Origin of the sequence: Nonomuraea sp. NPDC005501 (genome assembly GCF_040605905.1) — a bacterium.
In the GTDB taxonomy this organism is placed as follows: Bacteria; Actinomycetota; Actinomycetes; order Streptosporangiales; family Streptosporangiaceae; genus Nonomuraea.
Window position 1 is genome coordinate 1 of record NZ_JBEXDT010000002.1, and the last position, 54,817, is coordinate 54,817.

Here is a 54,817-nt window from a genome sequence, read left to right on the forward strand (position 1 = left end):
CGGGCCCGTTCCGCCGGAGCGGGCGCGGGGGGCGCCGCCGGGTCCGGCGCGCGCGGCAACCCCGCCGCGGAGTTCGGCTTCTCCGGCGACCCGGCCCAGCACGGCGACCCCGGCGACGACCTCCTCCACGCCCAGCGCGTCTGGGACGGCTCGCTGGCCGTCAACCGCCTGGACGACCTCGGCGTCAACGCCGAGCGGCAGCGGGTACGCACCGAGGACATCACGACCACCGTCGGCGTCGTGGTCGACGGGAACCCCGAGGACACGCGCCGGACGCTGCGCTCGGTGATCGACCACACCGCCGCGCACATCCTGGCCCTCGACCTCGGCGACGTGGACGGCGCCGGAGCGGTGCTGAGCGAGCTGGCCGGCCGCCACCCGGAGCGCTTCACCGTCTGGCACGTCGAGGAGAAGCCCGCCTGGCGGGGCGGCACGGCCACGTGGGGGGAGTGCCGGGCCAAGCTGCTGCGGCTGGACACGGCCGAGGTGCACGTCGTGATGGACAGCTCCGTCGTGCTGGACGGCGACGCGATCACGCCTCTCGTCGCGGCGATCGACGACGGCGCGGTGGCGGCCGGATGGACGGGCCTGGAGCAGGACGGCGGCGCCTGGCGCGAGAGCGGCCCGGGAGAGGCCGCGCGGGAGGTCTCCGCGCTCGGCGGCGACCTGCTGGCGGTACGGAGGTCGGCGGCCCTCGGCGACGCACCCGAGGACGCGCGGGACGGCTCGGAGCTGTCCCGGGCACTGCGCGGGGTCCAGGTGGTCCCCGGCGACCGCCTCCCGGTCCGCCGCCAGCGCTGACGAGGCTCCCGATCCCATCGAAGAGGAGAGCCTCCGGAGCGGTCCGGGCATCTCCTAAGCTTGGGGCTCATGGAGATGCTCGCGCCGTACACCACGCTGGGCCTGGGCGGCCCCGCCCGCCGCTTCGTCGAGGCAGCCACCGCTGAGCAGCTGGTCTCCGAGGTGGCAGAGGCCGACCGGACGGGCGAGCCGGTGCTCGTGCTCGGCGGCGGCAGCAACGTCGTGGTGGCCGACGGCGGCTTCGACGGCCTGGTCGTGAAGGTCGCCTCCGAGGGCGTGTCGGTCTCGCGCGACGGCGAGCAGGTGCTCGTCACGGTCGAGGCGGGCGAGAGCTGGGAGTCGCTGGCCGCCCGCGCCGTGGCGGAGGGCTGGGCCGGCGTCGAGTGCCTGTCGGGCGTCCCTGGCCTGGTCGGCGCCACCCCCATCCAGAACGTCGGCGCGTACGGCCAGGAGGTCTCCCAGACCATCAGGTGCGTACGCGCCTACGACCGCCGCACCCGTCACGTCGTCGACGTGGAGGCGCGCCAGTGCGCCTTCTCCTACCGCGACAGCGCGTTCAAGCGCGACCCCGGGCGGCACGTGGTGCTCGCGGTGACCTACGCCCTGGACGTGTCCGGGCTGTCGGCGCCCATCGCGTACAAGGAGCTGGCCGGGCGGCTCGGCGTCGAGCCCGGCGAGCGGGTGCCGCTGGCGGACGCCCGTGAGGCCGTGCTGGAGCTGCGGCGCTCCAAGGGCATGGTGATCGACCCGGCCGACCCCGACACCCGCAGCGCGGGCTCGTTCTTCACCAACCCGGTGCTCAGCCGGGAGGAGGCGGAGGAGCTGGAGACCCGCGCGCCCGGTCACCCGCGCTGGGACCTGCCGGACGGCTCCGTCAAGATCCCCGCGGCCTGGCTGATCGAGCAGGCGGGCTTCGCCAAGGGCTACTCCCGCGGCCCGGCCCGCATCTCCACCAAGCACACGCTGGCGCTGACCAACCCCGAGGGCGAGGCCACCGCGGCCGACCTGCTGGCGCTGGCCGGCGAGGTGCGCGACGGGGTGCGCGAGAAGTTCGGGGTGACGCTGGTCAACGAGCCGGTGCTGGTCGGCTGCGAGCTGGACCCCGGGCAGCCGTCCGTGGCCGGGGCCCCGGAATAGGGCACACCCGGAGGCTTGTTAAGGTTCTCCGGAAACACACCGAGGGGGAGTAGTCCCAATCGCGTGATCGACACACTGGCGCCGCGGCGCCCGGTCACGCGGGCCTTTGACGGGCGGACGAGACCTTCGGCCTGGCAGTCGTGGACATGTACGTCATGGACGAAGACGCTGCCGGGCCGGAGTCATGCCCGGATCTCCCACGGGCGGCCCGCTCACGGTCCGGCCGTGCGGAAGAGGACCGTTGGAAGCGTTCTGGATCAGTCTCGCCGTCATCTTCGTGGCGGAGCTGGGTGACAAGAGCCAGCTGATGGCGATGACGTTCGCCACCCGTTTCAAGTTCTGGCCGGTGCTGACCGGCATCACCCTGGCGACGGCCGTCGTCCACCTGTTCAGCGTGGCCGTCGGCCGGCTGGTGGGCGACGCGCTGCCCACCACCGCCATCTCCGTCGTGGCGGGCATCGCGTTCCTCGGGTTCGCCCTCTGGACGCTCAGGGGTGACGAGCTGTCCGACGAGGAGTCCAACAAGGCGCAGCGCACCACCCGCAACGCGCTCATCGCCGTCACCGTGGCGTTCTTCCTGAGCGAGCTGGGCGACAAGACCATGCTGGCCACGATCACGCTGGCCACGCAGCACGGCTGGCTGGGCACCTGGATCGGCTCCACGGTCGGCATGGTGGCCGCCGACGCGCTGGCCATCGTGGTCGGCCGCATGCTGGGCAAGCACCTGCCGGAGAAGGTCATCCGGTACGGCGCCGCCGCCGCGTTCGCCGTGTTCGGCGTCGTCCTGCTGGTGGAGGCGTTCGTGTGAGGCGTGCCTAGAGCGACAGCAGCGAGAGGCGGTGGGCCGCCGCGGCGGCCTCGCCGCGCGTCGTCACCCCGAGCTTGGCCAGGATGTTCGACACGTGCACGCTGACCGTCTTGGCCGAGATGAACAGCTCGCCGGCGATGTCGCGGTTGGTGCGGCCGAGCGCCACCAGCCGCAGCACCTCCAGCTCGCGCGGCGTGAGCAGCTCCGGCGTCACCTGGCCGGGCTGCTGCGGCTGGATCCCGCCGACGCGGCGGGCCAGCGCGTCGATCTCCTCCAGCAGCGGCGCGGCCCGCAGCTCCGCCGCCAGCGGCCGGGCCGGCGCCAGCCGTGACGCGGCCCCTTCGCGGTCGCCCGACCGGGCCGCTACCCCGGCGGCCCGCAGAAGGGCCTTGGCCTGGTTGTGCGGGCGGTTGAGCCGCTCCCACGCCGCCGCGGCCGCGTCGAAGTCACGTGAGTACGACAGCCGGTACGCCTCGGCGACCGGCCCGCTCACCTTGAGCCGGGCGGCGACCTCGGCGGCCTGCTCGCGCACCGCGCGGGCACGGGCCGGCTCGGCGTCCTGCATCGCGTCGCAGACCACGGTCAGCAGGGCGAGCAGCCGCCAGCCGAGCATGGCCTTCGGGGACTGGGCGGGCCGGGCGAGCGTGCGCTCGGCGACCGCCAGCGCGGCGTCCGGCTCGCCCCGCAGCAGGTGCCAGCCGATGTGCAGCCGCATGCTGTTGGTGATGTCCTGGACGAAGTCTTCCGGCCGCTCGGACAGCACGCCGGTCTCGCGCAGGATGCTCTCCACGAGGTCCACCTCGCCCCGGCCGATGGCCACGTCGGCCCGCACCCGCAGCAGGTGGTGGCGGTTGCGCAGCACCGGGCCGAGGTTGATCGCCCGATCGACGGTGTCGAGGGCCTCGTCCCAGCGGCCGATCGCCTCCAGCGTCTCGGCCATGTTGAGCAGGCTGAACAGGCCGGACAGCCGGACCCGGCCGTACTTCTTGGCCTGCCGCCAGCCCTCCTCGCCCAGCGCCAGGGCCTCCTGCCAGCGGCCGAGGTCGTTGAGCGTGTCGACGTTGTTGCCGATCGCGCGGGTGATCACCCGGCCGGAGCCCTCCTCGCGGCCGATCTCCAGCGCGCGCAGGTTGGTGGCGAGCGTGGCCTCGGTGTCGCCGGCGAGCGACTGGCCGAGCGCCACGTTGAGCAGCAGCTCGGCCTCCTGGCAACGGTCGCCCAGCTTCCTGGCCAGGGCCAGGCCCTCCTCGGCGAGCGCGATGCCCTCCTCGGCGTCGCCGCGCAGCATGAGGTGCTGCGACATCGGCACGATGACGTCGACGCGGGCCAGGTTCGGCTCGGGCACGAGGCGCAGCGCGTGGCGGAGCTGCTCGACGACGTCGGTCTTCTCCTTGTAGACCTTGAGCTGGGCCCAGCGCACGAGCAGCTTGGCGACCCGGGCCGGCTCGCGCGTCTCGTCCAGCTCGGCCAGCGCCGCCTTGACGAACTTCAGGCCCCGGTCGAGGTCGCCGCTGGCGCGCGCGGCCTCGCTGGCCTTCTCCAGCACCGCGGTGTGGTCGGCGCCGATGCGCTCGGCCGCGTCCGGCACGCGGTCCCACAGCATGAGCACGCGTTCCAGCAAGGGGATGGCCTCGGTGTAGGCGAAGGCGTGGAACGACGCGCGGGCCGCCTCCCAGGCGGAGATCAGCGCCCACTCGTCGTCGCGCGCGCCGTGCCAGTGGTGGGCCAGCTCGACCTCGGCGCGGCCGGGCGGCACGAGCGTGCGGTCGCGGGAGATCTCCTCGGCGTAGCGGGCGTGCAGCCGCTGGTGCTCGCCGGGCAGCAGCTCGTCGTGGACGGCCTCGCGGATGAGGGAGTGGCGGAAGAGGTAGGCGCGGCCGTCGGCGATCTGTAACACGTTGCCGGCGATGGCCGGGCGCAGCGCGCCCTCCAGCTCCGGGTCGGACAGGCCGCTGACGGCGGCGAGCAGCGCGTGACCGACGCGGATGCCGCCGGCGGCGGCGATGCGCAGCACCCGCTGCGTCTCCTCGGGCAGCCGCTCGACCGCGCCGAGGATGAGGTCCTGCATCGAGGACGGGAACGCGCAGTCCACGCCGCCGTCGAGCAGCGCCTCGACGAACAGCGGGATGCCCTCGCTGCGGTCGTAGACCTTCTCCACCTTGTGGAAGGCGGGCGATTTGCCCAGGATGCCGGCCATCTGCTGGGCCACCTCGTCCTTGGACAGGCGGGGCAGGTCGAGCCGGAGAACGCCGCTGACCCGCGCCAGCTCGGCCAGCACCGGGCGCAGAGGGTGCTGGCGGTGCAGGTCGTCGGAGCGGTACGTCATGACGATGAGCACCTGAGGCGCGCTCAGGTTGCGGCACAGGAACGCGATCAGGTCGCGGCTGGACCTGTCGGCCCAGTGGATGTCCTCGATGAGGAGGACGGTCGGGCGGCTCTCGGCCAGCCGCTCCAGGAGCGTGAGGATCTGCTCGAACAGCCGTGCCCGGCCGGTGTCGGTGTCGCCGTCCCCGCTGGGCTCGCCGAACTCGGGCAGCAGCCGGGCGAGGTCGCGCTCGGCGCCCTCGGGCAGCAGTGACGCCACCCGGGCGCGGCCCTGCTCCCGGACGAGCTGCCGCAGCGCGGCGGTGAACGGCGCGTAGGCCAGGCCCTCGGCCGACAGCTCGACACATCCGCCGTACAGGATGAGGGCGCCGTCCCGGGTGACCTGCTCGGCGAAGCGCTGCGCGAGCCTGGTCTTGCCGACGCCGGCCTCGCCGCCGAGCAGCACGGCCGTCGCGTTGCCCTGCCGGGCCTCCGCGAACGCCTGGGAGAGGGTCGTCAACTCCTCTGCCCGTCCGACGAAGACGGGACTCACCGAACGGCCCAGCATGTCTTCCAGCATGTCATGCCCTTTGGTGAGCTTTCGCCGTATTTATGAGGGATCCCCGGAGGGGACGGTTCTTCAGGTGGGCGCAGAGGCCCGGCCGCGAGGGAGGATGCGGCCGGGCTCTCGTGACGTGCTCATGAAGAACGGCGCTTGCCGAAGACCGAGCGACGCTCGGACTTGTTGCCCTTCTCCGCCTCGCGTACCCGGCGGTGCTCCTCGGCCGCGGCGCGCAGCTCCCGTGCGTGGCTCTTCATCAGCTGGTAGTCCATCTCGGGGTTCATGGTGTCTCCTGTTTCAACCCGCTTCTTCCTGACATCTTTAAGATTCGGGCTAAGGCCCACCCCGCCGCATCGGGCGGATTCCCTATCTCCGGGGCGGTTCTGGCAGAGGGGTACCTAGGACGTGGCCCCGTACCGCCTTAGACAGCCCTACGCGCACCTCAGAGCCGCCTTACGCCGCCCTGGGAGCCCTCTCCTCCGCTCGCCGGACACGAGTGGCCGGACACCAGGGGAAAGATCCGGTTTGGAGCTGGCCACCCTGGTCGGCGATGCTGTGGAGGTGTCAACTATGACTACTTCGCTCGCGGACGTGGCCGCTTCCGGCACGACGCTCAGAGCGTTCCTGCACGGCCTGCCCGGTGTGGACCGGGTCGGCGCGGACCAGCGGGCGGCGATGCTGGGCACCCGTTCCATCAAGACGACGGCCAAGGCCCGGGCGATCGATCTGGCCATCTCGATGGTCGACCTGACCACCCTGGAGGGCGCCGACACCCGTGGCAAGGTGCGGGCCATGTGCGTCAAGGCCGTCCACCCCGGCGCCGGGGCCCCCCGCGTGGCGGCCGTCTGCGTCTATCCCGACATGGTTCCCGTGGCCGCGGAGGCCGTGGCCGGCTCGGGCGTGAAGGTGGCCTCCGTGGCCACGGCCTTCCCCAGCGGCCGCTCCTCCCTCGACGTCAAGGTGGCCGACACCGAGCTCGCGGTCGCCGCGGGCGCCGACGAGATCGACATGGTGATCGACCGGGGCGCGTTCCTGTCCGGCGACTACCTCAAGGTGTGGGAGGAGATCGTCGCGGTCAAGGCGGCCTGCGGCGACGCCCACCTCAAGGTCATCCTGGAGACCGGCGAGCTGGCCACCTACGACAACGTGCGGCGCGCCTCGTGGCTCGCGATGCTGGCCGGCGCCGACTTCATCAAGACCTCCACCGGCAAGGTCTCGCCCGCGGCGACGCTGCCGGTGACGCTCGTCATGCTGGAGGCGGTGCGCGACTTCCGCGACCGAACCGGCCGCCAGGTCGGCGTCAAGCCCGCCGGCGGCATCCGCACCACCAAGGACGCCATCAAGAACCTGGTGCTCGTCAACGAGGTCGCCGGCGACGACTGGCTCTCGCCCGACTGGTTCCGCCTGGGCGCCTCGTCGCTGCTCAACGACCTGCTGATGCAGCGCGAGAAGCTGGCCACCGGCCGGTACGCCGGTCCCGACTACTTCACCCTGGACTGAGGATGGCGATGTTCGAGTACGCGCCGGCCCCCGAGTCGCGCGAGGTCGTCGACCTGCGGCCGTCCTACGGCCTGTTCATCGACGGCGAGTTCACCGAGGGCTCCGGCCCGGAGTTCAAGACCGTCAACCCCGCCACCGAGGAGACGCTCGCCGAGGTGGCCTGCGCCTCGGCCGACGACGTGGACCGCGCGGTGCGGGCCGCGCGCAAGGCGTTCGGCGGCTGGAGCGCCCTGCCCGGGTCCGAGCGGGCCAAGTACCTGTTCCGCATCGCGCGGATCATCCAGGAGCGCTCGCGCGAGCTGGCGGTGCTGGAGTCCCTCGACAACGGCAAGCCGATCCGCGAGTCGCGGGACGTGGACCTGCCGCTCGTGGCCGCGCACTTCTTCTACTACGCCGGCTGGGCAGACAAGCTCGGTCACGCCGGGTTCGGGCCGAGCCCGCGCCCGCTGGGGGTGGCCGGCCAGGTCATCCCGTGGAACTTCCCGCTGCTCATGCTGGCCTGGAAGGTCGCCCCGGCGCTGGCCTGCGGCAACACGGTGGTGCTCAAGCCCGCCGAGACCACGCCGCTGACGGCGCTGCTGTTCGCCGAGATCTGCCGCCAGGCCGAGCTGCCGCCCGGCGTGGTGAACATCGTGACCGGCGCGGGCGAGACCGGCGCCGCCGTGGTGGCCCACCCCGAGGTGGACAAGGTGGCCTTCACCGGCTCCACGGAGGTCGGCCGGCTCATCGCGCGGACCGTCGCGGGCACCGGCAAGAAGCTCACGCTGGAGCTCGGCGGCAAGGCCGCCAACATCGTCTTCGACGACGCCGCGATCGACCAGGCCGTCGAGGGAATCGTCAACGGCATCTTCTTCAACCAGGGCCACGTGTGCTGCGCCGGCTCCCGCCTGCTCGTGCAGGAGTCGGTCCAGGAGGAGCTGCTGGCCGCGCTCAAGCGCCGGCTCGGCACGCTGCGGCTCGGCGACCCGCTCGACAAGAACACCGACATCGGCGCGATCAACTCCGCCGAGCAGCTCGCCAAGATCCGCTCGCTCAGCGACATCGGGGAGAGCGAGGGGGCCGAGCGCTGGTCGCCGGCCTGCGACCTGCCCGAGCGCGGCTACTGGTTCCCGCCGACCCTCTTCACCGGCGTGGCCCAGTCCCACCGCATCGCCCAGGAGGAGGTCTTCGGCCCCGTGCTGTCCGTGCTGACCTTCCGCACCCCGGCCGAGGCCGTGGAGAAGGCCAACAACACCCCGTACGGGCTGTCGGCCGGCGTCTGGACCGAGAAGGGCTCGCGCATCCTGTGGATGGCCGAGCGGCTGCGGGCCGGGGTCGTGTGGGCCAACACCTTCAACCGCTTCGACCCCGCCTCGCCGTTCGGCGGCTACAAGGAGTCCGGCTACGGCCGGGAAGGCGGGCTGCACGGGCTGGAGGCGTACCTTGACGTGTGACCACCGCCGCGCCCGCCGCAGGGCGCGCCGTGCCCAGGCCACCCGTGGCCACGCCTACGCCCGCGCCGGGCGGCCCGTACGCACCGGCTGGTACGCCCACCGCTGCGGCGTGAGCCGGTGCGGCCAGGTTTTCGTGCCGGTCGAGATGTCGCAGGAGATCACGTGGAGGGGACGCGGCGATGAGTAGGTTGGCCGTGCGCAAGACCTACAAGCTGTTCATCGGCGGGGCCTTCCCCCGCTCGGAGAGTGGGAGGTCCTACACCGTGACCTCGCCCGACGGCGACTTCCTGGCCAACGCCTCCCGCGCCTCGCGCAAGGACGCCCGCGACGCCGTGGTGGCCGCGCGCAAGGCGTTCCCCGGCTGGTCCGGGGCGACGGCCTACAACCGGGGGCAGATCCTCTACCGCGTCGCCGAGATGCTGGAGGGCCGCCGCGCCCAGTTCGCCGACGAGCTCGGCCTCGGCCGCGCGGAGGCCCTCGCGTCGGTGGACGCGGCGGTCGACCGGCTGGTCTGGTACGCGGGCTGGTCCGACAAGATCGCCGCCGTGCACGGCACGGCCAACCCGGTGGCGGGGCCGTACTTCAACCTCTCCTCGCCGGAGCCCACCGGCGTGGTCGCGGTCGTCGCGCCGGCCGACCCGCTGCTCGGGCTGGTGTCGGTGGTGGCGCCCGTCGTCGTCACCGGCAACACGTGCGTCGTGGTGGCCTCCGAGCCGTCGCCGCTGGCGTCGATCACGTTCGCGGAGGTGCTGGCCACCTCCGACCTGCCGGGCGGGGTGGTCAACGTCCTCACCGGGCGGCAGGCGGAGCTGGCCCCGTGGCTGGCGGCCCACATGGACGTCAACGGGCTGGACCTGACCGGGGTGGACGACGCCGACCTCGCGCTGCGCTGCGAGCAGGAGGCGGCCGGCAACCTCAAGCGGGTCCTGCGGCCGGCGCCGGAGCCCGTGGACTGGACGGCCGATCCGGGCCTGACCAGGATGACCCGCTTCCTGGAGACCAAGACCGTCTGGCATCCGCTGGGCGTCTGAGCCCCGTCCGGCCGGCTCAGGCCGCCGGCGGGATGTTGTGGGTGGGGCGGAAGACGTCGGCCGGGTCCTACACCGCCTTGAGCGCGGCCAGGCGGCGGTGGTCGCCGGGGGGCGTAGGCCGCTCGTACGTGGTCGGGTGCCGCGTGCTCGCCGGACAGGAAGGTGAGCGCGCGGCCCCCGGTCGACCACGGGGCCAGGGCGTCGCGCGGGTCGACCCGCACGCCCGTCATCCGCCGCGTGCTGACGAGCAGCCCGCCCTCGGCCGGCACCGGCAGCCATGCCGGCCAGGCCTGACTCAGAAGTCAAAGAGATGCTTCTACTCCTTGGCATAAGCTTCAGTTATGGAACTCCGTCAGCTCGCCTACTTCGTGGCCGTCGTGGAGGAGGCGAGCTTCACCCGGGCCGCCGCCTCCCTGCATGTCGCCCAGCCCGGGGTCAGCGCGCAGATCCGCCAGCTCGAACGGGAGCTGGGCCAGCCGCTGTTCGACCGGTCCGGGCGCACGGTGCGGCTGACCGCGGCGGGCGAGGCCGTCCTGCCCTACGCGCGGGCGGCGCTGAAGGCCGTGTCCGGCGTCCGGCAGGTGGTGGACGAGCTGACCGGGCTGCTGCGGGGGCACGTCGTGATGGGCGCCGTCTCCCTGCCCGGCGTGCTCGACGTGCCGGGACTGCTGGCCGACTTCCACGACGCCCACCCGGCCGTCGAGATCACCCTCAAGGAGGCCGACCCCGAGACCGTGATCCAGGAGGTGCGGTCCGGGCGGATGGACCTCGGGCTGTTCGGCCTCGGACCGGCCGTGCCGCCGGGGCTGGACGTCCAGATCGTGGCGAGTCAGCCGCTCGTCGCGGCCGTGAGCCTCGACCACGAGCTGGCCGGCCGGCCCGGCGTCGAGCTGGCCGACCTGGAGGGGCGGGTGCTGCTCAGCCTGCCGCCGGGCACCGGGTTGCGGGCCGGTCTGGAGGAGGGGTGCGCGGCGGCGGGGTTCCGGCCCAGGGTGGCGCTGGAGGCCAGCGAGCCGCTGGTGCTCGCCCGGCTGGCCGCCCGTGGCATGGGCATCGCCGTGCTGCCGGAGACGGCGGTGAGCGCGGCCGAGGGACGGCTGCACGTCATCCAGATCACCCGGCCCCGGCTGCGCGGCCGGATGGCCATCGCGTGGCGGTCCGAGGGACAGGCCGGCCCGGCGGCCCGGGCGCTCATCGACCACGCCAGGAGGACGCTGCCCGACCTGGGCTTCGAGTAGGCACACCGCGCCCGCTTCATGTCGCCGGGCAGAACACCGATGGGAGAGCGCTGGTGACGCGTCGCGGCATGGTCATGCGCTCGGCATCGTCCATGGCCACCGTCACGGACACGGCGAACTGCAGGCGGCCGTCCGAGGAGGTGTAGGTCGCGGCGGTGAAGCCGGGGGCGCTGCCCCCGCCCCCTGCGGCGAATTCGGGGTTGCCGGCGCACGGGCCGCCCGAAGGCGGCGGCAGCCGGCCGGGCGCCGGGTCAGTGATCACTTTGCGCAGTGACTCCGGCAGGAGCCTGCCCTGTCGGATCCGGCGGCCCTCGCCCGCTACGGTCTGGTGGTCAGCGAGGGCAACGCGGTGCATGCCGCGGCCGGCGCCGACCGGGCGAGCTCGCACGCCGTCGTGGAGATCGCCCTGCGAGCCATCCCCCGACGTGCCCAGAACGGCAGGACGGGAGGTGGTTGAGGTGCATGCGGGCTCGGACTACCTCGCGACCACAGCCTCCACCTGGGCCGACATCGAACAAAGACCCGCAGCGATCACTCGCCGTCTCATCGGCCCCTCCCTTCGAACCCTCGCGACCGAGAGCCGCTACTCGTCGGCTCTCACCGGCCTGGACCTGGCTGGGGCGCCGGGGCCTGTCGGCAGACGGTTCCGGCTGGGGGAAGCTCGCCCGAGGTCAGGTAGTCGTCAATGCGGGCCGTGGCGCAGGCCGCTCTGAGGTAGGAGCTGTGCCCGTCTCCGCCGTTCTCGTCGTTCACCAGGAGCCCGGAACCGCGGATGCGGGATGACAGGCTGCGCGCCCAGGACAGGGGGGTGGCGGGGTCGTGGGTGTTGCCGACCACGAGCACCGGTGGGACGCCGCGGACGTCGATCGGGCGCTGCGGGTTCGTGGGCGGGACCGGCCAGCCGAGGCAGCCCGCCGTCATGTCCCAGAACTCCGAGGTGCCCTTCATGTGTGGGGAGAGTTCACGGACGCGGCCGAGCCTGGCACGCAGGTCGCGGTAGCCGCTGATGCCGTGGGCGATGTCGAGGCACAGGATCGACCGGTAGGCTGCCGTGCTCGCCGGGTCGTCCAGGGCGGACGCCCGGACGGAGGCGAAGATCTGGGCGTCGTGCTTCTCGGCCTGGGCGATGCCGTTGGCCAGGCCCTTGCCGTACTCGGGGAGCTGGTTGAGGAAGACGTAGGCGACGTAGCGCAGCTCCTCGGCGGTCATGGGACGGCCGCCCTTGACCGGGATGGGCTCGCGCGCGGCCCTGGTCACCAGGTCGTCCCACACCTGCGCCACGTCGCGGCCGTGCAGTGCGCAGGCCGGTGTCTCGGCACACCAGTCCGTGAAGCGTCCGAAGGAGTCCTCGACGGCGACGGAGGCGTCGGCGACGAGCCGCTCCGGGCGGAGGCTGTGGTCGACGGCGCCGTCGAGCGCCATCGTACGGACCCTGTTCGGGAAGAGCCGCGCGTATTCGGTGCCCAGCATGGTGCCGTACGACTTGCCGAGGAAGCTGATCTTCGACTCCCCGAGTGCGGCTCTGACCGCGTCGAAGTCGCGGGCGACGCCCGTGGTGTCGATCTCCCGAAGCAGAGGGCCGGTGCCCGACAGGCAGCTCAGGCCGACGGCCCGGTTGTGCGCGACCAGCTCGCGGTACTCGGCGAAGGTCTCGGGGAACTGCGTCACGGCCGGGTCGTGCACGGGCCGCTCACACGTCACGGCCGAGCTCTCGCCGACACCCCGCGGGTCGATGCCCACCACGTCGAACCGGCGCAGCAGCTCGTCGCTGACGGCGTACTGGGGGTAGTCGCGCAGCAGCATCACGGCCTGGACCCCGGGGCCGCCGGGGTTGAAGAAGAGCGTGCCGAGGCGTTCGCCGGTGGCCTTGCGGCGTACGACGGACAGCTTGATCGTGCGGCCGGCGGGGGAGCGCCAGTCGAGCGGGACCTCGACGGTGCCGCACTCCGCTCGCTGCGTGCCACAGGGATGCCAGGAGACGGGCGCCGGGGCGAGCGCCGGGGCGGGCGCCGGAGGCGACGTCAGGAGAAGTGCCAGGAGGACATGTTTCACAGCACGCCATACTTTCCGCGTGCCGGATCACGGACATCGGTCATACGGCCGATCCGGCTCGGCCGTACGGCCGGGAGGCGCCGCGCTCACGTGGTGGGGGCCGTCGAGCCCGCGTCCCCGGCCCGGGCGGGGGTCACGCGGACATGCCGGGCGGGCGGACCAGCGGGTGCGCGGCTTCGAGCTGGGCGGCCAGGCCGAGGAGCTGCGGCTCGCCGCCCGGGGGCGCGACGAGCTGCACGCCGATCGGCAGACCGCTCGAATGCGTCGCGATCGGCACGGCCAGGGCCGGCCAGCCGCACATGTTCCACGGCCCCGTCGCGGGGGCGAACCTGATGTTGGCCGGCGCGTTGCGGGCGAACCCGCGCTCCCGCCAGCCGCCGGCCGCGGGCGGCACGGTGGCCAGGACGGGCATGACGAGCACGTCCGCGTCCCCGAACCACTGGTCGGCTCCGTACGCCTGCCAGCGCGCCCGTCCCCGAGCCCCGTCCAGGCTCAGCGTCCGCAGCAGCCGGCCGACACGGGCCAGCGCCCGGCTGCGACGATCGAGCCCCCGGCCACCGGCTCTCCCCGCGGCCGGGAGGGCGTCGGCGGCCTGCGCCGCGCGGGACAGCCAGGTGGCGACCGTGGACGGCCCCAGCCAGAACGGCAGGCGGCGCTCATGCTCGACCACCGTGTGCCCGGCGACCCGCAGCGTCTCCGCCGCCCCGCGCACCGCCGCCCGGAACTCCCGGTCCATCGGCAGCCCCGCCGGCAGCGGCTGCGGCGCGTACGCGATCCGCAGGTCGAACGGCTCCACCTCGGCGGGCGGCGGCGGCGCGTCCCACACCTCGTCCTCGCCCGCCCACACCGACCGCAGCATCCGGGGCGGCGGCTCCAGCCGCCGGCCGGCCCGCCACGACTCGGCCAGCGTGGGATCGGCCGCCAGCACCGACAGGGCCAGCGCCAGGTCCGGTACGCGTGCCGCCAGCGGGCCGTTCTCGCTCAGCCCGTCCCAGTCGTCACCGGGCGCCGGAACGAGCCCCGCGCCGGGCTTGACCGCGTACACGCCGCACGCGGCCGCCGGGATGCGCAGCGAGCCCATGCCGTCGTTGCCCAGCGCGAGCGGCACCATGCCCGCCGCCACGGCCGCGGCACTGCCCGAGGAGGAGCCGCCGGCCGTGCGGGAGGGGTTCCACGGGTTGCGGACGGTGCCGAACACGCTGTCGCCGAACGCGACCAGCCCCAGCTCGGGCAGGTTCGTCAGGCCGACCACGATCGCGCCGGCCGCGCGCAGACGGGCGACGGCCTCGTGGTCGCGCGGCGAGGGCGAGTCGGCCGTCGCGGCCGAACCGGCGCGCATGGCCTCGCCCGCGACCTCCAGGTTGTCCTTCACCGCCACCGGCACCCCGGCGAGCGGCAGATCGGCGAGGTCACGGCGCTCGCCCACCGCCCGCGCCTCCTCCACGGCCCGCTTCCTGACCACCCGGAACGCGCCCACCTGCGGGTCGCGCCGGGCGATCAGGTCCAGATGCTCCTCGACGACCGCGGCGGCGCTGACCTCGCCCCGGCGCACGGCGGAGGCGATCTCTCCTGCTGATCTTCCGGCCCACGACATGCCTAGAAGTGTGCAACGTCCCGCGTCCCGTGGCGAGGCCCCTTTCGGGCGCTCGTGGGTCTCCGCCTAGGCTCGGCGGAATGAACGGCCCCTCCCTCGCCACCTGCCAGCGCTCCCTGGGCGACCCGTCCGTCACGTTCCCGCTGTGGCCTCCGCAGCTGCTCGGCTGCCCCGGGACGAGCACGGACGAGATCGCGTACCCCGTGGAGGTCGATTACGACTACGCGCGCGTGGACACCGCGCTGTTCGGCCAGGAGCCCGGGCCGGACCTGGCGCGCTGGGCGCCGCTGCTGCCGCCGCTGCGCGTGCCGACGCTGGGGGAGGGCGGCACGCCGCTGCTGGAGCTGGACGGGCTGCCCGGCGTCCACCTCAAGGACGAGTCGCGCAATCCCACCTGGTCGCACAAGGACCGCCTGAACCGGGTCGCCGTCAGCGCCGCCGTGGGCGCCGGCGCGCCGGGCGTGGTCGTCTCCTCCTCCGGCAACCACGGCGCCTCGGCCGCCGCCTACGCCGCCCGCGCCGGGCTGCCCGCGATCGTGCTGGCCTCGGCGGGGTCGCCGCCGGCCGTGCAGTCGTTCGTCCGCGCGTACGGGGCCAAGGTGCTGACCGTGCCGGAGGAGGACCGCTGGCCGCTGATGCGCCAGATCGTGGACCGGCTCGGCTACCACCCGGTCAGCAACCTCACCGTGACGCACACCGGGCACCCGTTCGGCGCCGAGGGCTACAAGACCATCGCGTACGAGTTGTTCGCCCAGCTCGGGCGGGTCCCGGCGGCGGTGTTCGCGCCGACGGGCTACGCCGAGATGCTGTACGGGGTGTGGAAGGGGTTCACGGAGCTGCGCCGGCTCGGGGTCGCGCAGTCGGCGCCGCGGATGTTCGCCTGCGAGCCGGCCGTGGGCGCCCCGCACGCGCGGGCCCTCGCGACGGGCGCGCCCGCGGCGATCGTCGAGACCGGGCCCACCGGCGCGTACGGCATCGCCTGCACGGTCGGCGGGCACCGGGGCGTGCGGGCGGTGTGCGACAGCGGGGGTGAGGCGGTGCCGGTCACCGACGCCGAGCTGCTGGCGGCCCGGGAGGTCCTGGCCGGGCAGGGACTGTGGCAGGAGCTGTCCGGCGCCGCCGGGCTGGCCGGCTACCGGAGGCTGGGGCGGGAGTTCGACGGGCCGGTGGTGTGCGTGGGCACCTCCAGCGGGTTCAAGGACATCGAGACCGGCCGGGAGCGGGTCAGCGTGCGGGAGAACGCCGGGCTGGACGACGTGCTCCGCGCCCTCAGCTCCTGAGCCAGATCCTGAGGGGGCCGGCCGGGGTAAAGCCGTGGCGCTCGGCGGACGCGGTGTCCGCCTCGTAACCCACCAGCGGGCGGCCGGACCCCGTGGCCCGGGCGACCGTCCCGGCCCAGGCCGTGTCGTCGTCGCAGCCGTTCGCGAAGACGTTGGACACGCCCACCGCCTCCCCGCCGACGGTCAGCACGCAGCCGCAGACGATCTCGCCGTCCCGCCGGCCGTACAGGATCGCGACCTCCTCCAGCAGCGACGGCGGGAAGAGCCCGTCCGTCCCGCCGCCGAAGCAGGCGTGCTCCCACGCGCGGAGCTGCGGCGCCGTGCGCACCCGCCGCCAGACGACCTCCCCGGCGTTCCCGGCTCCTTCCGGGGCCGGCATCGGCGGCCGGTGGATCCACTGCGCCTCGAACAGCACGTGGAAGCCGTGCGGCGTGAGGTCCAGAGTGGCGAAGCTGTCCTTGACCGAGGCCCCCGGGCCCGCGTCGATGCCGTCGAGCACGTCGGCCTCGGTGGCGTCCGGGGAGAGGGTGACGGCGTCGGGATAGTACGGCGGGGTCCGGCGCGGGCTCGTCCAGGCGAGGGAGGTGAAGCGGCCGGTCAGCCCGTGGGCGCGGCACATCGTGTCACACCAGGCCGCGTTGTCGCGGGCCGCTTCGAGCGCGTGGGTCATGGTGTCCTCTCCCCGCCCGGCCGGCGGGCGCGTGTCATGATCGCCGGTTGGCCCGGCGCGTGGGCGTCGCCGTCAGCGGGTCCTCCGGCCAGGGATGCCGGGGGTAGCGGCCGCGCAGCTCCGCCCGGACGGCGCGGTAGCCGTCGCGCCAGAACGACGCCAGGTCCGCCGTCACCGCCACCGGACGCCCCGCCGGCGAGAGCAGGTGCACCAGCAGCGGCACCCCCGCGACGGCCGGGGCGGCGTCCCAGCCGAACAGCTCCTGGAGCTTGACCGCGAGCACCGGCCGCTCCCCGGAGTAGTCCACGCGCACGCGCGAGCCGCTGGGCACCTCGACGCGCTCCGGCGCGACCGACTCCAGCCGCTCGCTCCACGGAACCAGCCGCAGCAGTGCCGACGCCACGTCGATCCGCTCCAGGTCGGCCCGGCGGCGGGCCCGCGACAGCTCCGGCTCCAGCCACCGGTCGGCCAGGTCGACGAGGGCGTCCATGCCCGTCCCCCCGCCCTGGCCGCCTACGTCCGGCCAGGGGTCGCCGGCGGCGCGGTGACAGAACGCCAGCCGGTCGCGCACCGCCAGCGCCTCCTTCGTCCAGGTGAGGACGTCCTCGGTGCGCAGGCCGTACAGGAGGGCGGCGCGCACGTCCGCGTCGGGGAGCGGCGCGGACGACAGCTCGATCGCGCCCAGCCGCTCGACGATCCGCGCGGAGACGTCGCCGCGCCGCTCGCCGGGAGGCACGCGCCAGGCGACCTCCTCCTCGAACGTGACCGGGTACGCCAGCCGTGCCGTCGCCTCGTCGATCTCCACGGCCTGCCGGACGCGAGCCGACGCCGAGCCCGTGGGACGGTCGGCCACCGCCACGGCCAGCCAGGGGGCGCGGGCCAGCTTCGAGCTCTCGCCGAGGGCGGCGGCCGTGCCGGAGGCCATCAGGTAACCGCCGCCACGCCGCCTGGCGACCCGCTCGGGGAACGCCAGCGCGACGACCAGCCCCGCGAGCGCGTCGTCCGCGGCACCGCCGCCCGGTGTCCGGCCGTCGTCGCGGTCGCCTCCGGAGGCCGATCTCGACAGCCGTCCGACCTCCTGGCGCCAGCGGGCGGCGAACGCGTCGCCGCCGCGGCGGGCCGCCCGCCAGACCTCCACCAGGTCGTCGCCCGCGTCCCGGGGGAGCTGCTCCGACAGGAGCGCGACGACCTCGGCGGCGCGCGGACCGGCGTCGATGAGCGCCCGCGCCAGCCTGGGATGCACGCCGAGCCTGGCCATCCGCCTGCCCCGGGCGGTCACCCGGCCGCCGTCCAGGGCGCCGAGAGCGGTCAGGGTCCGGGCGGCGGCGGCCATCGCGGCGGCCGGCGGCGGGTCGAGCAGCGCCAGCGCCGCCGGGTCGGTCACGCCCCAGCACGCCGCCTGGAGGGCGAATCCGGTCAGGTCGGCGAGCGCGATCTCCGGTCTGGCGTGCTCGGCCAGGCGCTCGTGCTCGGCCTCGGGCCAGCAGCGGTACACGGTGCCGGGGGCCTCGCGGCCCGCCCGGCCGGCGCGCTGGACGGCGGCGGCCTTGGAGACGCGGACGGTGGTGAGGGAGCCGAGGCCGCGGGCATGGTCGGTCCGCGGCTCGCGGGCCAGGCCGGAGTCCACCACGACGCGGACGCCCGGCACGGTGAGGCTCGACTCGGCGACCGAGGTGGCCAGCACGATCCGGCGGCGCGTCCCCGGCGACAGGACGGCGTCCTGCACTCTGGCCGGCGCCTGCCCGTGCACCTGGAGGAGCTCCACGGGCGCTCCCCGATCGTCCGCCACGCCGTGCAGCAGGCCGGCGACCCTGCCGATCTCGGCCGTGCCGGGGAGGAAGCAGAGCACGTCCCCCTCGCGCTCGGTCAGTGCCCGCCGTACGACCTGGGCCACGTGCGTGAGCAGCGCCGGGTCGACGCGCAGCCCGTGCGGGGGCGCGACCGGGCGGGCGGGCGGCGCCCACACGGTCTCCACCGGATGCGGCGCCCCGGACGCCGCCACCACCGGAGCCCCGCCCAGCAGCCGTGACCAGGGTCCGGCGTCGGCCGTCGCGGAGGTGGCGAGCAGGCGCAGGTCGGGGCGGAGCGTCTCGCGCACGTCCAGGAGGAACGCGAGCGCCGTGTCGGCGTCCAGGTGACGCTCGTGGCACTCGTCCAGCACCACGACGTCGGTGCCGGGCAGCTCGGGGTCGCGTTGCAGCCGCTGGAGGAGGAGGCCGGTGGTGACGACCTCGACCATGGGGTTCGCGCCCGTGTGCCGCTCGCCGCGGATCGCGTAGCTCACCCCCATCCGGCGGGCCGCCGCCCGGACGGCGAGCCGCCGGGGCTCGGCCACCAGCACGCGCAGCCCCGTCTCGGCCAGGGCCGGCGGGACGACGGTGGTCTTGCCGCTGCCCGGCGGGGCGGTCAGCACGGCCGTGCCGTGCCTCTCCAACGCCCTCAGCAACTCGGGCAGCGCGTGCCGTACGGGCAGCCCGTCCCCGGTCCCCGTCACCGAGGCCGGCTCAAACGCTGCCATGAGCGGGGGGCAGGGTGTAAGGCGCGGTGGTGACGTCCGTCCGCGCGGCCCGCAGGATGGTGTCGAGGAGGCCCGGGAAGCGGGCGTCGAGGTCCTCCCGGCGCAGGCGCATGTACTTCTGCCGCCCGTCCTGCCGGGTGAGCAGCACGCCGGCCTCGCGCAGGGTCCGGTAGTGGTGCGAGGCCGTGGACTTGTGCACGCCGAGCTCCTCCAGCACGCTCGAGCAGTTCTGCTCCGTCTGCGCGGCGAGCCGGACGGCGATCTCCAGACGTACCGGGTCGGCCAGCGCCCGCAGGACCTCCGTGAGCTGGATGGCCTCCGTCGCCGGATGCGGTAGCTGGCGCATGGTCAGACCCTATCTCCGTCGCGTAGTTTGAAAATTATCAAACTATGCGACGGTCCGATGGGTGTCCAATCGAGGCGTACGGCGGCTCGGCGGCTCGGCGGGTCAGGTTGCGGTCAGGTCGCTGCGGGCGAGGATGCGCAGGTGCTCCAGCATGTCGCGGGGGGTGTCGGCGAGGGCCTGGACGCAGACGTGGTCGGCGCCGGCGTCGTGGTGCGCCCGTACCCGCTCGATGATCGTCTCGGGGTCGCCCCACGCCACGATGGCGTCCACCAGCGCGTCACTGCCGCCGTCGGCGACGTCCCTGTCCTCCCAGCCGAGCTCGCGCAGGTTGTTCACGTAGTTGGGCAGGGAGAGGTAGAGCGACATGAACCGGCGGGCGGTCTGCCGCGCCCGCTGCGGATCGGTGTCGAGCACGACCGTCTGCTCCGGCGCCAGCACAGGATCGGGGCCGAGGGCCGCCCGGGCGCGGGCGGTGTGCTCGGGGGTGACGAAATAGGGGTGGGCGCCCTGGGCGCGCCGCGCGGCGAGCTCCAGCATCCTGGCTCGGAGGGCTGCCAGCAGGCGCGGGGCGGGTGCCGGCAAGGGAGCGGCGTACTCCGTCGCGTCCATCGCGTCGAGGTAGTCGCGCATCACCGACACCGGCTTGCGGTAGTCGTGGCCTCTCATCGACACCGCGGGCGCGTGGCTGACGCCCAGCCCGAGCACGAACCGGCCGTCGAACGCCTCCGCCAGGGCGTTCGCCCCGTTCGAGGCGGCGGTGGCGTCGCGGGCCCAGATGTTGGCGATGCCGGTGGCGATCTGCATCCGCCGCGTCGCGCCCAGCAGGATCGACGCATGGACCAGCGCCTCCTTGCCGTGCGGAGCCTCGCCGACCCACAGTGTCCCGAAGCCCAGGCTCTCGATCTCGGCGGCTGCCTCCCGCTCGAACGCGGCCGGCTCCCCGCCCAGGGTGCCGCTCCAGACCCCTACGCGCCCCATGCGCCGCTTCAACGCCGCGACATCGATGCTCGTGTCGGCCATCGCGGGTCACCTCCTCATCGACACCTGGTCACCGGGTCACACCTGCTCACGATATGCAGCCCATCGTCGGGGCGGGTTAACGCCCGATTCATGACTTACCGCATTCCCGGCGATCACCGCTTCTCCGCCAAATGGTTTGACAATTATCAAACCGTGCGACAGTTTGATGGGCGTCCAACTGACGCGTACGGAGGACCATGTGACCACCCGGCTCTACCCCCTGGCGCTGGGCAACTTCGCCGTCGGCACCGGCATGTTCGTGACCGCCGGGCTGTTGCCCCCCATCTCCCGCGACCTCGACGTCTCCCCGTCGGCGGCCGGGCAGCTCATGACCGTGTTCGCGCTGGCCTACGCCCTGCTGTCACCCGTGCTCGCCGCCGCGACGGCACGCCTGTCCCGCAGGCGGCTCCTGCTCGTCGCGCTGGCCGTCCTCGTCGTGGGCAACGCGTTGACCGCCCTCGCGCCCACGTACCCGTTGGTCATGGCGACGCGAGTGATCGCGGCGGCGGGGGCGGCGATGTTCACCCCGACCGCGTCCGGCGTGGCGACGGCGATGAGCACGCCCGAGCGCCGGGGCCGGGCCCTGGCGCTGGTGATGGGCGGGCTCACCGTGGCCTCGGCGGTCGGTGTGCCGCTCGGGACCCTGCTGGGCGGCGTCGCGAGCTGGCGGGCCACGCTGTGGCTGGTGGCCGGGCTGGGCGTCCTCGGGTTCGTGGGCGTGGCGGCCGTGGTGCCCGACGTCAAGGTGGCCACCTCAGGACGGCTGGCCGAGCGGTTCGCGCCGCTGGCCGACCGGCGGGTGCTGGCGGTGCTGACGACGCAGCTCCTCATGTTCGGCGCCGGGTTCACCGCCTACACCTACATCGGCTCGCTGTTCGACCTTCCGCTGCCCGCCGTGCTGTGGGCGTGGGGGATCGGCGGCGTGGTGGGCAACCAGCTCGGCGGGCGGCTCACCGACGCGTACGGGCCGCGCCGGATGGTGCTGACCGGCCTGGTCGCCTCCACCGTGGCGCTGGCCCTCATCCCCGTCGCGAACCTCGCCCTGCCCGTCGCGCTGGTGTGGGCGTTCCTGTGGGGCGCGCTCGGCTGGCTGATCGCGCCCGCGCAGCAGTACCGGACGGTCGGCGCGGTGCCCGGCAACGTGTCGATCGGCCTCGGCCTGCTGGCCTCGGCCCAGTACTTCGGGCTGTTCGTGGCGGGCATCACGGGCGGGCTCGCGCTCGACTGGTACGGCCGCGCGGGGGTCGTGGTCCTGGCGACCGGGATCGGCGTGGTGGCGGTGCTGTTCACGCTGGCGACCTACCGGCCCGCCGTGGATGCCCCAGAATTGACGCATGTCCGAACCGCAGACCGACCCGCGTGACGAGCCCGCCCCCTTCGGAGCCGTCGTCCTCCTGACCGTCGCCTCGGCCGTGGCCGTCATGGCCGTCACCAGTCTGCTCGACGAGCCGCCCGGCCTGAAATTTCTGCTGCTCGGGCCGATCGCGCTGGTCGTGTTCGAGGTGATGGTCCACGAGGTGTGGTGGCAGCGCTGGTGGGGCGCGGTGCCGGGAGCCGTGCTGGGGCTGACGCTCTACTTCGAGGGCCGCGAGGCGCTGGGCGACGTCGTCGGCGACTCCTGGGCCCATCCGCTCGCGTACGTCACGGCCTGGGCCCTGTTCGCCGTCGTCTTCGCCCTGGCCAGCCGCTACCCGCGCACCCTGCGCGCCTAGCGGCCTCAGCCCTGGGCGGGGATCCAGCCCAGCGTGACCGCGAGGATGACGAACAGGCCGAGCGCGATCCGGTAGACGACGAAGCCGGTGAAGCGGTGCTTGCTGATGTAGCGCAGGAACCACGCCACCGCCGCGTAGCCGACGACGAAGGAGATGATCGTGGCCAGGATCGTCGGACCCCACGCCGGCGACTGGCCCCCGCCGATCTCGCGCAGCTCCAGCAGGCCCGACGACAGCACGGCCGGGATGGCCAGCAGGAAGGAGTACTTCGCGGCGTCCTCGCGGCGGTAGTCGAGCAGGAGGCCCGCGGTGATGGTGCCGCCGGAGCGGGAGACGCCCGGGATGAGCGCCAGCGACTGCGCGAAGCCGTACACGATGGCGTGCGTGAAGCTGAGGTGCTTCTGCAGAGTGAGCCTGTTGCGGGCGGTGCGGTCCGCCCACCACAGGATGAGGCCGAACACGATCAGGGTGGTGCCGACCAGGCGGAGATCGCGGAAGACGGTCTCGATCTGGTCCTTGAGCAGCAGGCCGAGCACGCCGATGGGCAGGCTGCCGACGATGACGTACCAGCCCATGCGGGCCGCGTGGTGGGAGCGCAGCGCGGGGGTCCACAGCGAGCGCGTCCACATGGAGATGATCTCCCAGATCTCGCGCCGGAAGTAGATCAGCACGGCGGTCTCCGTGCCGAGCTGGATCACGGCCGTGAACGCCGCCCCCGGGTCCTGCCAGCCGAAGAACGCCGACACCACCCGGATGTGGGCGCTGGAGGAGATGGGCAGGAACTCGGTCAACCCCTGGATGAGGCCCAGCACCACCGCTTCGAACCAGCCGATCACCGGAGCACCTTTCCAAAGCCGCGAAAGTGACGAGGTGAGGCTAGCGGATGCGAGGACCCCGCATGCCCTGCGCCCAGTCGCGGGCGAAGGCGGTGAAGTCGCGCGCGGGCCGGCCGAGCGCCTCCCGCACCCCGTCGGCCACGTACGCGTTGCGCCCGTCCAGCACCTCGGCGAACAGCGCCTTGAGCATCTCGATCTCGTCCTGCGGCACGCCGGCCTCGGCGGCGCCCGCGGCGAACTCCTCCGGCTTCACCGGCGCGTACTCCACCGTCCTGCCCAGCGCGGCCGACAGGTCGGCGGCGGCGTCCGCGAACGTCAGCAGCCGCGGCCCGGTCAGCTCGTAGACCCGCCCCGCGTGCCCGTCCTCCGTGAGCGCGGCCACGGCCACGTCGGCGATGTCGTCCGCGTCCACGAACGGCTCCGCCACCTCCCCGGCCGGCAGCGCGATGACCCCCGCCTGGATCGCGTCGAGCAGGTAGCCCTCGCTGAAGTTCTGCATGAACCAGGCGCAGCGGACGACGGTCCACTCCAGCCCCGACTCCTGGACGATCCGCTCGCACGCCTGGGCCTCCGGCTCGCCCCGGCCGGACAGCAGCACCATCCGCCGGACGCCGCTCTCGGCCGCGAGCTCGGTGAGCGCCCGGATGTCCTGCCCCGACCCGGGCACGGCCAGGTCGGGGTAGTAGGTCACGTACACCGACTCGGCGCCCTGGAGGGCGGCCGGCCAGCCGTCGAGGTCGGCCCAGTCGAAGGCCGGCGTGGAGGAGCGGGAGCCGGACCGCACGGGACGGCCGAGAGCGGTGAGCCTGTCGATCACACGGCGGCCGGTCTTGCCGGTGCCGCCCAGCACCAAAGTTGTCATGCCTCCAGTAAGCCCGTTGATCGTTGGACTCTCCATGGTTGAGAAGCGCACTTCCATATGCGATCGTCTAACGCATGGATCATCTGGCCGCACTGCTCGACGGCCCCCGCGCCCGCGGCGCCTTCCTGCTCCGCTCCCTGCTCGACCCGCCGTGGTCGCTGCGCGTGCAGGACGAGGCCCCGCTGACGCTCGCGGCGCTCGTCCGGGGCGCGGCCTGGGTGGTCCCCGACGGCCGTGAGCCCGTGCGCCTCGCACCCGGCGACGTGGCCCTCATGCGCGGGCCCGAGCCGTACACCGTGGCCGACGACCCCGCCACCCCGCCGCAGATCGTCATCCACCCCGGCCAGCGCTGCACGACGCTCGACGGCGAGGCGCTCTACCAGTCCATGGAGCTCGGCGTGCGCACGTGGGGCAACGACCCCGAGGGCGCCACCGTGCTCATCACCGGCACGTACCAGATGGAGGGCGAGATCAGCAGGCGGCTGCTGGAGGCGCTGCCGCCCCTGCTCGTCCAGTCCGGCGGCCCGGTGATCGGGCTGCTCGGCGCCGAGATCGTGCGGGACGAGCCCGGCCAGGAGGTGGTCCTCGACCGGCTGCTCGACCTGCTGCTCATCTCCACGCTCCGGTCGTGGCTCGCGGACAACGACGCCCCCGCCTGGTACCGCGCGCAGAGCGACCCGATCGTGGGCAGAGCCCTGCGCATGCTGCACAACAACCCCGCCCACGCGTGGACGGTCGCCTCGCTCGCCGCCGCCGTCGGCGTCTCCCGCGCGTCGCTGGCCAGGCGCTTCACCGACCTGGTGGGGGAGCCGCCCATGGCGTTCCTCACGGACTGGCGGCTGGCGCTGGCCGCCGACCTGCTGCGCGAGCCCGACGCCACGATCGGCTCCGTCGCCCGCAGGGTCGGCTACGGCAGCTCGTTCGCGCTCAGCGCCGCCTTCAAGCGCGTGCGCGGGATCAGCCCGCAGGAGCACCGGGCGGGAGCGGCCAGGTGAAGCCGCTGCTGCTCGTCGACGTGGACGGTGTGCTCAACCCGTTCGGCCGGCCCGACCCCGGCTTCCGCCGCTACCGGTGCACGGTCGGCCACGAGGTCTACACCGTCCATCTCAACCCCCGTCACGGGGCCCGGCTGCTGGAGCTGGCCATCGCCACGGGCGCGGAGCTGGCCTGGGCCACCACCTGGGAGGACCACGCCAACGAGTGGATCGGCCCGCGCATCGGCCTGCCGGAGCTGCCCGTCGTGCCGATGGGGCCGGTGCTGGGCAGCGACATGGGCGAGATGTTCAAGACGCCGCACGTGGCCGCGTACGTGGAGCGCAGGCCGTTCGTCTGGTTCGACGACCAGGTGCGGTGGGAGGACGAGAACTACCTCAGGGAACGCCAGGGTCTCGACGACTTCCTGCTCGTCCCCGTGGACCCCAGAGGGGGCCTGACCAGCGAGCATCTGGCGCGGGCGCACCGGTGGCTGACCCTGTCAGGGTTTTCTCAGGGTGCGTGAGGGGAGAGCGAACGTCTGGTTGTCCGTTGTCCAGATAGGTGCAACCACACGGAGGAAACAGCATGTACCGCTCACGAGAGCACAGAGTCCTGGCCGGCGTCTGCGGCGGTCTCGCCGACAAGATGGGCCTGCCGCCCACGCTCGTCCGCGTCCTGTGGCTGATCCTGTCGCTTCTTCCCGGCCCCATGTGGGTCCTGTACGTCGCCATGTGGCTCCTCGTGCCCGAGGAGCCGAGGAAGTACTGACCGCGCGGGCGGCCTATCCTCTAACCATGAAGGCTAGGCCGCTGACCCTCATCCAGGACGAGCTGGTCGACTACGACAAGGCGATGGAGCGCATGGGCGACCTCGTCGCCGAGCGCCAGCGAGACGAGCGGCCGGACACGCTCTGGCTGCTCAGCCACCCGTCGGTCTACACCGTGGGCCGCCGCACTCCCGCGGCCCACCTGCCCGACCCGTCGCGCGGCATCCCCGTGGTAGAGACCGGCCGCGGGGGCCAGCTCACCTACCACGGCCCGGGCCAGCTCGTCGGCTACCTCGTCGTCAAGCTGGCCGAGGACGAGGGGATCGTGGACTACGTCCGCGAGGTGGAGCTGCGGCTCGTCGAGGCGCTGGGCGCGCTCGGCCTGCCCGCCGAGCGCCGCGACACCCCGCCGGGCTCGGAGCTGCTGACCGGCGTCTGGACGTCGGCCACCGGACGCAAGATCATCTCAATCGGGATGCGGCAGAGCCGCGGCGTCACCAGCCACGGCTTCGCCCTCAACGTGGACGGCGACCTGGAGCCCTGGCACTGGGCGGTGGCCTGCGGCATGCCCGACGTGGACATGACCTCGCTCAAGCGCGAGCTGGGCGAGACCACGATGGACAAGGTCCGCGCCGCCGTGGCGGCCTCCTTCGAGGCCGCCTGACGTGTGGCGTCAGCTGACGGGGAGTTCGTCGACGGTGCGGCGGGGGCCGGTGAACCAGTGGCGGGCCGACAGGGCCCACCACAGGGCGATGCCGATCAGTACGACGCCCACGGCGAGCGGGGCGTAGTTGACCGACGTCCACGTGAACTTCGGGTCGCCCGGCACGCCCGCCGGTGAGAACGGCATGATGAAGTAGACCGACACGATGGCGATCTCCGCGCAGGCGATCCAGCCCATCACCCGGTACTTCCCGCCGAGCGTCCACGGCCCCGGCCGGAACCTGTCGCCCATCCGCAGCCGCAGCCAGATCGGGATGATGAACGCCAGGTACAGCCCGATGACCGCGATCGACACCACGGCGAAGAAGGCGACCGGCGTCGTCGTGCCGGGAGGCGCGTACAGGGCTGGGAGGGTGATCAGGGCGGCCACCGCGCAGCCCGCGAGGATGGCGTTGACCGGCGTGCGGTTGCGGTCCACCTTCGACCACAGCCGCCATCCCGGCACCGCGCCGTCCCGCGAGAAGGCGTACATCATCCGCGACATCGACGTCACGCAGCTCATCCCGCAGAAGAACTGGCCGATCGTGGAGATGGCGAAGATCACCGTGGCCAGCGGCGAGGACAGGGCGGTCTCGAAGATGGCGCCGACGAAGCCGGACTGCTTGTTGATCTCGTCCACGTCCGTCGCGGCGAACAGGAACGCGAGCAGCAGGATCCAGCCGCCGATCGCCGAGTAGAAGATCGACTGCCACAGTCCGCGGGCCGCCGTCCTGGCCGCGCCCTGGGTCTCCTCCGACACGTGCGCGCACGCGTCGAAGCCGGTGATCGTGTACTGCGTCAGCAGGAAGCCCAGGGGCAGCACGTACAGCCAGAACGGCAGCCCCCCGTCGCCGCTGCCGAACCCGGAGTTGTTGATCTTCTCGGTGAAGACGAACCCGAGCGACTGGTGCTCGGCCGGCGCGAGGACCAGGATGGCGACCACGACCGCGGCGCCGGCCACGTGCCACCAGACCGAGACGTTCTGCAGCAGCGAGATGAGCCGGTGGCTGAAGATGTTGATCAGCGCGTGGAGCACGAGGACGACCACGAAGAGCAGGAACGCCTGGTGCAGCGTCGCCTCCCAGGCGCCGCCCGTCACCCGGTTGAGGGTGATGCTCAGGAACGTCGCGCAGCCGTAGTCCACCGAGGCGGTCACCGCGATGAGCCCGATGAGGTTGAGCCAGCCGGTGAACCAGCCGTGGATCGGCTTGCCCATCGTGGCGGCCCACCAGTAGATGCCGCCCGCGGTCGGATAGGCGGAGACCAGCTCCGCCAGGCATAACCCGATGATGAGGATGAACACGGAGATCAGCGGCCAGCCCCATGAGATGGCGATGGGGCCGCCGTTGTTCCAGGCCTGTCCGAAGGTCGTGAAGCAGCCGGCGAGGATCGAGATGATGGAGAAGGAGATCGCGAAGTTGGAGAAGCCGCTCCAGGTCCTTGCCAGCTCCTGCTTGTAGCCGAGCTCGGCGAGCCGCCTGGAATCCTCTTCAGTGGTCATGAGGTCTCCCTGTGCGCGGGGGGAGTCACTGATTGGTCTACCTGTAGACCATTTCGGAGGTCAGGGCAAGGCGTTACAGCTGATTGTTGGCGGGGTCATCGGTCCTTGTCGGATCCATGTCGATGATCCCCTTGCCGCGGACCTTTCCATCCCGTACCGCGGCCGCCATCTCGCCCGGCCGCTCCCAAGACCACCGCCCGCCCACTCCGGCCGACAGCTCGCCCCGCGCCACCAGCTCCACCAGGTACGCCAGGTCGGCCGCGGGCGCGGCGGCGTCACCGAACGAGCTGATCGTCCGCGCCTCGCCGAGCACGAACGTCGAGTTCGGGACGAACACCGCGGGCTCGCCGGCCGCCCACCCGACGCTCTGCAGGTTGCCGCCCGGCCTCAGCAACCGCCACGCCGCCACCAGGTACGGCCCGCCGAGCAGCTCGATGACCGCGTCCACCGGCTCCACGCCGTCGAGGTCCGTCACCGTCTCGGCCCCCAGGTCGCCCGCGCGTGCCGGGTCCCGGACCTGGGCGATCACGTGCGCCCCGGCCCGCCGGGCGAGCTGCACGGCCAGCCGTCCCGTCGCCCCGGACGCGCCCGTCACCAGCACCCGCCTGCCCAGCAGCGGCCCGGTGGCGCGCAGGGAGCGCAGCGCCGCGATGCCCGCCATCGGCAGCGCGGCGGCGTCGGAGAGGTGGACGCCGTCCGGCACGACGGCCAGCGCGTCCGTCGCGAACGCCGCCCGCTCCGCCCACGCCCCCGCCGCGAAGGCCACGACCCGCGCGCCGGCGGCCGGCCCGGTGCCGTCCTCGGCGGCCCGGAGGACCACGCCGGCCGCGTCGTAGCCGAGGACCGCCCCGTCGGGGAAGTGGCCGATGTGACGCAGCTCGGAGGGGTTCACGGAGGCGTGGTGGATCTCGACGAGCGCCTGACCGGGGCCGGGCTCGGGGTCGGGCACGGTGACGGGTGCGGCGGGAAGGGCTCCGCCGGAGACGACCAGGGCACGCATCGCTTGACTCCTTGACATCCAGATTAGCGGACTGACAGTCCGCTTCGATGTGGGGATAGTATGGGGACCGTTGGTCCGGTTGCAAGTGGGCGAGACGGAACGAGGTGGGCCGGATTGCGAGCCGACGCGACGCGTAACCGGGAGGCGATCCTGCGCGCGGCCGAGGAGTTGCTCGCCGCGCACGGGGCCGAGCACGTCTCGCTCGACCGGGTGGCCGCCGCGGCGGGGGTGGGCAAGGGCACGGTGTTCCGCCGGTTCGGCAGCCGTACGGGGCTGTTCCAGGAGCTCCTGGCGGAGCGGGCGGAGGCGCTGGCGCGCGCCATCGACACTCCGGGCTCGCCGCTGGGTCCCGGCTCGCCGCCCCTGACGAGGCTGCTCGCCTTCCTGGACGAGCTGGCGGGACTGGCTGAGCGCAACCTCGCGCTGTTCGCGGCGCACGAGCGGGCGTGCGCGGAGGACAAGTACGCCGACCCGACCTACGTGCGCTGGCACGCGCACGTCACCGCGCTCGCCGGGCAGGCGCGGCCCGGCCTCGACGCCTCCTTCGCGGCCCACGCCCTGCTGGGGCTCTTCGACGCCGACCTGGTCAGGCACGTCATGCGCGAGGGCGGGGTGACGCGGCTGCGGTCGTCGGTCCGCGCCTTCGCCGAGGCCCTGCTGGGCTGATCCGGCGCCAGACCGGGCGGATCGGGCAGACAGGGTGGATCGGGCGGATCAGGCGGGCTCGGGGATGTCCGTGAGCTCCGCGAGGACGGTGCGCAAAGCCAGGTCCGCCACCTGGCGCAGCTCCTCGCGGGTGCGGCCGCTCGCCGCCTGCACCGCGATGCCGTCCGTGACGGTGTGGACCAGCCGGGCCAGGACGGCGGGGTCGCAGCCCGGTGGCAGGTCGGGCGCCTGCTCGAAGCGCCGCCGCAGCGCGGTCTCGCCGGCCCTGCGGCACGCGATCGCCGCCTCACGGGCGGTGGCGGAGTCGGGGCCGCAGGCGTGGACGCTGTTGACACTCAGGCAGCCCGGCCCGCCGGCGCCGGTGGTCAGCTCGACCGCGCCCTCGACCAGGCGCCGGACGACCTCCCGGACCGTGGGCGCGGTCAGGGCCTCGGCGGCGAAGGCTCCCGGGCCGCTGACGTAACGGTCGAGCGCCTTGGCGAACAGCTCCTCCTTGTTGCCGAAGGCGGCGTACAGGCTGGGCCGGTTGACCCCCATCGCCGCGGTCAGATCAGACAGCGACGTCCCCTCGTAGCCCTGCCTCCAGAACACCTCCAGCGCCCGGTCGAGCGCGATGTCGGCGTCGAAGGCGCGTGGTCTGCCGCCGGGCATGCCGTACCTCCCAAGTTTTATACCTATCGGTACGTTACCTCTTGATCCCGAGCTCCGCCTCCCCTAGTTTCATACCGATCGATACGTAACTAGGAGAGGTCGTACATGATCAGAGCCGGAGTCGTCGGAGCGAGCGGCTGGGCGGCGGTGTCCCACCTGCCCGCGCTGGCCGGGCTGGACGGGTTCGAGGTGACGGCGGTGGCGACCACGAACCGGGCCAGCGCCGGGAAGGCGGCGGCCGAGCACGGAGTGCCGCTGGCGTTCGCCGACGCCGGCGCGCTGGCCGCCCATCCCGACGTGGACCTCGTGGTGGTGTCGGTGAAGGCGCCCGGGCACGCCGCGGTCATCAGGGCCGCGCTGGAGGCGGGCAAACACGTGGTGTCGGAGTGGCCGCTGACCGTGGACCCGGCCGAGGCGGACGAGCTGGCCCGCGCCGCCACGGCGGCCGGCGTGGTCCACGCCGTCAGCCTCCAGGGGCACCACTCGCCGGACGCGCGCTTCGTCCGCGACCTGGTCGCGGCGGGCCGCGTCGGCCGGTTGGAGTCGGCCGTCCTGGTCGCCGCGGGCGACCCGCTGGGCGGCGCCGTCATCCCGGCGGGCATGGAGTGGAGCACCGACCCCGCCGGCGGCACCACCATCCTCACGATCATGGCAGGCCACTTCCTCGCGACGCTGGAGCGGATGGCGGGCCCGCTGACCGAGGTGTCGGCGCGGCTGCCCCGCCGGTACGACACGGTCGCGGTGGGTGACACCGGCCGGACCGTCGCGAACCGGGTACCGAGCCAGGTGCTGCTCCACGGCACCCTGGCCGGCGGCGCCACCGCCTCCGTCACGGTCCACGGGGGCAGCGGCAGCCCGGACGGGTTCCTCGTCAAGCTCGTCGGCTCCGAGGGAACGCTGACCGCCGGCCCCACCCGGCCGGGCGTGTACATGCACTGGACCGACTGGGAGATCCGCGTCGGCGGCGAGCGCGTCGAGGTGCCCGCCTCCTACCGGACCGTGCCCTTCGACCCGGCCGGCGGTCCGGTCGCCAACGTCGCCAACTTCTACCAGGAGGTCGGGCGGGCCATCCGGGAGGGCCGTCCGGCCGATCCCGACTTCCACGCCGCGGCGCGCCTGCACCGGCTGCTCGCGGCCATCGAGCGCGCCGCCCTGAGCGGCGGCGCGGAGGAGATCTCGTGAAGTGCGGCGGGCGGGCCGTCTCCTGGCCGCCGTCCGTGCCGGACGAGCTCAGGCGCTGAACGCGTCGACCGTCGCCTGGTTGAACGCCTTGAGGTCGTCGGGCTTGCGGCTCGTGACCAGGATGTTGAGTCCCGTGGTGTCCACCACGACCTCCTTGTCCACCCAAGTGGCGCCCGCGTTGCGCAGGTCCGTCCGGAGGCTGGGCCAGGAGGTCATGGTGCGGTCGCGCACCACGTCGGCCTCCACCAGCGTCCAGGGCGCGTGGCAGATCGCGGCCACGGGCTTGCCCGCGTCGAAGAAGTCGCGGACGAACCGCACGGCCTTCGGCTCCATGCGAAGGAAGTCGGGGTTGGCGACGCCGCCCGGCAGCACCAGGCCGTCGAAGTCCGACGCCGAGACCTCGTCCACCGTGGCGTCCACGGCGTAGGTGTCTGACTTGTCCAGGTGTTTGAAGGCCTGGATCCGGCCGGAGGCGGTGGAGACGAGCTTCGGAGTGCCGCCCGCCTGCGTGACCGCCTTCCAGGGCTCGGTGAGCTCCACTTCCTCGACCCCCTCAGGGGCGACGAGGAACGCGATCGTCTTGCCGTCCATCATCAGGATTCCTCCTTGGAGCGGATGTCCTCACCCCCTATCCGGCGTCCTGGGATGTATGCGTGCGCGGCCCACGCGGCGGCGGCTCCCACGGCGTACCACAGCAGGTCGGGCGGGTTGAACGTGCTGCCCAGCACCGGCCGCAGGACCGGGGGGATCTCGGCGAGCTGCGCGAACTCGATCGCCCAGCTCAGCCCGCCCGCCACGAGCGCGGCCACGGCGGGCCGGATCCGCGGGCGGACCAGCACGACGAGCGTGTAGAGGAGGACCGTGTACAGCGCGTCGCCCGCGTACTTGGCGAAGGCGCCGTCGGCCAGCGCCCGGACCCCGAGCCCCGCCACGACCGTCAGGACGGCGACGAGGGCGACGGTCAGGCGTGGCATCGGGCCACCCTAGCCGGGTTGACGCGGCTCGATACCATCGGACCACATGAGCGCGACCATGGTGGTGAAGGACCTCGCGGCGGGTCACGGGGATCGGGTGCTGTTCTCGGGGCTCGACCTGGTGGTGAGCCCGGGCGACGTCATCGGCCTGGTCGGGGCCAACGGCGCCGGCAAGTCGACCCTGCTGCGGATGCTCGCCGGCCTCGACGCCCCCGAGGAGGGCGCCGTACGCCTGAGCCCGGCGACCGCGACCGTGGGCCACCTGCCGCAGGAGCCGGAGCGCAGGGCGGGCGAGACGGTCGGGGCGTTCCTCGCCCGGCGCACCGGCGTGGCGGCGGCGCAGCGCGACCTCGACGCGGCCACGCAGGCCCTCGTCGACGAGCGGCCCGGAGCCGACGACGTCTACAGCGACGCCCTGGAGCGCTGGCTGGCGCTGGGCGGCGCGGACCTGGAGGAGCGGGCCGAGGAGGTGGCCGCCGACCTGGGTCTCGCCGTGGACCTGGGCCAGGCCATGACCTCGCTGTCCGGCGGCCAGGCGGCCCGCGCGGGGCTCGCGTCGCTGCTGCTCAGCCGGTACGACGTGTTCCTGCTGGACGAGCCGACCAACGACCTCGACCTCGACGGGCTGGACCGGCTGGAGCGGTTCGTCACGGGCCTGCGGGCGGGCACGGTGCTGGTGAGCCACGACCGCGAGTTCCTGGCCAGGACCGTCACCAAGGTGCTGGAGCTGGACCTCGCCCAGCAGCGGATCCGGCTGTACGGCGGAGGCTACCAGGCGTACCTGGAGGAGCGGGAGGTCGCCCGCAGACAGGCCCGCGAGCAGTACGAGGAGTACGCGGGCACCCGCGCCGACCTGGAGGCCCGCGCCCGCACCCAGCGCGCCTGGATGGAGAAGGGCGTGAAGAACGCCCGGCGCAAGGCCACCGACGGCGACAAGATCGGCCGCAACATGCGGGTGGAGTCGACCGAGAAGCAGGCCGCCAAGGCCCGCCAGACCGAGCGGCTGATCGAGCGCATGGAGGTCGTGGAGGAGCCGCGCAAGGAGTGGGAGCTGCGCATGGAGATCGCCGCCGCGCCCCGCGCGGGAGCGGTCGTGGCGACCATGCGCGGCGCGATGGTGCGGCGCGGCACGTTCACGCTCGGACCGGTGGACCTGGAGGTGGGCTGGGCCGAGCGGATCGCGATCACCGGCGCCAACGGCTCGGGCAAGACCACGCTGCTCGGCGCGATGCTCGGCCGGATCCCGCTGGACGAGGGCAACGCCGCGCTGGGGCCGGGCGTGGTCGTCGGCGAGGTGGACCAGGCCAGGGGGCTGTTCGAGGGGGAGGAACCGCTGCTGGACGCGTTCTCCGGGCACGTGCCCGAGATGGTGCCCGCCGACGCGCGGACGCTGCTGGCGAAGTTCGGGCTGCGGGCCGCGCACGTGCTGCGGCCGGCCTCGACGCTGTCGCCGGGCGAGCGCACCCGGGCCGCCCTGGCGCTGCTCCAGGCCAGAGGTGTCAACCTGCTGGTGCTGGACGAGCCGACCAACCATCTCGACCTGCCCGCCATCGAGCAGATGGAGTCGGCCCTGGACGCCTACCCCGGCACGCTGCTGCTCGTCACCCACGATCGCCGGATGCTGGACGCCGTCCACGTGGATCGCCGGCTCCGCGTGGATCAGGGCAAGGTCATCGAGACCGACTGAAAATTTACACCGGATCAGGAAACGAAGATGAAACAATTTTCCGTCACTCGTTGACACGCACTGTTCGTATGGTGTGCCTTTCTCTACACAGGAATTCCCGCCTGAAGGTGAGGCACATATGAGGAAATGGATCGCACGCCTGGCTGTGCTGGGCGTAGCGCTGTTACTGGCAGGCCAGGGTCAGGTGGCACTGGCCCAGGAGCCTGCGGCGGGGAAGAAGGTCCTCCGTGTCGGGGCCACCCAGGCGGTGGACTCGATGAACCCCTTCCTGGCGGTCCGTCTCGTCTCCACCTCGATCCACCGGTGGATGTACGGCTACCTCACGGTGCCCGACTCGAAGACCCTCCAGCCCAGCCCCGATCTCGCCGAGTCGTGGACGTCCTCCGAGGACGGCCTCACGTGGACGTTCAAGATCCGGCAGGCCAAGTGGTCCGACGGCCAGCCGGTCACGGCCGACGACGCCGCCTGGACGTTCAACAAGATCATGACCGATGACGCCGCGAAGACCGCCAACGGCCCGGCCGTGGAGAACTTCGAGAGTGTCACGGCCAACGGCCAGGACCTGGTCATCAAGCTGAAGGCGCCCCAGGCCTCCATCCTGGAGAACCCGATCCCGATCATGCCCAAGCACGTCTGGGAGAAGGTGACCGACCTCGCCAACTACGAGGCCGACACCTACCCGACCGTCTCCAGCGGGCCCTACATCGCGGTCGAGCACAAGAAGGACCAGTACGTCAAGCTGCAGGCCAACCCCAACTACTGGCGGGGCAAGCCGAAGATCGACGAGCTCCAGGTCATCCTCTACGACAACCCGCAGGCCGCCATCGCCGGCCTGAAGAAGGGTGACATCGACCTCATCGGCCGCCTCGCGCCGCCGGAGTTCCAGGCCATCCAGAACGACCCGAACATCGTGGCGTGGAACAACCAGGGCCGCCGTGCCGCGTACCTGGAGGTCAACCCCGGCGCCACGACGACCGACGACAAGCCGGTCGGCGACGGTCACCCCGCGCTGAAGGACGTGAAGGTCCGCCAGGCGCTGCACTACGCGATCGACAAGCAGAAGCTCGTGGCCGAGGTGCAGAGCGGCCTGGCCAAGCCGGCCGACGGCTCGATCGTGCCGCCGATGTACAAGGACTTCTTCTGGGAGGCCAGCGGCGACACCAAGGTCACCTATGACCCGGCCAAGGCCAACAAGATCCTCGACGACGCGGGCTACAAGAAGGGCGCCGACGGCGTCCGGACGATGCCCGACGGCAAGAAGAAGCTCGAGTTCCGCTTCACCATCCACGCCGACACCCCGATCGAGGACAAGCTCGGCGAGTACCTGACCGGCTTCTTCAAGGAGATCGGCGTCACGCTGACCACCGTGAAGCTCGACTCCAGCAAGTTCTCCGACGAGACCGGCGTCACGGGCAACTACGACATCGCGATCAGCGGCTGGTCGGTCAACCCCGACCCCGAGGAGGTCCTGGCGACGCACCTGTGCAGCCGCCGGCCGACCCCGAAGGGCGAGGGCGGCGGCACCGAGTCGTTCTACTGCGACCCGACCTACGAGAAGCTCTACCAGGAGCAGCTCAAGGAGCTCGACCGCACCAAGCGCGCCGACCTCATCAAGCAGATGCAGGAGCGCCTCTACACCGAGGCGCCGATCATCGCGATCTACTACACGAACGACCTTGAGGGCTACCGCAAGGACCGGATCACCAGCATCACCTCGATCCCCGAGGAGAACGGCCTGCTCTACGGCGGCAGCGGCTACTGGCCGTTCTACACCGTGGACACGGTCGCGGCCCCGGCCGCCGGCTCGACGGCCGACGGCGGGTCCAACACCGGACTGATCCTCGGCGTGGTCGGCGGCGTGGTCGTCCTCGGACTGGTGGTGTTCCTCGTGACCAGGCGACGCAAGGGCGTCGCGGACGAGCGCGAATGACAGCACCGCTCGAAGCAGCAGAGCCCGCCGCCGTCCAGGCGGCGGGCCCTGGTGACGAGCGCTCCACCCACGGCGGCACGCTTCGGTACGCGCTGTCGAAGCTGGGTGGGGCGCTGTTCAGCATCGCCATGGTGATCGTCGGCACGTTCTTCGTGTTCCGGCTGCTGCCCGGCGACCCGGTGCGCAACCTCGCGCAGGGCCGCAACATGACTCCCACCCAGCTCGCTCTGGAGCGCCACCGGCTGGGCCTGGACAAGCCGGTGCTCGACCAGTTCGTCGACTTCGTGGGCAAGACGCTCCGCTTCGACCTCGGCACCTCCTACGAGTACAAGCGGCCCGTCCTCGGCCTGATCGGCGAGCGGCTCGGGCCGACGTTGCTGCTCGCCGGCGTGGGCCTGGTCATCGCGGTCAGTCTCGGGCTCTGGCAGGGCACGCGGGCCGGCTGGCGGCACAACTCCCGCTTCGACCGGGTCTCGACCGGGGTCTCGCTGGTGTTGTGGTCCGTGCCGACGTTCTGGCTCGGGCTGCTGCTGCTCATGGTGTTCGGCGTGGGCATCGGGCCGATCCCGGGGCTGTTCCCGACGCGGGGCATCGAGAGCGTGGACGCGCCCGACGGGTTCGCGTACGTGCTGGACGTGGCCTCGCACATGGTGCTGCCCTGCCTGACGCTGGTGGCCGTGGTCTACGCCCAGTACCTGCTGGTCATGCGCTCCTCCCTGCTGGAGGAGGTCAGCCAGGACTACGTGACGGTGGCCCGCGCCAAGGGCCTGCGCGACGACGAGGTACGGCGCCGCCACGCGGTGCCCAACGCGCTGCTGCCCACGGTGACGCTGGTGTTCATGCGCATCGGCTTCGTCGTCGGCGGTGCGGTCACCGTGGAGACCATCTACAGCTGGCCCGGTCTCGGGCAGCTCTTCTACGAGGCGATCAAGGTGCCGGACTTCACGCTCATGCAGGGCACGTTCATGCTCATCACCGTCGCGGTGATCCTCATGAACACGCTGGCCGACGTGGTCTACCGGCTGCTCGACCCGAGAGTGAGGTCGGCGTGACCACCGCCACTGTGGAATCCGTCGCCTGGAGCCGCAGGCGGCTGGCGTTCGGCCGGTTCTGGCGGAGCTTCCGGCAGAACAAGGCCGGGATGGCCGGCCTGGTGGCGCTGGTCGTGGCCGTGGTGCTGGCGCTCGTCGCGCCGCTGTTCATCGACGAGAGCGTGACCAGCGTCGTGTCGGGCACCGGCGCCAAGTGGGCGCCGCCGAGCCTGGCCGAGCCGTTCGGCACGGACGAGTCCGGCCGGTCCATCCTGCTGATGGTCTGGTGGGGCTCGCGGGCCTCGCTGCTCATCGGCTTCCTCGCCGCGCTGCTCAGCATCGTCATCGGCATGGTGGTCGGCATCGCCGCCGGGCACTTCCGCGGCTGGCTGGGCGGCGTGCTCATGCGGGTCACCGACTGGTTCCTGGTGCTGCCCTCGCTGATCACCGCCATGGTCCTGGCCGCCATCCTGGGCGGCAGCACGTTCACCATCATCGTGGCGATCGGCGTGACCACCTGGCCCACCACGGCCCGCCTCATCCGGGCGCAGACCCTCGCGGTGGAGGCCCGGCCGTACATCGAGCGGTCCAGGGCCCTCGGCGGCGGCCACTGGCACATCACCACCCGCCACGTGCTGCCGAACGTCGCGCCCCTGCTGCTGGCCAGCACCACCCTGGAGGTCGCCAGCGCCATCGTCACCGAGTCGACGCTGGCCTTCCTCGGCGTCAGCGCCAACAAGACCTCGTGGGGCACCATGCTGCGCGCCTCCTACGACTTCGGCGCGGCGACGCAGGGCGCGTGGTGGTACATCCTCATCCCCGGTCTCTGCATCCTCGCCGTCGTCATGGCGTTCACGCTCTGCGGCCGGGCGCTGGAGGCCGTGCTCAACCCGCGACTCAGGAAGGCGGGCTGATGGCTCTGCTCGAACTGGACGACGTCTCCGTGACCTACCGCATCGCGGCGGGCGAGGTGCCCGCCGTGCGCGGGGTGTCGCTGGCGCTGGACGCGGGGACGGCGCTCGGGGTCGCCGGTGAGTCGGGGTCCGGCAAGTCGACGCTGGCCATGGCGTTGCTGCGGCTGCTGCCGCGCGACGCCCGCGTCGGCGGCCGGATCCTGCTCGACGGCGAGGACGTCCTGACCATGAAGTGGGGCCGGATGCGCGCCGTCCGCTGGGCGGAGGCGTCGATCGTCTTCCAGGGCGCGCAGCACGGGCTCAACCCGGTGCAGCGCATCGGCGACCAGATCGCCGAGCCGCTCCTCGTCCACGGCCTGGCCCGGCCCGAGGCTGCCCGGGGGCGCGTCGCCGAGCTGCTGGAGCAGGTCGGGCTGCCCGCCTGGCGGGCGCGCAGCTACCCGCACGAGCTGTCCGGCGGGCAGCGACAGCGCGTGATGATCGCCATGGCGCTCGCCTGCTCGCCCCGGCTGATCATCGCCGACGAGCCGACGACCGCCCTCGACGTGATGGTCCAGGCGCAGGTGCTGACCCTGGTCAAGGAGCTGCTCGCCGAGCGCGGCATCTCGCTGATCATGATCTCGCACGACCTGTCGGTGCTCGCCGACGTCTGCGACCGCCTCGCCGTCATGTACGCGGGCCGGGTGGTCGAGCACGGACCGTCGCACGAGGTGTTCCACAAACCCCGGCATCCCTACAGCGCCGCGCTGGCCGCCGCCTTCCCCACGGTCGGCGACCCGGTCTCGCGGCTCGCGCCCAAGGGGCTCGGCGGCGACCCGCCCGACCCCATGGAGCTGCCGACGGGCTGCTCGTTCCACCCGCGGTGCCCGGTCGCGGTGGAGGAGTGCCCCACCCTGGACGTCGAGCTCTGGCGCGCCGGCCCCGAACACCGCGCCGCCTGCGTACACGTACGGCCGGCCGCCGACGCCGCCACCGAGCCCGCCGAGCCCGCGGAGACCGCCACCATGGAGACCTCGTGACCGAGACGCAAGCCCCCGTGGAGACCGTCGGCACGGTCCGCCCCACCCTGCTGGAGGCCCGCGACCTGCACGTGGAGTTCCCCTCGCGCGGGCGGCGTGCCCGCGCCGTCGACGGGGTGGACCTCGCGATCGGCGAGGGTGAGATCGTGGCGCTCGTCGGCGAGTCCGGCTGCGGCAAGACCACGCTCGCCCGCACCCTGCTCGGCCTCGAACGCCCCACCTCCGGCTCCGTCCTGTACGGCGGGACGGCCCTGCAGTACGGCTCCAAGGCGCTCAAGGCGTACCGCCGGGAGGTGCAGCTCGTCCTGCAGGACCCGATGGGCTCGCTCAACCCGCGCCAGACCGTCTACGAGGCCGTCGCCGAGGGGCCGCGCATCCACGGCCTGGCCGGCGAGCAGGAGGTCGTCGCCTCGGCGCTGTCCCGGGCCGGGCTCCGGCCGCCCGAGAGGTTCTTCCTGCGCTACCCGCACGAGCTGTCCGGCGGCCAGCGCCAGCGCGTCGTGATCGCCGGGGCGCTCGCCCTGGAGCCCAAGGTGCTGATCGCCGACGAGCCGGTGGCCTCGCTCGACGCCTCGGTGCGGGGCGAGATCCTCGCGCTGCTGCTCCGGCTGCGCGACGAGCTGGGCCTGTCGGCGCTGGTCGTCACCCACGACCTCGGCCTCGCCTGGAACATCGCCGACCGGGTGGCGGTCATGTACCTGGGCCGGATCGTCGAGTCGGGCCCGGTCGAGCAGGTGCTGACCGCGCCGCGGCACCCGTACACGCAGGCCCTGCTGTCGGTGCTCCCCGAGTCGCCCGAGCGGATCGTGCTCACCGGCGAGCCGCCGGACCCGACGCGCATCCCCGGCGGATGCCGCTTCCACGCCCGCTGCCAGGTGCTCGCCTCCGGCCGGGCGGCTGAGGCGGGGGTGGACGGCAGGTGCCGGGCGGAGCCGCTGGCCGTCCTGCCGGCGGTGCCCGCGGCCCAGGCGGCCTGCCACTACGCGGCGGCCACCACCGGCCCGGGAGACCACTAGCCAGCTCCGCAGACGTCATGACGAGCACGATCCCGCCGCCGGCAGGCCTCCGCCGACTGCCCCACGGACTGGGACGGGTCGATCATCGCGGCGGCCCGGGCGGGATCGGAGCGGTGCCGGTGTTTGAATGCCTCCGGCAACGTCTCGGACACCACATCGTGGACCTACCGCTGCTCCGGTGGGAGGCCGTCCGGTGCGTCTACTCGTCCGGGGGCACCAGCCCCGATCGATACGCGTAGATCGCGGCCTGGACACGGGTGCGCGTGCCGATCTTGGCAAGGACGCGTGACACGTGGATCTTGACCGTTCCCGCGGCGATGCCGAGTTCATCGGCGATCTCAGCGTTGGACCGGCCCAGCCCGACCAGCCGGAGCACCTCCGTCTCCCGCACCGTGAGCTCGCGGGCGTCGGCCTGGACGGGCGGGGTCGCGAAGCGGCGCACGAGCCTGCGGGTGACCTGCGGGTCGATCAATCCCTGACCTCGGTGGGCCGCGCGCACCGCCGCCAGGTAGAGGTCGGGGTCACCGTCCTTGAGCAGGAAGCCCACAGCGCCCGCTTCGAGTGCCCCGAAAAGATACTCGTCTGTGTCGAACGTGGTCAGCGCGATGATTGCCATGTACGGCGCCCGGGCCATCAGCCGCCGGATGGCCGTGATCCCGTCCGTGCCCGGCATGCGGAGATCGGTGAGTATCACGTCCGGTTGGTGCTCGCGCGCCATGCTGACCAGCTCGGCCCCGTCGCGCGCGGCGCCGAGGAAGGCGATGTCGGGCTCGTGGCTCAGCAGTTGCCGTAGTCCCTCACGGGCGAGATGCTGGTCGTCGGCGATCAAAAGGCGGATCACGAACCCACCCGCCGGACCAGACGATCGTGCCGGGGCGACTCCGGGGAAGGGCCGGCCCCGCCATCGCCCGCCTTCGCCGCCGGCCCACGATCCACACGGGCGTCCGGGGGGAGCACGGGGAGGTCGGCGCGCACCCGCCAGCCGTTCTTGCCGTGTGACCCGATGTGGCAGTGCCCGCCCAGCGCCTCCACGCGCTCACGCATGCCCGTCAGGCCGCGCCCTCCGCTCGGAACGCGGTCGTCTGCCAGGTCGCCGCCGGCCGATGGGCGGGGCGGACCCGAGTCGTCGATGGTGACAACGACCCGGCTGTTCGCCCCACGAACCTTGACCGAGGCCGTTCCGGCCGTGGAATGCCGCGCCACGTTGGTCAGCGCTTCCTGCACGATCCGGTAGGCACAGGCCGCCGTCTCCGGGTGGACGGTGCTCTCCAGGTGGGGATCGACGTCGAGGGCGACGGCCAGCTCCGACCCGCCGCTGCGTTCCGCGAGCGCGGGCAGGTCTGCGAGGCCTCGCTCCTGCGGCTGGTCCTCGCTGTCCGACCGCACCAATGTCGTGAGCAGCGCCCGGATCTCGGCCAGCGCCTCGGCCGACAGACCGGCGATGCCGGCCAGTGCGCGGTCGGCCTCGGAGTCGCGACCGGCCAGCGCCCGCCGGGCGCCGACCGCCTGGAGCCTGATCGCACTGAGGTGGTGACCGACGATGTCGTGGACGTCTCGGGCGATCCGTGCTGCCTCCTGCGAGCGTGCCCGCTCCTCCCTGGCACGTTGCAGCCGCGCCGCTTGAGCGGCGCGGTCGGCCCGCAGTCGCAGCGCGTATCCGGCGGCGACCGGCGCCGCCCCGGCCGCCGCGTAGACGGACATGCTGGTGAGGCCCGGCGTGGACATGCCCCCGATGCCTGCCGCCACCGCCCAGACGATGGAGCCGATCAGAAGCGCCGAGCGCAGGCGGTGGCGGTGGAAGGCCGCCGACGCGACGGTCAGGCCCAGGATCCAGGTGCCGGTGTCGCGCTCCAGAGCGAGACTGACCGCCGGCATCACCGCCGCGGAGGCGACGACCGCCGTCAGTGGCAGCCGCCTGCGTATCACCAGCGGTGCGCAGGCCGCCAGGGTCGGCACCGCCCACAGCGCCGCCGCGCCCACGTCGGTGAGCTCAGCAGGCCGGCCGCGCCACCATCCGTCCAGCGCCGAGAGCGTCAGCGCGATGATCGCCGTGGCGCAGGCCAGCAGGGCGTCGCGGCCCATGACGGGGATACGCCTCCAGACGCCGTCCGCGTCCCGTGCCAAGGACCGGAAAGCCGCTGACCGTCTCACGCGACCAAGTATCACGCCGGCCTTGCGGGGCAGGTGGCGCCGGGAGCCGGGAGCGTACCGTTGATCAAGTATCTGTCCACGTGCTCGGTCACGCAGGGATCGCCGTGGTTGACGTACAGGCCATGGCCGATGCCGTCGTACCTGACCGTGACCGAGCCGGGGACCTGGTCGGTGATGGCGCGGACAGAGCTGTACTCGTAGACGGGCCCGACGCCGAGCAGCGGCGGAAGCGCGCGAGCAGGCAACGGCGCCGGCGGGTTGGCGGCCTCGGGAGCCCACGGCGAACACGTGAGACGCGCGTTCTCCCGTACGCCGGAGAAGTTCGGCGATACCTTGGCTGAGCGCCGCACCGCCGTACGGTAGGCGCGGTAGCCGTCATAGCGGAACCCGTCGGCGCACGTCACCGCGAGCAGGGCGCTCGGCTGCGGCGGCACGCCGCGGCCCTGCGGGTCGAAACCGGACGCGTCGCCCTTCGAGGCGCTCGCGATGGCCTTGGCGAACGCGGGCCAGCCCGCCTCGCGCAAGATCATGCCCTGCGCCAGTGCCTTGAGGTCGTCGCCGTCGTAGCGGCGTTCCCCAGCGGCCGCGGAACCGGGCAGGGGATGGCGCTCGGCCCGCTTCACGACGTCCTGCCAGGCCGTTTCCGCGTCGGTCCCGCGCAGCGCGCAGTCGGAGGAGCCGGCGCACCATCGGACGAAGCGCTTGAACACCTCCTCCAGGCCCTTGTACTGCAGCCGCTCGGACTCCGCGACCGGGGACACGTGGTCGGGCACGCTGTCCAGCGCCATGGCGCGCACCCGCTGCGGGAACAGCCGCGCGTAGGAGGCGCCCAGCACGCCGCCGTAGGAGTTGCCCAGATAGGAGAGCTTCTCCTCGCCCAAGCCGGCGCGGATGGCGTCCATGTCGCGGGCCTGGGTGGCGGAGTCCATGTGACCGAACAGGCCGGGCGCGGCGTCCCTGCAGGCGGCGACTGCGGCGGCGTTCGCCTTGAGCGCCTGGTCGTACTCGCGCCGGTTCTCCGGAGTGGCGAACGCGGGCCCGGTCGCGCAGGACGCCAGCGGGAGGTGCTCGCCGCTCTGCCCGCCGCGCGGGTTCCATGTGACGACGTTCATCCGGGTACGCAAACCGGCGAAACGGGGCAGTGACCGGGACAGCGCCTGAACGCCGGCGGCGCCAGGACCTCCGGGACTGAACAGGACGGTCCCCGCGGCCTCGCCGGTCGCGGATGCCCTGGCCAGGGTGAGGGAGATCGTCTTGCCGCCGGGATCTTTCCAGTCGACGGGAACGGCCAGTTGGGCGCACCGCAACTCGGCCGGGACGTCCGCGCCGCACGCGGACCAGGTGAGGGACGGCGCCGGTGCCGCGGTGGATGAAGTGGACGAAAGGGAGGCGGCGCCGGCGGGAGCGTACGCTCCCAGCGTCATCACCAGAGGCACAGCGAGCAAGGCTGATCTCTGCCAGATCATCGATTCCTCCCACAGGTGGTGCGGCGAGCGCCGCGGATGTCGTCACAGGCTAGGCAGAGGCATGTCCCGCCACATCTGCCACAGGGCATACATCCGACCCGCCGGGGCTCGGCCTGGCCTCTTCGACGGACTCCACCCGCGCGTGCGCGATCCTGTGGATCCTGGGGGCATGAGGAGGTCCTGGCTCTAGCCCTGCACGGTCGTGTAGTCGGCCAGCGCGATGGCGTTGGCGGCGCGGTGGATGGCGCCGGCGACCCGCTCGATCATCCGGTCGCGGCCGGGCAGGTGGGGCAGCAGCCTGATCATCATGAGCTGGATCCGGATGGCCAGGCGCGACCCGATCACCATCCCCTTGAGGTTGGCCGGGCCGAGCTCCTGGTTGGCCTCGACGAACGGCCGCAGCACGGCCTCGTACCGGTCGAGCGCGCCCTCGGCGCCCCGGGCCAGCTCGCCCGCCAGTACGTACGCGCCGACCAGTGCGAGGCTGGTGCCCTGGCCGGAGGCCGGCGAGGCGCAGTAGCCGGCGTCGCCCACCAGCACGACCCGGCCGCTCGACCAGCGGTCCATGTGGATCTGGCTGACCGAGTCGAAGTAGAAGTCGTCGGAGCGCCGGACGGCCTCCAGCAGCTCGGGCACCTCCCAGCCGGCCCCGGCCATGGCCTCGGCCAGCAGCTCCTTCTGCCGGGCCGTGTCGCGGTGGTCGTAGGCGAGGGGCGCTGACGACCACATGAACAGCGCCTTGGCGGTCGGGTCCTGCCGGGTGCTGTAGACGTTCGCGGTCCTGCCGGGCGCCACGTGCACGGCCTCCTCGCGGTCGAGGCCGAGATGGTTCGGGACGGTCGAGATGGAGATGTGGCAGCCGAGGTCGCGCCGGAACCTCTCCTCCTCGCCGAACACCAGCCGCCGGGTGACGGAGTGGACCCCGTCCGCCCCGATGACCAGGTCGAACCGGCGCGGCGCGGAGCGCTCGAACGTCACGGTCCCGTCCTCGGCGATCCCCGTGATCGTGTCGTCGAAGATGTACTCGACGTCGTCGCGCGTCAGGTCGTACAGCAGCTCGTTGAGGTCGCCGCGCATGATCTCCGCGTCGCCGCCGTGCCGGCCGCCGAACAGGTCGGCGTCCATGGTCGCGACGCGACGGCCCGTGGCGTCGTAGTGGGTCACGTGGCGCATCTCCGTGCTCCGGGCGCGGACCGCCTCCAGCAGGCCCATGCGCTCGATCACGTCGATCGCGGCACCGCGGATGTCCACCTTGTAGCCGCCCTCACGGATCGCGGGCGCCCGCTCGACCACGGTCGGCGTGAAGCCGTGGCGGCGCAGCCAGTAGGCGGCCGTGGTGCCGGCGATGCTCGCCCCGGAGATCAGGATGTTCGTCATGCCCTGAACGGTACACGTGTGTCAGACGCTTGTCCAGAACGATTGTATGAGACGATTGTGCTACTCTCCTGGCATGGGAAATCGTGAGGACCTGCTGGCCGGGGCGAAGCGGTGCCTGATGGAGAAGGGCTACTCCCGCACCACCGCCCGCGACATCGCGAGCGCCTCGGGAGTGAGCCTGGCGGGCATCGGCTACCACTTCCGCTCGAAGGACGCGCTGATGAACGAGGCGCTGTTCGAGGCGATGCGGGAGTGGGGCGACGAGCTGGCGGCCACGCTGGCCGGCTCCGTGGAGCCCGGGGCCACGCCGCTGCGGCGCTTCGAGGTGGCGTGGGACCGGGTCGTCGAGTCGCTGGACCGGCTCCGGCCGCTCTGGATCACCCAGTTCGAGCTGGTCGGCCAGGTGGACCATCTGCCGGAGGTGCGCGCCTACCTCGTCCAGGGGCTGCGGGCGGCGCAGGACGGGCTGGCGGAGCTGTTCGCGGGCATCGACCCGGCGACGGACCCGGAGCGGGCCCGGCTGGTGGGCGCGCTCTACCAGGCCATGCTGACGGGCTTCCTGTCACAGTGGCTCCTGGACCCGTCCAGCGCCCTCAAGGGCCATGAGGTGGCCCAGGCCCTCCGCCTGGCCACCGCCTGACTCACGAGGGCGGGGACGCCGTGACGATCGCGAAAGATTTGACGTAGCCGGCTCTCACCTGCAGCGTCGCGGCGACCCCCGCACCGCCGACCAGGGAGCGATTCGCGACCGGGGCGGCAGCGGCGCACGACCCGCGAGAACTGCACGCGGCCGCGGTTCATGGCATCCGGGTCGCGTATCGGTCCCGCAACGCCAACGGACGATCGGACCAGGTTGGCACCCGGCCAACCTCGGGCGAAATGCCCCCAAAGCCACGCGCTTTCCTGGAAGCCTCCCCTCGCGCCCCTGGTTGGAGACATTGAATCGCTCGAAGCCGACATGCCGGTCCGCATCCGACCGGCGAACCAGAGATGAGTGGGAAGACGTCATGTCGATCCAGCACTCCATGTCCATCCAGAACTTCCTGCCTTTCGTGTTCCGCCCGCCGAAGCAACCGGACGTCGCGCTGCAGGAACTCCGGCAATCCAGCGAAAGACGCCGCCGCAGTAGTCGCCGCCGTCACTGAGCGGTCGCCCTTCGGCACCTCGAATCCGTGCCGGACGGATCAGGCGCGGGCCCCGGGCCCGCGCCTGATCCGCTGTCGGGCCGCCGCTGTCGGGCCGCCGCTGTCGGGCCGCCGGGGTCGCGGGTGACGCCCCTGGTCCTAGAACGCGCTGATGGTGGCCGGGGCGCGCTCCGTGCGGCTGAGGGTGCGGATGACGGCCGTCGCGCCGTGCCGGTGGACGGCGAGGCGGGCCAGGAGGTCCACGACCGGGTCCACGACCGTCGAGGGCAGGGCCGGCGTCCCCACGCCCACGCTCGTCGCCAGGTCGTCGGAGTGGACGACCAGCTCGATCACGCGCGTCAGGAGGAAGTCGTCCAGCAGCAGCGACCAGCCCGACGGCAGGTCCAGGACCCGGTCGCCCGGCTCGGCGGGCAGGGTGGCGCGCTGGTGCTCCAGCAGCTCGGCCGTGGCGGCGGCCAGCGCGGCGGGGCCGGCGGAGGCGGACTCCTCGCCGGCGCGCCTGATGCCGACGTTGATCTCGTGGTCGAGGCCCGCCTCGACCCATGGGGACCTGGCGTAGTGCTCCAGCAGGCCGATCGGCTCCGTCCCCGGCGTCGGGCCCGCGGCGAGCAGCCGGTCGACCCGGACGAGCTGGTGGGCGAGATGTCCGGCCAGCCCCGCGACGCTGAACTCGGTGAGCGCGCTCGGCTTGTCCCAGGCGGCGGCCACGGCGGGATCGCCCAGCAGGGCCACCGCCGACTCCGCGGCTGTCAAGTAGGACGCTCTGATCTCCCCCATAAGATCCGACCCTTTCCGCCTATGTCGTGATTCGCGCCAAGACTATCCCCACGACGATCAGGCTCACCGCCGCCATCCGCCCCACCGAGATCGGGTCGTCGCCGAGCACGACGCCCAGCGTGATCGCCCCCACCGCCCCGATGCCGGTGAACACGGCGTAGGCGGTGCCGACGGGCAGCGTGTTCATGGCCTGGGAGAGCAGCCAGACGGCGGCGGCCATCAGGGCGAGGCAGAGCAGGGTGGGCACCGGGCGGGTGAAGTTCTGCGTCGGCTTGATGCTCTGGGACCAGGCCACCTCCACCAGCCCGGCGAGGAGGAGGACGAGCCAGCTCACGACGACACCGCCTTCAGGGCCGCGGCCAGCGACTCCTCGTGCTTGCCGCGCAGGTGCGCGAGTGCCGGGTCGAGCCGGGAGTTGACCAGCTCGGCGTGGAAGAACGTGACGTCCTCGACCGCGAAGTGGCCCTGGAAGAAGTCGCGCAGATAGCGCTCCTGGTGGTCGTACGGCTCGCGCGGGGTGCCCGGGCCGTACGCGCCGCCGCGGGCGCCGGTGACCACGAACGAGCGGCCCTTGAGCGACATCTTCGGGAACGTGATCTGGTCGATCCAGGCCTTCAGCGACGACGGGATCGAGAAGTTGTACATCGGCGTGCCGATCAGCACCACGTCGGCCGCCACCACCTCGTCCAGCAGCGGCTTCACGATCGCCCAGGCCTCGCGCCGGGCGGGGGTGCGGACCGCCTCCTCGTAGCGGGAGATGTCGGTGATCTGGTGTTCGAGGATGTGGTCGCACAGCTCGGTCCACGCCTCGCCGATGTGCGGCACGGGGTCGGCGGCCAGGTCGCGGTAGACGTATCCCGCGTCGGGGTGCGCGGTGCGCCAGCTCTCGGCGTACGCCTTCGACAGCCGGCGGGAGAACGAGGCGCGGCGCGCGCTGGCGTCCAGGTGGAGCAGCATGGCTTCTTCCGATCTCTAAGCGGACACTACGTCCAGTTAACCATAACCGGACGCAGTGTCCACCTAAACTGGTGGGCATGGAGAGAGCCGACGCCGCGCGCAACCGCGCCCGGATCCTCGAAGCCGCCGCCGCGCTGTTCGCCGCCAGGCCGCCGCACGAGGTGACGATGGACGACATCGCCAAGGCCGCCGGAGTAGGCCGGGGCACGCTCTACCGCCGCTACCCGGACCGCGCGTCCATCGCGGTCGCGCTGCTCGACGAGCACGAGCGGGAGCTGCAGGAGCGCCTGCTGCGCGGCGACCCGCCGCTCGGCCCGGGGGCGCCGCCGGCCGAACGGCTCGCCGCGTTCTACGCCGCGATGGTGCGGCTGCTGGAGGACCACGTCCACCTGGTGCTGGGCAGCGAGGTCGGCCGCACGCGGTTCGAGACCGGCGCGTACGGCTTCTGGCGGGCGCACGTCCGCTCGCTGCTCGTCGCGGCGGGCACGCCGCGCCCGGACGCGCTCGTCGACCCGCTGCTCGCGCCGCTCGCCCCCGAGGTGTACTCCTACCAGCGCTCGGACCTCGGCCTCACCCCCGAGCAGATCACGGAGGCCCTGACCAGGCTCACCCGCGTCCTGTGACCGCCGGTGAAGCGAGGACCCCTGCCCACCGCGACGACAGCGCGACGCCGCCCCCTCCACGGCCGCCGGCCTCCGTCGGCCCGCGGGGGTCAGAGGGCGTGGCCGCCGGCGACCTGAAGGACCTGGCCGGTGATGTACCGGGCCTGCCGCGAGGCCAGGAACACCACCGCGCCGGCGATGTCGGCCGGCTCCCCGGCCCGTCCCAGCGGCACGATCGACCGGACGTGCTCCTCCGTGGCGGCGTCCATCCAGCCCGTCTGCACCGGCCCCGGGGCCACCGCGTTGACCCTGATCCCGGCCGCTGCCAGGTCGAGCGCCGCCGCCCGGGTCAGCGCCTCCAGGGCCGCCTTCGAGGTGCCGTACCCCACCTGGCCGGGGAACGCGCGGGCCGCGTCGGTGGAGACGTTGACCGCACTGGCTGAGTGCCCTGGCCGCCGGCGGCGTGCCAGCTCGGCGATGAGCAGGGTTGGGGCGATCGCGTTCACCTGGTAGGCGCGCGCGAGCCCGGCCGCCGTGACCGTTTCGAACGTGTCGGGGCTCTCGCAGTGGGCGGCGTTGTTCACGAGCACGTCAACGGGCCCGAGCCGGCTCTCCACCACGTCGAACAGCCGCACGGGGGCGTCCGGCTCCATCAGATCGGCGCGCACCGCGATCGCGCCGCCGCCCAGCCCGGCCGCGAGCTCCTCGGCCTCGTCCAGGGGAGGGGTGACGTGCTCCCAGGTGACGCCCGGTGGCGGCGCGGACCCGGCGAACCCGTGGACGGCCACCCGCGCGCCTTCGGCCGCGAAGGCGCGCGCGATGGCCGCCCCGATGCCGCGGCCGCCGCCGGTGACGAGAACGACCTGGCCGGCGAGTCCCGTGTCGATCACCTGACGAGCATGCCACGCCGCCCGGACGACGATCAGGACGTGCTGAACAGGGCGCTCACCGACTCGCCGTCGTGGATGCGGCGCATGGCCTCGGCCAGCGCGGGCGCGATCGACAGGACCGTGAGCTTGTCGCTCGGCCGGGGCGGCGGGACGGTGTTGGTGCAGACGATCTCGGCGACCTCGGGCAGCGCGCCGAGCCGTTCGATCGCGTCGGCCGCGAACAGGCCGTGCGTGCAGGCGATCCGCACCGAGTTGACGCCGCGCTCCCGCAGCCGGTCGAGCAGCTCGATGACCGTGCTGCCCTTGGCGATCTCGTCGTCCAGGATGATCACGTCCTTGCCGGCGACGTCACCGATGACCGAGCTGATCACCACCCGGTCGTCGCTGAAGCGCTGCTTGGCGCCCATCGCCACCCCGGCCCCGAGCAGCCGGGCGAAGGCCGCGGCCTCCTTGGCGTTGCCGAGGTCGGGCGAGACGACCACGGTGTTGGACAGGTCGTAGCGGCGGAAGTGCTTGGCCAGCTCCCGCAGCGCGTGCAGGTGGTCGACGGGCACGCTGAAGAAGCCGTGGACCTGCGGCGAGTGGAGGGTCATCGCGAGCACCCGGTCGGCGCCGGCCGCCACCATGAGGTCGGCGACGAGCCGGGCCCCGATCGAGATGCGCGGCGCGTCCTTCTTGTCGCTGCGGGCGTAGGCGTAGTGGGGCAGCACCACGGTCGTACGAGCCGCCGACGCGCCCCGGGCCGCGTCCAGCATCAGCAGCAGCTCCACGAGGTGCTCCTGTACGGGCGGCACCAGCGGCTGGATGAGGAACACGTCCCGCTCGCGGCAGTTGGCCTGGAGCTGGACCTCCAGCACGTCGTTGGCGAAGCGGTTGATCGCCACGGGGTGGAGCGGAGTGCCGAGATGGGCGCAGATCTCTTCGGCGAGCTGCGGGTGGGCGGAGCCGGAGAAAACCGTGATGTCACGCACGATTTCCAGAGGATATCCCTAGGGGTTCACGTAGTGGTGCAGCAGGGCGGGCTCGCCCGCCGCGTTCAGCCAGTCCGCCCGGCTGCTGGCCACGCGCCGCCAGCCGGTCCGCTCGTAGAACGCGATCGCGGCGCGGCCCTCGCTGGAGACCTCCAGGGCCAGGGGCGGGGCGTCGGCGGCGTGCGCGGCGCGGGCGGCGGCGAGCAGGCCGGCCGCCACGCTCCGGCCGCGGGCGCGCGGGACGACGAACAGGCGGGACACGACGGCGCCGACCGGTATGCCGACGAGCTGCCTGACGTGCTGGTCCGGCCGGGCCAGCCCGACGTGGCCGAGCACGGTCCGGCCGTCGTCGTCGACGGCCACCCACGCCTGGGCGAGGTCGTCGGGCGTGAGCCAACCGGCCGGGTCCGTGGGCCAGTCCACGGGGTAGCGGTCGGCGGCGTGGACCTCCTGCAGGGCGCGCACGCAGGCGGGTAGGTCGCCGGCGGTCCGGGGGCGGATCAGGGCGGGGCGGCGGGTCATGGCTGGAGGGTCTCCGGGGTGAGCTTGCCCAGGTCGTGGACGACGAGCCAGGCCAGCTCCAGGGCGTCGGGCGCGGGCGGGTACCGGGGGTGCGGGACCGCGACGACCCGCATCCCGGCCGCGTGCGCCGACCGGAGCCCGTTGCTGGAGTCCTCGACGGCGAAGCAGGCGCGGGGGTCGATGCCCAGCCGGGCGGCGGCCTCCAGATAGCCGTCGGGGGCGGGCTTGCCGCGCTCGACCTCCTCGGTGGAGACCGTGGCGGCGAAGCACTCGTCCAGCCCGGCGGCGTCGAGGACGACGTCGATCAGCCGCCGGGGCGAGGAGCTGGCCAGTCCGAGGGTGAAGCGCCCGGCCAGCCGCCGTACGGCCTCCTGGGCGGCGGGCATCAGCGGGATGGACTCGCGGTAGCGCTCGGCCATCGCGTCCACCACCTGGCGGGCGATCTCCTCCGGCGGCCGGCCGACGCCGAGCTCGTGCAGGTACGCGGCCCACTCGCCGGTGCTCATGCCCATGAGCCGGGACTGCGTGTCGGGCCGCCACGTGCCGCCGTTGTCGGCGACGTAGGCGCGCCGTACCTCCTCCCAGACGGGTTCGGAGTCGACGAGCACCCCGTCGAGGTCGAACACACACGCTTCCACCGCGAAACCCCCATGACGATCAGTCAGCCTCCAGCCAATCACACGGCCCCCGCGCACCTCCGGCAGAGGTAGGGGTTTGTCCGTATTGCCAGACTCTGTTGACCCTGTCCGTACCGGAAGGCGGGCATGCAGGGGAGCATGTCGGACCTTCCATTCCATGATCGTGACGACTCCGACGACGCCGGCCGTGGCTTCGTCGCCAGGCTCGACCCCGGGGTGATCAGGAACAGCGACGGCAGGGTCGTCTGGGACGGCGACTCCTACGCCTTCCTCCAGGAGGAGTGCCCCGACAGCGCGCATCCGGGCCTGTGGCGGCAGGGCCGGCTCTGCGCCCGTCAGGGCCTGTACGAGGTGACCGAGGGCGTCTACCAGGTGCGAGGGCTCGACCTGTCGAACATGACGCTGGTCGAAGGCGACACCGGTGTCGTCGTCGTCGACCCGCTCGTCTCGGTCGAGTGCGCGGCGGCGGCCCTCGGCCTGTACCGCGCGCACCGGGGGCACCGGCCCGTCACCGGTGTCGTCTACACGCACTCCCACGTGGACCACTTCGGCGGCGTGCGGGGCGTCACGAGCGGCGGCGTGCCGATCCTCGCGCCGGACGGGTTCATGGAGCACGCGGCGTCCGAGCACGGCCACGCCCGCTCCGCCGTGACGCGCCGCTCGGTCTACACGTACGGCCAGGCGCTCGAACGCTCCCCGCTCGGCCAGATCGGCGCGGGCCTCGGCCTGGCCGCCTCCACCGGTGCGATCTCGTTCGTCCCGCCCACGGTGACCGTCACCCGCACCGGCCAGGAGGAGGTGGTGGACGGGGTGCGGATGGAGTTCCAGCTCATGGCCGGCGCGGGGGACCCGCCGCAGATGGCGTTCCTCTTCCCCGGCCACCGGGCCCTCTTCCTGGCCGAGAACGTCACCCGTGACCAGCACGACCTGCTGCCCCTGCACGGCGCGGCGGTCCGCGACCCCCGCGTGTGGGTCCGCTGCCTGACCGAGACGATCACGCGGTTCGCCGGCCGCGCCGACGTCGCGCTCGCCTCGCACCACTGGCCGGTCTGGGGAGCGGACGGCGTCGCCCGGTTCCTGACCGGGCAGCGGGACCTGCACACGTACCTGCACGACCAGACGTTGCGCCTGATCAACAAGGGGCTCACCGCGTCCGAGATCGCCGAGACGCTTCCGCTGCCGCCGGCGCTGGAGGACGCCTGGCACACGCGCGGCTACCACGGCGCGCTCAGCCAGCACGTCCGGGCCGTCTACCAGCGCTACCTCGGCTGGTTCGACGGCAACCCCGCGCACCTGTGGGAGCACCCGCCGCGCGAGAGCGCCATCCGGTACGTCAGGTGCCTGGGCGGCGGCGGCGCCGTGGTCGAGTTCGCGCGCGGCTACCTCTCCCAGGGCGACCTGCGCTTCGCCGCTCAGCTCCTCAACCACGCGGTCTTCGCCGACGAGGGCAACAAGGAGGCCCGCGACCTGCTCGCCGAGGTCTACACCAGGCTGGGGCACGGCGCGGAGAACGCCACGTGGCGCAACCTCTACCTGACCGGGGCGCTGGAGCTGGCCGACGGGATCGTGCCGGCCGTGCCCGCCGCGCAGTGCCCCGACCTGGTCGCGGCGCTTCCCGTGGACCGGATCTTCGACTCGATCGCCATCCGCCTGCACGGACCGCGCGCCTGGAACGAGAGCCTGGCGATCGACTGGCACCTGACGGACCTGGGGGAGCGCCACCGCACGACGCTGTCGAACGGCGCGCTCGTGCGGCAGCAGGACCCGCCGGACGGGCCGGTGGACCTGACGCTGCGGCTGAGCAGGCAGCAGCTCGTCGGGCTGCTCTGCGGCCGGGGCGCGGAGGGCGTCGAGCGGGAGGGCAACATCGGGGCGCTGCAACGCCTGGTGGCCCTCCTGGACGACGCCATGCCGGACTTCCCGGTGGTCACGCCCTGAGTCACAGGCCGGTGTGGGTGATCATCAGTATGACGGACCCGCAGGCCAGCACGCTCGCGGCGAACGCGCCCGCCCACAGGGGCAGCGCCCGCGCGCAGGTGAGGGCGAGCGGGAGGACCAGCCAGACGAACGGCGGCGCGGCGGCGGCGAGCGCGGCCCAGGTCAGCACGACCGGCAGCAGGCACAGCAGCGCGAGCCCCGGCCGGCCCGGGACCAGCTCGCCCTCCAGGAGCACCCAGGCGACGTACAGGCCGCCGAGCAGCGCGCCGCCGGCGGCCACGGCCGTGCCGCCGTCGCCGGCGGTCATGGCCAGGGCGGACACCAGCAGCGCGCCGAACGCGCCGTGGGAGATCCACCGGAGCACGCCCGGCCGCCGCGGTGAGAACAGGAATCGACTCATACGATCACCCACGGTAACCGCCGCGGAGGCGGGAGGCACTCACCGGGGCCCCGCGAGTCCCACGGCGCCGGGCCTCCGTGAAGGCGCTCGGGCTCGTGAAGGCGCCCGGGCTCGTGAAGGCGCTCGGGCTGAAGGCCCCCGGGTTCCGGTGGGGGCGCCCGGCTTCCCGCGAAGGCGACCGGGCCTCCACAAGCGGTCAGAGGCTGAGGAGCTTGGCCTCCGCCTCCGGGGTGAGGCCCACCGGGGGGCGGCCGGGGCGGGGCGGGGCCTGGCCGCCGATGCCGGTCAGCCAGGTCCAGGTGTCGGCCACCGTCTCCTCGACCGGCCGGCACCGCAGGCCCGCCGCCACCGCCTTGGACGCGTCGCCCTGGTGCATGGTCTCGTGCCCCTCGTCCACGGCCCAGATCGGCAGGTCGGTCCACTGCTGGACGCCCGCCGCGAGGACCGTGCCGGCGTCGATCCAGCGCAGCTCCGCGTCGGAGCCGGTGACCCGGACGCAGGTCTCCAGCAGCTCGCCCATCGTCGTGAACTCCGGGACGCTCACCGTGTTGTAGGCCCCGCCGAGCCCGCGCCCGGCGGCGTCGAGGCACCACAGGGCCAGGTCGCGGGCGTCGATGTACTGCAGGCCGAGGCCGGGGGAGCCGGGGGCGGGCACCGTGCCGCCGCGGGCGATGCGGCTCAGCCACCACGGCAGCCGCCCGATGTTCTCGTACGGGCCGAGGATGAGCCCCGGGCGGGCCAGCAGCGCCCGGTCGCCGAACGCGGCCACGGCCGCCAGCTCGCCACCCGCCTTGGCGTGGACGTAGTCGACGTCGCCGCCGTCGTCGGGTGACGCCTCCACCACCGGCGCGCTCTCGTCGGCGCCCGCCGCCGTCGGGTAGGGGTGGACGGAGCGGCTGGAGACGTACACGTAGTGCTCGGCCCGCCCCGCCAGCAGGTTGGCGGCGTCGCGGACGGCAGACGGCGCGGAGGACCAGGTGTCCACCACGACGTCCCACTCGCCGCGCTGGATCGCGGCCAGCCCGCCCGGGGCCGACCGGTCGCCGCGCAGGGCCCTCGCCCCCGCGGGGGCCGCCCGGGTGCCCCGGTTGAAGACCGTCACGTCGTGGCCGAGGGAGAGCGCCTCCTCGGCGAAGGCCCGGCCGACGAAGTCGGACCCGCCCAGCACCAGCAGCTTCATGCCCCACACTCTGGCGCACTCCGGCACACCCGGGTGGCTCCGCACGCCCACAGCGGAATCGCCCACAGCGGAAGCCGGGCGAAGG

The 54,817-nt window shown here is 73.0% G+C and carries 56 protein-coding genes; 27 read left to right on the forward strand and 29 right to left on the reverse strand.

Annotation, left to right across the window (positions count from 1 at the left end):
• From ABZS51_RS01875 to ABZS51_RS01885, 3 genes are all read left to right on the forward strand, one after another.
• Positions 1–801, forward strand: an 801-nt coding sequence (locus ABZS51_RS01875; RefSeq protein WP_355434884.1) for a hypothetical protein, incomplete at its 5' end; no start/stop codon positions are given.
• A 75-nt stretch (positions 802–876) separates the two neighbouring features.
• Positions 877–1,938: a UDP-N-acetylmuramate dehydrogenase gene (locus ABZS51_RS01880; RefSeq protein ID WP_355435365.1), complete on the forward strand. Its 1,062-nt coding sequence runs from the start codon at positions 877–879 to the stop codon at positions 1,936–1,938.
• 241 nt (positions 1,939–2,179) lie between these two features.
• Positions 2,180–2,746: a TMEM165/GDT1 family protein gene (locus tag ABZS51_RS01885; protein ID WP_355434887.1), complete on the forward strand. Its 567-nt coding sequence runs from the start codon at positions 2,180–2,182 to the stop codon at positions 2,744–2,746.
• A 7-nt stretch (positions 2,747–2,753) separates the two neighbouring features.
• On the opposite strand, the gene ABZS51_RS01890 is transcribed toward ABZS51_RS01885, so the two are convergent.
• Both ABZS51_RS01890 and ABZS51_RS01895 read right to left on the reverse strand, forming a co-directional pair.
• The gene (locus ABZS51_RS01890) at positions 2,754–5,630 is read right to left on the reverse strand and encodes an AAA family ATPase (protein ID WP_355434891.1); all 2,877 of its coding nucleotides are present in this window, start codon (positions 5,628–5,630) and stop codon (positions 2,754–2,756) included.
• Between the two features lie 119 nt (positions 5,631–5,749).
• A complete protein-coding gene (locus ABZS51_RS01895; RefSeq protein ID WP_310707050.1) occupies positions 5,750–5,896 on the reverse strand; it encodes a hypothetical protein in 147 nt (48 codons plus the stop codon).
• 286 nt (positions 5,897–6,182) lie between these two features.
• Here ABZS51_RS01895 and deoC point away from each other — a divergent pair, with 286 nt between their 5' ends.
• The 5 genes from deoC to ABZS51_RS01920 all read left to right on the forward strand — a co-directional run bounded on the left by deoC (position 6,183) and on the right by ABZS51_RS01920 (position 10,814).
• Entirely contained in the window at positions 6,183–7,112 is a 930-nt protein-coding gene (gene deoC / locus ABZS51_RS01900; protein WP_355434894.1) for a deoxyribose-phosphate aldolase, read from the forward strand.
• A gap of 8 nt (positions 7,113–7,120) precedes the next feature.
• Positions 7,121–8,545: an aldehyde dehydrogenase family protein gene (locus ABZS51_RS01905; RefSeq protein ID WP_355435368.1), complete on the forward strand. Its 1,425-nt coding sequence runs from the start codon at positions 7,121–7,123 to the stop codon at positions 8,543–8,545.
• On the forward strand, positions 8,535–8,732 hold the full coding sequence (locus ABZS51_RS01910; RefSeq protein ID WP_310707047.1) for a hypothetical protein: 198 nt from the start codon (positions 8,535–8,537) through the stop codon (positions 8,730–8,732). The genes ABZS51_RS01905 and ABZS51_RS01910 overlap by 11 nt, the downstream gene beginning before the upstream one ends.
• Positions 8,725–9,576, forward strand: a complete 852-nt coding sequence (locus ABZS51_RS01915; protein WP_310707046.1) for an aldehyde dehydrogenase family protein — start codon at positions 8,725–8,727, stop codon at positions 9,574–9,576. Before ABZS51_RS01910 ends, ABZS51_RS01915 begins: the two co-directional genes overlap by 8 nt.
• A gap of 341 nt (positions 9,577–9,917) precedes the next feature.
• A complete protein-coding gene (locus tag ABZS51_RS01920) occupies positions 9,918–10,814 on the forward strand; it encodes a LysR family transcriptional regulator (RefSeq protein ID WP_355434897.1) in 897 nt (298 codons plus the stop codon).
• Between the two features lie 16 nt (positions 10,815–10,830).
• On the opposite strand, the gene ABZS51_RS01925 is transcribed toward ABZS51_RS01920, so the two are convergent.
• The 3 genes from ABZS51_RS01925 to ABZS51_RS01935 form a co-directional block, all read right to left on the reverse strand.
• Positions 10,831–11,076 carry a hypothetical protein gene (locus tag ABZS51_RS01925; protein ID WP_355434900.1) on the reverse strand — a complete coding sequence of 82 codons (246 nt, stop codon included), beginning with the start codon at positions 11,074–11,076 and terminating at the stop codon, positions 10,831–10,833.
• Positions 11,077–11,411: 335 nt separating this feature from the next.
• Positions 11,412–12,866: an alpha/beta hydrolase gene (locus ABZS51_RS01930; RefSeq protein ID WP_355434903.1), complete on the reverse strand. Its 1,455-nt coding sequence runs from the start codon at positions 12,864–12,866 to the stop codon at positions 11,412–11,414.
• Positions 12,867–12,999: 133 nt separating this feature from the next.
• On the reverse strand, positions 13,000–14,460 hold the full coding sequence (locus tag ABZS51_RS01935; protein ID WP_355434906.1) for an amidase: 1,461 nt from the start codon (positions 14,458–14,460) through the stop codon (positions 13,000–13,002).
• Between the two features lie 80 nt (positions 14,461–14,540).
• Between ABZS51_RS01935 and ABZS51_RS01940 the strand changes: the two genes are divergently transcribed.
• Positions 14,541–15,740, forward strand: coding sequence for a pyridoxal-phosphate dependent enzyme (locus ABZS51_RS01940; protein WP_355434909.1), 1,200 nt, complete (start codon positions 14,541–14,543; stop codon positions 15,738–15,740).
• Here the strand turns inward: ABZS51_RS01940 and ABZS51_RS01945 are convergent.
• The 4 genes from ABZS51_RS01945 to ABZS51_RS01960 all read right to left on the reverse strand — a co-directional run bounded on the left by ABZS51_RS01945 (position 15,730) and on the right by ABZS51_RS01960 (position 20,294).
• Positions 15,730–16,410 carry a hypothetical protein gene (locus tag ABZS51_RS01945; RefSeq protein ID WP_355434912.1) on the reverse strand — a complete coding sequence of 227 codons (681 nt, stop codon included), beginning with the start codon at positions 16,408–16,410 and terminating at the stop codon, positions 15,730–15,732. The genes ABZS51_RS01940 and ABZS51_RS01945 overlap by 11 nt on opposite strands.
• A 34-nt stretch (positions 16,411–16,444) precedes the next feature.
• A complete protein-coding gene (hrpB, locus tag ABZS51_RS01950) occupies positions 16,445–18,928 on the reverse strand; it encodes an ATP-dependent helicase HrpB (protein ID WP_355434914.1) in 2,484 nt (827 codons plus the stop codon).
• Entirely contained in the window at positions 18,915–19,274 is a 360-nt protein-coding gene (locus tag ABZS51_RS01955; protein ID WP_355434917.1) for a helix-turn-helix transcriptional regulator, read from the reverse strand. The genes hrpB and ABZS51_RS01955 overlap by 14 nt, the downstream gene beginning before the upstream one ends.
• Before the next feature lie 102 nt (positions 19,275–19,376).
• Positions 19,377–20,294, reverse strand: a complete 918-nt coding sequence (locus tag ABZS51_RS01960) for a TIGR03620 family F420-dependent LLM class oxidoreductase (RefSeq protein WP_355434919.1) — start codon at positions 20,292–20,294, stop codon at positions 19,377–19,379.
• 199 nt (positions 20,295–20,493) lie between these two features.
• Here ABZS51_RS01960 and ABZS51_RS01965 point away from each other — a divergent pair, with 199 nt between their 5' ends.
• Both ABZS51_RS01965 and ABZS51_RS01970 read left to right on the forward strand, forming a co-directional pair.
• Entirely contained in the window at positions 20,494–21,657 is a 1,164-nt protein-coding gene (locus ABZS51_RS01965) for an MFS transporter (protein WP_355434921.1), read from the forward strand.
• The gene (locus ABZS51_RS01970) at positions 21,629–22,006 is read left to right on the forward strand and encodes a hypothetical protein (protein ID WP_355434924.1); all 378 of its coding nucleotides are present in this window, start codon (positions 21,629–21,631) and stop codon (positions 22,004–22,006) included. The genes ABZS51_RS01965 and ABZS51_RS01970 overlap by 29 nt, the downstream gene beginning before the upstream one ends.
• 5 nt (positions 22,007–22,011) lie before the next feature.
• Here the strand turns inward: ABZS51_RS01970 and ABZS51_RS01975 are convergent, their stop codons facing one another.
• Both ABZS51_RS01975 and ABZS51_RS01980 read right to left on the reverse strand, forming a co-directional pair.
• Positions 22,012–22,842, reverse strand: coding sequence for an undecaprenyl-diphosphate phosphatase (locus ABZS51_RS01975; protein WP_355434926.1), 831 nt, complete (start codon positions 22,840–22,842; stop codon positions 22,012–22,014).
• Between the two features lie 40 nt (positions 22,843–22,882).
• Positions 22,883–23,704, reverse strand: coding sequence for an NAD(P)H-binding protein (locus tag ABZS51_RS01980; protein WP_355434929.1), 822 nt, complete (start codon positions 23,702–23,704; stop codon positions 22,883–22,885).
• A gap of 74 nt (positions 23,705–23,778) precedes the next feature.
• On the opposite strand from ABZS51_RS01980, the gene ABZS51_RS01985 reads away from it, so the two are divergent.
• From ABZS51_RS01985 to lipB, 4 genes are all read left to right on the forward strand, one after another.
• The gene (locus ABZS51_RS01985; protein ID WP_310707032.1) at positions 23,779–24,699 is read left to right on the forward strand and encodes an AraC family transcriptional regulator; all 921 of its coding nucleotides are present in this window, start codon (positions 23,779–23,781) and stop codon (positions 24,697–24,699) included.
• Entirely contained in the window at positions 24,696–25,202 is a 507-nt protein-coding gene (locus ABZS51_RS01990) for an HAD domain-containing protein (RefSeq protein WP_310707031.1), read from the forward strand. Before ABZS51_RS01985 ends, ABZS51_RS01990 begins: the two co-directional genes overlap by 4 nt.
• A gap of 62 nt (positions 25,203–25,264) precedes the next feature.
• A complete protein-coding gene (locus ABZS51_RS01995; RefSeq protein ID WP_310707030.1) occupies positions 25,265–25,447 on the forward strand; it encodes a PspC domain-containing protein in 183 nt (60 codons plus the stop codon).
• 26 nt (positions 25,448–25,473) lie between these two features.
• The gene (lipB, locus tag ABZS51_RS02000; RefSeq protein WP_355434934.1) at positions 25,474–26,109 is read left to right on the forward strand and encodes a lipoyl(octanoyl) transferase LipB; all 636 of its coding nucleotides are present in this window, start codon (positions 25,474–25,476) and stop codon (positions 26,107–26,109) included.
• Between the two features lie 9 nt (positions 26,110–26,118).
• Here lipB and ABZS51_RS02005 read toward each other — a convergent pair whose 3' ends face one another.
• On the reverse strand, positions 26,119–27,648 hold the full coding sequence (locus ABZS51_RS02005; protein ID WP_355434937.1) for an amino acid permease: 1,530 nt from the start codon (positions 27,646–27,648) through the stop codon (positions 26,119–26,121).
• 73 nt (positions 27,649–27,721) lie between these two features.
• A complete protein-coding gene (locus ABZS51_RS02010) occupies positions 27,722–28,648 on the reverse strand; it encodes a zinc-binding dehydrogenase (RefSeq protein ID WP_355434940.1) in 927 nt (308 codons plus the stop codon).
• A gap of 114 nt (positions 28,649–28,762) precedes the next feature.
• Between ABZS51_RS02010 and ABZS51_RS02015 the strand changes: the two genes are divergently transcribed.
• Positions 28,763–29,314, forward strand: coding sequence for a helix-turn-helix domain-containing protein (locus ABZS51_RS02015; RefSeq protein WP_310707026.1), 552 nt, complete (start codon positions 28,763–28,765; stop codon positions 29,312–29,314).
• Positions 29,315–29,362: 48 nt separating this feature from the next.
• Here the strand turns inward: ABZS51_RS02015 and ABZS51_RS02020 are convergent, their stop codons facing one another.
• A complete protein-coding gene (locus ABZS51_RS02020; protein WP_310707025.1) occupies positions 29,363–29,965 on the reverse strand; it encodes a TetR/AcrR family transcriptional regulator in 603 nt (200 codons plus the stop codon).
• 105 nt (positions 29,966–30,070) lie between these two features.
• Between ABZS51_RS02020 and ABZS51_RS02025 the strand changes: the two genes are divergently transcribed.
• On the forward strand, positions 30,071–31,147 hold the full coding sequence (locus tag ABZS51_RS02025) for a Gfo/Idh/MocA family oxidoreductase (RefSeq protein ID WP_355434943.1): 1,077 nt from the start codon (positions 30,071–30,073) through the stop codon (positions 31,145–31,147).
• Positions 31,148–31,195: 48 nt separating this feature from the next.
• Here ABZS51_RS02025 and ABZS51_RS02030 read toward each other — a convergent pair whose 3' ends face one another.
• The gene (locus ABZS51_RS02030) at positions 31,196–31,741 is read right to left on the reverse strand and encodes a type 1 glutamine amidotransferase domain-containing protein (RefSeq protein WP_310707023.1); all 546 of its coding nucleotides are present in this window, start codon (positions 31,739–31,741) and stop codon (positions 31,196–31,198) included.
• A complete protein-coding gene (locus ABZS51_RS02035) occupies positions 31,741–32,121 on the reverse strand; it encodes a DUF2809 domain-containing protein (RefSeq protein WP_355434946.1) in 381 nt (126 codons plus the stop codon). Before ABZS51_RS02035 ends, ABZS51_RS02030 begins: the two co-directional genes overlap by 1 nt.
• Positions 32,122–32,167: 46 nt before the next feature.
• Between ABZS51_RS02035 and ABZS51_RS02040 the strand changes: the two genes are divergently transcribed.
• The 6 genes from ABZS51_RS02040 to ABZS51_RS02065 all read left to right on the forward strand — a co-directional run bounded on the left by ABZS51_RS02040 (position 32,168) and on the right by ABZS51_RS02065 (position 39,718).
• Complete coding sequence (locus ABZS51_RS02040; protein WP_355434949.1) at positions 32,168–33,808, forward strand: ABC-F family ATP-binding cassette domain-containing protein; 1,641 nt, start codon at positions 32,168–32,170, stop codon at positions 33,806–33,808.
• A 118-nt stretch (positions 33,809–33,926) separates the two neighbouring features.
• Complete coding sequence (locus ABZS51_RS02045; protein WP_355434952.1) at positions 33,927–35,738, forward strand: ABC transporter substrate-binding protein; 1,812 nt, start codon at positions 33,927–33,929, stop codon at positions 35,736–35,738.
• Positions 35,735–36,790 (forward strand): ABC transporter permease, encoded by a 1,056-nt coding sequence (locus ABZS51_RS02050; protein ID WP_355434955.1) that lies wholly within the window; start codon positions 35,735–35,737, stop codon positions 36,788–36,790. The genes ABZS51_RS02045 and ABZS51_RS02050 overlap by 4 nt, the downstream gene beginning before the upstream one ends.
• Positions 36,787–37,683, forward strand: coding sequence for an ABC transporter permease (locus ABZS51_RS02055; RefSeq protein WP_310707018.1), 897 nt, complete (start codon positions 36,787–36,789; stop codon positions 37,681–37,683). The genes ABZS51_RS02050 and ABZS51_RS02055 overlap by 4 nt, the downstream gene beginning before the upstream one ends.
• Complete coding sequence (locus ABZS51_RS02060; RefSeq protein WP_355434958.1) at positions 37,683–38,702, forward strand: ABC transporter ATP-binding protein; 1,020 nt, start codon at positions 37,683–37,685, stop codon at positions 38,700–38,702. The genes ABZS51_RS02055 and ABZS51_RS02060 overlap by 1 nt, the downstream gene beginning before the upstream one ends.
• A gap of 47 nt (positions 38,703–38,749) precedes the next feature.
• Positions 38,750–39,718: an ABC transporter ATP-binding protein gene (locus tag ABZS51_RS02065; RefSeq protein ID WP_310707518.1), complete on the forward strand. Its 969-nt coding sequence runs from the start codon at positions 38,750–38,752 to the stop codon at positions 39,716–39,718.
• Between the two features lie 199 nt (positions 39,719–39,917).
• Here ABZS51_RS02065 and ABZS51_RS02070 read toward each other — a convergent pair whose 3' ends face one another.
• From ABZS51_RS02070 to ABZS51_RS02085, 4 genes are all read right to left on the reverse strand, one after another.
• Positions 39,918–40,559: a response regulator transcription factor gene (locus ABZS51_RS02070; protein WP_355434962.1), complete on the reverse strand. Its 642-nt coding sequence runs from the start codon at positions 40,557–40,559 to the stop codon at positions 39,918–39,920.
• Positions 40,556–41,800 (reverse strand): histidine kinase, encoded by a 1,245-nt coding sequence (locus ABZS51_RS02075; RefSeq protein WP_355434965.1) that lies wholly within the window; start codon positions 41,798–41,800, stop codon positions 40,556–40,558. Before ABZS51_RS02075 ends, ABZS51_RS02070 begins: the two co-directional genes overlap by 4 nt.
• 80 nt (positions 41,801–41,880) lie before the next feature.
• On the reverse strand, positions 41,881–43,305 hold the full coding sequence (locus tag ABZS51_RS02080) for an alpha/beta fold hydrolase (RefSeq protein WP_355435371.1): 1,425 nt from the start codon (positions 43,303–43,305) through the stop codon (positions 41,881–41,883).
• Between the two features lie 216 nt (positions 43,306–43,521).
• Positions 43,522–44,712, reverse strand: coding sequence for an FAD-dependent monooxygenase (locus ABZS51_RS02085; protein WP_355434968.1), 1,191 nt, complete (start codon positions 44,710–44,712; stop codon positions 43,522–43,524).
• A 73-nt stretch (positions 44,713–44,785) separates the two neighbouring features.
• Here ABZS51_RS02085 and ABZS51_RS02090 point away from each other — a divergent pair, with 73 nt between their 5' ends.
• The gene (locus ABZS51_RS02090) at positions 44,786–45,352 is read left to right on the forward strand and encodes a TetR/AcrR family transcriptional regulator (protein ID WP_355434971.1); all 567 of its coding nucleotides are present in this window, start codon (positions 44,786–44,788) and stop codon (positions 45,350–45,352) included.
• Positions 45,353–45,719: 367 nt separating this feature from the next.
• On the forward strand, positions 45,720–45,857 hold the full coding sequence (locus tag ABZS51_RS02095; protein ID WP_355434974.1) for a hypothetical protein: 138 nt from the start codon (positions 45,720–45,722) through the stop codon (positions 45,855–45,857).
• A gap of 138 nt (positions 45,858–45,995) precedes the next feature.
• Here the strand turns inward: ABZS51_RS02095 and ABZS51_RS02100 are convergent, their stop codons facing one another.
• The 3 genes from ABZS51_RS02100 to ABZS51_RS02110 are packed head-to-tail and all read right to left on the reverse strand — an operon-like array spanning position 45,996 to position 47,591.
• Positions 45,996–46,610: a maleylpyruvate isomerase N-terminal domain-containing protein gene (locus ABZS51_RS02100; protein ID WP_355434976.1), complete on the reverse strand. Its 615-nt coding sequence runs from the start codon at positions 46,608–46,610 to the stop codon at positions 45,996–45,998.
• A 43-nt stretch (positions 46,611–46,653) separates the two neighbouring features.
• Positions 46,654–46,968, reverse strand: coding sequence for a multidrug efflux SMR transporter (locus ABZS51_RS02105; RefSeq protein WP_355434979.1), 315 nt, complete (start codon positions 46,966–46,968; stop codon positions 46,654–46,656).
• On the reverse strand, positions 46,965–47,591 hold the full coding sequence (locus tag ABZS51_RS02110) for an NAD(P)H-dependent oxidoreductase (protein WP_355434981.1): 627 nt from the start codon (positions 47,589–47,591) through the stop codon (positions 46,965–46,967). Before ABZS51_RS02110 ends, ABZS51_RS02105 begins: the two co-directional genes overlap by 4 nt.
• A 77-nt stretch (positions 47,592–47,668) precedes the next feature.
• Between ABZS51_RS02110 and ABZS51_RS02115 the strand changes: the two genes are divergently transcribed.
• Entirely contained in the window at positions 47,669–48,214 is a 546-nt protein-coding gene (locus ABZS51_RS02115) for a helix-turn-helix domain-containing protein (protein ID WP_355434984.1), read from the forward strand.
• Positions 48,215–48,303: 89 nt separating this feature from the next.
• On the opposite strand, the gene ABZS51_RS02120 is transcribed toward ABZS51_RS02115, so the two are convergent.
• From ABZS51_RS02120 to ABZS51_RS02135, 4 genes are read right to left on the reverse strand one after another with little or no spacing between them, the layout of a single operon-like run.
• Positions 48,304–49,083, reverse strand: coding sequence for an SDR family oxidoreductase (locus ABZS51_RS02120; RefSeq protein ID WP_355434987.1), 780 nt, complete (start codon positions 49,081–49,083; stop codon positions 48,304–48,306).
• A 32-nt stretch (positions 49,084–49,115) separates the two neighbouring features.
• On the reverse strand, positions 49,116–50,054 hold the full coding sequence (locus tag ABZS51_RS02125; protein WP_310707005.1) for a ribose-phosphate pyrophosphokinase: 939 nt from the start codon (positions 50,052–50,054) through the stop codon (positions 49,116–49,118).
• Positions 50,055–50,072: 18 nt separating this feature from the next.
• Entirely contained in the window at positions 50,073–50,576 is a 504-nt protein-coding gene (locus tag ABZS51_RS02130) for a GNAT family N-acetyltransferase (protein ID WP_355434990.1), read from the reverse strand.
• Entirely contained in the window at positions 50,573–51,214 is a 642-nt protein-coding gene (locus ABZS51_RS02135) for an HAD family phosphatase (RefSeq protein WP_355434993.1), read from the reverse strand. The genes ABZS51_RS02130 and ABZS51_RS02135 overlap by 4 nt, the downstream gene beginning before the upstream one ends.
• 138 nt (positions 51,215–51,352) lie before the next feature.
• Here ABZS51_RS02135 and ABZS51_RS02140 point away from each other — a divergent pair, with 138 nt between their 5' ends.
• On the forward strand, positions 51,353–53,152 hold the full coding sequence (locus ABZS51_RS02140) for an alkyl sulfatase dimerization domain-containing protein (protein ID WP_355434996.1): 1,800 nt from the start codon (positions 51,353–51,355) through the stop codon (positions 53,150–53,152).
• Between the two features lies 1 nt (position 53,153).
• Here ABZS51_RS02140 and ABZS51_RS02145 read toward each other — a convergent pair whose 3' ends face one another.
• Together ABZS51_RS02145 and ABZS51_RS02150 are read right to left on the reverse strand one after the other, a co-directional pair.
• Positions 53,154–53,552, reverse strand: a complete 399-nt coding sequence (locus ABZS51_RS02145) for a hypothetical protein (RefSeq protein WP_355434999.1) — start codon at positions 53,550–53,552, stop codon at positions 53,154–53,156.
• A gap of 196 nt (positions 53,553–53,748) precedes the next feature.
• Positions 53,749–54,732, reverse strand: a complete 984-nt coding sequence (locus ABZS51_RS02150) for an NAD-dependent epimerase/dehydratase family protein (protein WP_355435002.1) — start codon at positions 54,730–54,732, stop codon at positions 53,749–53,751.
• Positions 54,733–54,817: the final 85 nt, after the last annotated feature.

Coding starts and splice junctions, on each gene's coding strand:
- ABZS51_RS01880 (WP_355435365.1), top strand. CDS start 877: ATGCTCGCGCCGTACACCACGCTGGGCCTGGGCGGCCCCGCCCGCCGC.
- ABZS51_RS01890 (WP_355434891.1), bottom strand. CDS start 5,630: ATGCTGGAAGACATGCTGGGCCGTTCGGTGAGTCCCGTCTTCGTCGGA.
- ABZS51_RS01895 (WP_310707050.1), bottom strand. CDS start 5,896: ATGAACCCCGAGATGGACTACCAGCTGATGAAGAGCCACGCACGGGAG.
- deoC (WP_355434894.1), top strand. CDS start 6,183: ATGACTACTTCGCTCGCGGACGTGGCCGCTTCCGGCACGACGCTCAGA.
- ABZS51_RS01905 (WP_355435368.1), top strand. CDS start 7,121: ATGTTCGAGTACGCGCCGGCCCCCGAGTCGCGCGAGGTCGTCGACCTG.
- ABZS51_RS01915 (WP_310707046.1), top strand. CDS start 8,725: ATGAGTAGGTTGGCCGTGCGCAAGACCTACAAGCTGTTCATCGGCGGG.
- ABZS51_RS01920 (WP_355434897.1), top strand. CDS start 9,918: ATGGAACTCCGTCAGCTCGCCTACTTCGTGGCCGTCGTGGAGGAGGCG.
- ABZS51_RS01935 (WP_355434906.1), bottom strand. CDS start 14,460: ATGTCGTGGGCCGGAAGATCAGCAGGAGAGATCGCCTCCGCCGTGCGC.
- ABZS51_RS01940 (WP_355434909.1), top strand. CDS start 14,541: ATGAACGGCCCCTCCCTCGCCACCTGCCAGCGCTCCCTGGGCGACCCG.
- ABZS51_RS01945 (WP_355434912.1), bottom strand. CDS start 16,410: ATGACCCACGCGCTCGAAGCGGCCCGCGACAACGCGGCCTGGTGTGAC.
- hrpB (WP_355434914.1), bottom strand. CDS start 18,928: ATGGCAGCGTTTGAGCCGGCCTCGGTGACGGGGACCGGGGACGGGCTG.
- ABZS51_RS01955 (WP_355434917.1), bottom strand. CDS start 19,274: ATGCGCCAGCTACCGCATCCGGCGACGGAGGCCATCCAGCTCACGGAG.
- ABZS51_RS01960 (WP_355434919.1), bottom strand. CDS start 20,294: ATGGCCGACACGAGCATCGATGTCGCGGCGTTGAAGCGGCGCATGGGG.
- ABZS51_RS01970 (WP_355434924.1), top strand. CDS start 21,629: ATGTCCGAACCGCAGACCGACCCGCGTGACGAGCCCGCCCCCTTCGGA.
- ABZS51_RS01980 (WP_355434929.1), bottom strand. CDS start 23,704: ATGACAACTTTGGTGCTGGGCGGCACCGGCAAGACCGGCCGCCGTGTG.
- ABZS51_RS01985 (WP_310707032.1), top strand. CDS start 23,779: ATGGATCATCTGGCCGCACTGCTCGACGGCCCCCGCGCCCGCGGCGCC.
- ABZS51_RS01995 (WP_310707030.1), top strand. CDS start 25,265: ATGTACCGCTCACGAGAGCACAGAGTCCTGGCCGGCGTCTGCGGCGGT.
- lipB (WP_355434934.1), top strand. CDS start 25,474: ATGAAGGCTAGGCCGCTGACCCTCATCCAGGACGAGCTGGTCGACTAC.
- ABZS51_RS02005 (WP_355434937.1), bottom strand. CDS start 27,648: ATGACCACTGAAGAGGATTCCAGGCGGCTCGCCGAGCTCGGCTACAAG.
- ABZS51_RS02010 (WP_355434940.1), bottom strand. CDS start 28,648: ATGCGTGCCCTGGTCGTCTCCGGCGGAGCCCTTCCCGCCGCACCCGTC.
- ABZS51_RS02020 (WP_310707025.1), bottom strand. CDS start 29,965: ATGCCCGGCGGCAGACCACGCGCCTTCGACGCCGACATCGCGCTCGAC.
- ABZS51_RS02025 (WP_355434943.1), top strand. CDS start 30,071: ATGATCAGAGCCGGAGTCGTCGGAGCGAGCGGCTGGGCGGCGGTGTCC.
- ABZS51_RS02030 (WP_310707023.1), bottom strand. CDS start 31,741: ATGATGGACGGCAAGACGATCGCGTTCCTCGTCGCCCCTGAGGGGGTC.
- ABZS51_RS02035 (WP_355434946.1), bottom strand. CDS start 32,121: ATGCCACGCCTGACCGTCGCCCTCGTCGCCGTCCTGACGGTCGTGGCG.
- ABZS51_RS02040 (WP_355434949.1), top strand. CDS start 32,168: ATGAGCGCGACCATGGTGGTGAAGGACCTCGCGGCGGGTCACGGGGAT.
- ABZS51_RS02045 (WP_355434952.1), top strand. CDS start 33,927: ATGAGGAAATGGATCGCACGCCTGGCTGTGCTGGGCGTAGCGCTGTTA.
- ABZS51_RS02050 (WP_355434955.1), top strand. CDS start 35,735: ATGACAGCACCGCTCGAAGCAGCAGAGCCCGCCGCCGTCCAGGCGGCG.
- ABZS51_RS02060 (WP_355434958.1), top strand. CDS start 37,683: ATGGCTCTGCTCGAACTGGACGACGTCTCCGTGACCTACCGCATCGCG.
- ABZS51_RS02075 (WP_355434965.1), bottom strand. CDS start 41,800: ATGGGCCGCGACGCCCTGCTGGCCTGCGCCACGGCGATCATCGCGCTG.
- ABZS51_RS02085 (WP_355434968.1), bottom strand. CDS start 44,712: ATGACGAACATCCTGATCTCCGGGGCGAGCATCGCCGGCACCACGGCC.
- ABZS51_RS02090 (WP_355434971.1), top strand. CDS start 44,786: ATGGGAAATCGTGAGGACCTGCTGGCCGGGGCGAAGCGGTGCCTGATG.
- ABZS51_RS02095 (WP_355434974.1), top strand. CDS start 45,720: ATGTCGATCCAGCACTCCATGTCCATCCAGAACTTCCTGCCTTTCGTG.
- ABZS51_RS02110 (WP_355434981.1), bottom strand. CDS start 47,591: ATGCTGCTCCACCTGGACGCCAGCGCGCGCCGCGCCTCGTTCTCCCGC.
- ABZS51_RS02115 (WP_355434984.1), top strand. CDS start 47,669: ATGGAGAGAGCCGACGCCGCGCGCAACCGCGCCCGGATCCTCGAAGCC.
- ABZS51_RS02130 (WP_355434990.1), bottom strand. CDS start 50,576: ATGACCCGCCGCCCCGCCCTGATCCGCCCCCGGACCGCCGGCGACCTA.
- ABZS51_RS02140 (WP_355434996.1), top strand. CDS start 51,353: ATGTCGGACCTTCCATTCCATGATCGTGACGACTCCGACGACGCCGGC.
- ABZS51_RS02145 (WP_355434999.1), bottom strand. CDS start 53,552: ATGAGTCGATTCCTGTTCTCACCGCGGCGGCCGGGCGTGCTCCGGTGG.
- ABZS51_RS02150 (WP_355435002.1), bottom strand. CDS start 54,732: ATGAAGCTGCTGGTGCTGGGCGGGTCCGACTTCGTCGGCCGGGCCTTC.